The 57,671-nt window shown below is 45.2% G+C and carries 48 protein-coding genes and 1 pseudogene (1 of these 49 running past the window's edge); 29 read left to right on the top strand and 20 right to left on the bottom strand.

Annotation, left to right across the window (positions count from 1 at the left end):
• The 6 genes from E5S67_RS07070 to E5S67_RS07045 all read left to right on the top strand — a co-directional run.
• On the top strand, positions 1 to 821 hold the 3' portion of the coding sequence (locus E5S67_RS07070) for a hypothetical protein (protein WP_172186362.1). Its footprint begins 166 nt before the window's first position; the window shows 821 of its 987 coding nt (coding positions 167-987); its start codon lies beyond the left edge, outside the window; its stop codon occupies positions 819 to 821.
• 55 nt (positions 822 to 876) lie between these two features.
• Positions 877 to 1,113: a hypothetical protein gene (locus E5S67_RS07065; RefSeq protein WP_216670253.1), complete on the top strand. Its 237-nt coding sequence runs from the start codon at positions 877 to 879 to the stop codon at positions 1,111 to 1,113.
• Between the two features lie 191 nt (positions 1,114 to 1,304).
• Complete coding sequence (locus E5S67_RS07060; protein WP_172186360.1) at positions 1,305 to 2,870, top strand: hypothetical protein; 1,566 nt, start codon at positions 1,305 to 1,307, stop codon at positions 2,868 to 2,870.
• A 255-nt stretch (positions 2,871 to 3,125) separates the two neighbouring features.
• Positions 3,126 to 3,692 carry a hypothetical protein gene (locus tag E5S67_RS07055; protein ID WP_172186359.1) on the top strand — a complete coding sequence of 189 codons (567 nt, stop codon included), beginning with the start codon at positions 3,126 to 3,128 and terminating at the stop codon, positions 3,690 to 3,692.
• A gap of 718 nt (positions 3,693 to 4,410) precedes the next feature.
• A complete protein-coding gene (locus E5S67_RS07050) occupies positions 4,411 to 5,766 on the top strand; it encodes an ATP-binding protein (protein ID WP_172186358.1) in 1,356 nt (451 codons plus the stop codon).
• 109 nt (positions 5,767 to 5,875) lie between these two features.
• A complete protein-coding gene (locus E5S67_RS07045; RefSeq protein WP_172186357.1) occupies positions 5,876 to 7,252 on the top strand; it encodes an ATP-binding protein in 1,377 nt (458 codons plus the stop codon).
• A gap of 171 nt (positions 7,253 to 7,423) precedes the next feature.
• Here E5S67_RS07045 and E5S67_RS07040 read toward each other — a convergent pair whose 3' ends face one another.
• Complete coding sequence (locus E5S67_RS07040) at positions 7,424 to 8,224, bottom strand: ion transporter (RefSeq protein ID WP_246276655.1); 801 nt, start codon at positions 8,222 to 8,224, stop codon at positions 7,424 to 7,426.
• A 25-nt stretch (positions 8,225 to 8,249) separates the two neighbouring features.
• Here E5S67_RS07040 and E5S67_RS07035 point away from each other — a divergent pair, with 25 nt between their 5' ends.
• From E5S67_RS07035 to ndhM, 3 genes are all read left to right on the top strand, one after another.
• Entirely contained in the window at positions 8,250 to 10,211 is a 1,962-nt protein-coding gene (locus tag E5S67_RS07035) for a pentapeptide repeat-containing protein (protein WP_172186356.1), read from the top strand.
• 188 nt (positions 10,212 to 10,399) lie between these two features.
• Positions 10,400 to 10,921, top strand: coding sequence for a DUF1415 domain-containing protein (locus tag E5S67_RS07030; protein ID WP_172186355.1), 522 nt, complete (start codon positions 10,400 to 10,402; stop codon positions 10,919 to 10,921).
• A gap of 75 nt (positions 10,922 to 10,996) precedes the next feature.
• Positions 10,997 to 11,341, top strand: coding sequence for an NAD(P)H-quinone oxidoreductase subunit M (gene ndhM / locus E5S67_RS07025; protein WP_172186354.1), 345 nt, complete (start codon positions 10,997 to 10,999; stop codon positions 11,339 to 11,341).
• Between the two features lie 218 nt (positions 11,342 to 11,559).
• Here the strand turns inward: ndhM and E5S67_RS07020 are convergent, their stop codons facing one another.
• Positions 11,560 to 11,943, bottom strand: coding sequence for a hypothetical protein (locus tag E5S67_RS07020; RefSeq protein WP_172186353.1), 384 nt, complete (start codon positions 11,941 to 11,943; stop codon positions 11,560 to 11,562).
• Positions 11,944 to 12,752: 809 nt separating this feature from the next.
• On the opposite strand from E5S67_RS07020, the gene E5S67_RS07015 reads away from it, so the two are divergent.
• Positions 12,753 to 15,068, top strand: coding sequence for a protein phosphatase 2C domain-containing protein (locus tag E5S67_RS07015; protein WP_172186352.1), 2,316 nt, complete (start codon positions 12,753 to 12,755; stop codon positions 15,066 to 15,068).
• Positions 15,069 to 15,361: 293 nt separating this feature from the next.
• Here E5S67_RS07015 and E5S67_RS07010 read toward each other — a convergent pair whose 3' ends face one another.
• The 12 genes from E5S67_RS07010 to E5S67_RS33965 form a co-directional block, all read right to left on the bottom strand.
• Positions 15,362 to 16,057, bottom strand: a complete 696-nt coding sequence (locus tag E5S67_RS07010; RefSeq protein ID WP_172186351.1) for a CsgG/HfaB family protein — start codon at positions 16,055 to 16,057, stop codon at positions 15,362 to 15,364.
• Positions 16,058 to 16,353: 296 nt separating this feature from the next.
• Positions 16,354 to 16,719: a DUF1823 family protein gene (locus E5S67_RS07005; RefSeq protein ID WP_172186350.1), complete on the bottom strand. Its 366-nt coding sequence runs from the start codon at positions 16,717 to 16,719 to the stop codon at positions 16,354 to 16,356.
• Between the two features lie 150 nt (positions 16,720 to 16,869).
• Positions 16,870 to 17,901, bottom strand: a complete 1,032-nt coding sequence (gene gap / locus E5S67_RS07000) for a type I glyceraldehyde-3-phosphate dehydrogenase (RefSeq protein WP_172186382.1) — start codon at positions 17,899 to 17,901, stop codon at positions 16,870 to 16,872.
• Between the two features lie 463 nt (positions 17,902 to 18,364).
• Positions 18,365 to 18,673 carry a P-II family nitrogen regulator gene (locus E5S67_RS06995; RefSeq protein ID WP_172186349.1) on the bottom strand — a complete coding sequence of 103 codons (309 nt, stop codon included), beginning with the start codon at positions 18,671 to 18,673 and terminating at the stop codon, positions 18,365 to 18,367.
• A 4-nt stretch (positions 18,674 to 18,677) separates the two neighbouring features.
• Positions 18,678 to 19,649: a sodium-dependent bicarbonate transport family permease gene (locus E5S67_RS06990; protein WP_172186348.1), complete on the bottom strand. Its 972-nt coding sequence runs from the start codon at positions 19,647 to 19,649 to the stop codon at positions 18,678 to 18,680.
• A gap of 203 nt (positions 19,650 to 19,852) precedes the next feature.
• A complete protein-coding gene (locus E5S67_RS06985; RefSeq protein WP_172186347.1) occupies positions 19,853 to 20,587 on the bottom strand; it encodes a glutathione peroxidase in 735 nt (244 codons plus the stop codon).
• 158 nt (positions 20,588 to 20,745) lie between these two features.
• Positions 20,746 to 21,387, bottom strand: a complete 642-nt coding sequence (locus E5S67_RS06980) for a Uma2 family endonuclease (protein WP_172186346.1) — start codon at positions 21,385 to 21,387, stop codon at positions 20,746 to 20,748.
• A gap of 42 nt (positions 21,388 to 21,429) precedes the next feature.
• Positions 21,430 to 23,292, bottom strand: coding sequence for a tetratricopeptide repeat-containing sulfotransferase family protein (locus E5S67_RS06975; RefSeq protein WP_172186345.1), 1,863 nt, complete (start codon positions 23,290 to 23,292; stop codon positions 21,430 to 21,432).
• On the bottom strand, positions 23,285 to 27,376 hold the full coding sequence (locus E5S67_RS06970; RefSeq protein ID WP_172186344.1) for a tetratricopeptide repeat protein: 4,092 nt from the start codon (positions 27,374 to 27,376) through the stop codon (positions 23,285 to 23,287). Before E5S67_RS06970 ends, E5S67_RS06975 begins: the two co-directional genes overlap by 8 nt.
• A 24-nt stretch (positions 27,377 to 27,400) precedes the next feature.
• Complete coding sequence (locus tag E5S67_RS06965) at positions 27,401 to 30,232, bottom strand: tetratricopeptide repeat protein (protein ID WP_172186343.1); 2,832 nt, start codon at positions 30,230 to 30,232, stop codon at positions 27,401 to 27,403.
• A gap of 539 nt (positions 30,233 to 30,771) precedes the next feature.
• Positions 30,772 to 31,629 (bottom strand): calcium-binding protein, encoded by an 858-nt coding sequence (locus E5S67_RS06960; RefSeq protein ID WP_172186342.1) that lies wholly within the window; start codon positions 31,627 to 31,629, stop codon positions 30,772 to 30,774.
• A gap of 529 nt (positions 31,630 to 32,158) precedes the next feature.
• Positions 32,159 to 32,293 (bottom strand): hypothetical protein, encoded by a 135-nt coding sequence (locus E5S67_RS33965; protein ID WP_281363523.1) that lies wholly within the window; start codon positions 32,291 to 32,293, stop codon positions 32,159 to 32,161.
• A gap of 687 nt (positions 32,294 to 32,980) precedes the next feature.
• Between E5S67_RS33965 and E5S67_RS06955 the strand changes: the two are divergent.
• Positions 32,981 to 33,651 (top strand): annotated as a pseudogene (locus E5S67_RS06955) (IS1 family transposase); the annotation flags it as partial.
• A 504-nt stretch (positions 33,652 to 34,155) separates the two neighbouring features.
• Here E5S67_RS06955 and E5S67_RS06950 read toward each other — a convergent pair.
• A complete protein-coding gene (locus tag E5S67_RS06950; protein ID WP_172186341.1) occupies positions 34,156 to 34,344 on the bottom strand; it encodes a hypothetical protein in 189 nt (62 codons plus the stop codon).
• 1,640 nt (positions 34,345 to 35,984) lie between these two features.
• On the opposite strand from E5S67_RS06950, the gene E5S67_RS06945 reads away from it, so the two are divergent.
• Complete coding sequence (locus E5S67_RS06945) at positions 35,985 to 36,182, top strand: hypothetical protein (protein ID WP_172186340.1); 198 nt, start codon at positions 35,985 to 35,987, stop codon at positions 36,180 to 36,182.
• A 738-nt stretch (positions 36,183 to 36,920) separates the two neighbouring features.
• Entirely contained in the window at positions 36,921 to 37,121 is a 201-nt protein-coding gene (locus tag E5S67_RS06940) for a hypothetical protein (protein WP_172186381.1), read from the top strand.
• A 146-nt stretch (positions 37,122 to 37,267) separates the two neighbouring features.
• Here the strand turns inward: E5S67_RS06940 and E5S67_RS06935 are convergent, their stop codons facing one another.
• The gene (locus E5S67_RS06935; RefSeq protein WP_172186339.1) at positions 37,268 to 38,017 is read right to left on the bottom strand and encodes a pentapeptide repeat-containing protein; all 750 of its coding nucleotides are present in this window, start codon (positions 38,015 to 38,017) and stop codon (positions 37,268 to 37,270) included.
• A gap of 54 nt (positions 38,018 to 38,071) precedes the next feature.
• On the opposite strand from E5S67_RS06935, the gene E5S67_RS06930 reads away from it, so the two are divergent.
• Entirely contained in the window at positions 38,072 to 38,584 is a 513-nt protein-coding gene (locus tag E5S67_RS06930) for a phosphoribosyltransferase (RefSeq protein ID WP_172186338.1), read from the top strand.
• 230 nt (positions 38,585 to 38,814) lie between these two features.
• On the opposite strand, the gene dxr is transcribed toward E5S67_RS06930, so the two are convergent.
• Entirely contained in the window at positions 38,815 to 40,005 is a 1,191-nt protein-coding gene (dxr, locus tag E5S67_RS06925) for a 1-deoxy-D-xylulose-5-phosphate reductoisomerase (RefSeq protein ID WP_172186337.1), read from the bottom strand.
• Positions 40,006 to 40,274: 269 nt separating this feature from the next.
• On the opposite strand from dxr, the gene E5S67_RS06920 reads away from it, so the two are divergent.
• Positions 40,275 to 41,888, top strand: coding sequence for a DUF2079 domain-containing protein (locus tag E5S67_RS06920; protein ID WP_172186336.1), 1,614 nt, complete (start codon positions 40,275 to 40,277; stop codon positions 41,886 to 41,888).
• Between the two features lie 9 nt (positions 41,889 to 41,897).
• A complete protein-coding gene (locus E5S67_RS06915) occupies positions 41,898 to 43,334 on the top strand; it encodes a DUF2079 domain-containing protein (RefSeq protein WP_172186335.1) in 1,437 nt (478 codons plus the stop codon).
• Positions 43,335 to 43,446: 112 nt separating this feature from the next.
• On the opposite strand, the gene cas6 is transcribed toward E5S67_RS06915, so the two are convergent.
• On the bottom strand, positions 43,447 to 44,577 hold the full coding sequence (cas6, locus tag E5S67_RS06910) for a CRISPR-associated endoribonuclease Cas6 (RefSeq protein WP_172186334.1): 1,131 nt from the start codon (positions 44,575 to 44,577) through the stop codon (positions 43,447 to 43,449).
• A 300-nt stretch (positions 44,578 to 44,877) separates the two neighbouring features.
• Between cas6 and E5S67_RS06905 the strand changes: the two genes are divergently transcribed.
• The 5 genes from E5S67_RS06905 to E5S67_RS06885 all read left to right on the top strand — a co-directional run bounded on the left by E5S67_RS06905 (position 44,878) and on the right by E5S67_RS06885 (position 48,732).
• The gene (locus tag E5S67_RS06905) at positions 44,878 to 45,240 is read left to right on the top strand and encodes a ferredoxin-thioredoxin reductase catalytic domain-containing protein (protein WP_172186333.1); all 363 of its coding nucleotides are present in this window, start codon (positions 44,878 to 44,880) and stop codon (positions 45,238 to 45,240) included.
• A 147-nt stretch (positions 45,241 to 45,387) separates the two neighbouring features.
• The gene (locus tag E5S67_RS06900) at positions 45,388 to 45,795 is read left to right on the top strand and encodes a DUF309 domain-containing protein (RefSeq protein ID WP_172186332.1); all 408 of its coding nucleotides are present in this window, start codon (positions 45,388 to 45,390) and stop codon (positions 45,793 to 45,795) included.
• A gap of 317 nt (positions 45,796 to 46,112) precedes the next feature.
• Positions 46,113 to 46,583 (top strand): LptA/OstA family protein, encoded by a 471-nt coding sequence (locus tag E5S67_RS06895; RefSeq protein ID WP_172186331.1) that lies wholly within the window; start codon positions 46,113 to 46,115, stop codon positions 46,581 to 46,583.
• Between the two features lie 172 nt (positions 46,584 to 46,755).
• The gene (gene lptB / locus E5S67_RS06890) at positions 46,756 to 47,484 is read left to right on the top strand and encodes an LPS export ABC transporter ATP-binding protein (protein ID WP_172186330.1); all 729 of its coding nucleotides are present in this window, start codon (positions 46,756 to 46,758) and stop codon (positions 47,482 to 47,484) included.
• Between the two features lie 81 nt (positions 47,485 to 47,565).
• A complete protein-coding gene (locus E5S67_RS06885) occupies positions 47,566 to 48,732 on the top strand; it encodes an LptF/LptG family permease (protein ID WP_172186329.1) in 1,167 nt (388 codons plus the stop codon).
• Positions 48,733 to 48,954: 222 nt separating this feature from the next.
• Here E5S67_RS06885 and E5S67_RS06880 read toward each other — a convergent pair whose 3' ends face one another.
• A complete protein-coding gene (locus tag E5S67_RS06880; RefSeq protein ID WP_172186328.1) occupies positions 48,955 to 50,337 on the bottom strand; it encodes a hypothetical protein in 1,383 nt (460 codons plus the stop codon).
• Between the two features lie 451 nt (positions 50,338 to 50,788).
• Between E5S67_RS06880 and pgl the strand changes: the two genes are divergently transcribed.
• From pgl to E5S67_RS06850, 6 genes are all read left to right on the top strand, one after another.
• Positions 50,789 to 51,508 (top strand): 6-phosphogluconolactonase, encoded by a 720-nt coding sequence (pgl, locus tag E5S67_RS06875; protein WP_172186327.1) that lies wholly within the window; start codon positions 50,789 to 50,791, stop codon positions 51,506 to 51,508.
• A 206-nt stretch (positions 51,509 to 51,714) separates the two neighbouring features.
• A complete protein-coding gene (locus E5S67_RS06870) occupies positions 51,715 to 52,503 on the top strand; it encodes a double zinc ribbon and FHA domain-containing protein (protein ID WP_172186326.1) in 789 nt (262 codons plus the stop codon).
• 82 nt (positions 52,504 to 52,585) lie between these two features.
• Entirely contained in the window at positions 52,586 to 53,077 is a 492-nt protein-coding gene (locus E5S67_RS06865) for an FHA domain-containing protein (protein WP_172186325.1), read from the top strand.
• 55 nt (positions 53,078 to 53,132) lie between these two features.
• Entirely contained in the window at positions 53,133 to 53,870 is a 738-nt protein-coding gene (locus tag E5S67_RS06860; RefSeq protein ID WP_172186324.1) for a PRC-barrel domain-containing protein, read from the top strand.
• A 170-nt stretch (positions 53,871 to 54,040) separates the two neighbouring features.
• Positions 54,041 to 54,598, top strand: coding sequence for a hypothetical protein (locus tag E5S67_RS06855; RefSeq protein ID WP_172186323.1), 558 nt, complete (start codon positions 54,041 to 54,043; stop codon positions 54,596 to 54,598).
• Complete coding sequence (locus E5S67_RS06850; RefSeq protein WP_172186322.1) at positions 54,595 to 55,047, top strand: FHA domain-containing protein; 453 nt, start codon at positions 54,595 to 54,597, stop codon at positions 55,045 to 55,047. The genes E5S67_RS06855 and E5S67_RS06850 overlap by 4 nt, the downstream gene beginning before the upstream one ends.
• Positions 55,048 to 55,188: 141 nt before the next feature.
• Here the strand turns inward: E5S67_RS06850 and E5S67_RS06845 are convergent, their stop codons facing one another.
• Entirely contained in the window at positions 55,189 to 55,767 is a 579-nt protein-coding gene (locus E5S67_RS06845; RefSeq protein ID WP_172186321.1) for a DUF1997 domain-containing protein, read from the bottom strand.
• A gap of 208 nt (positions 55,768 to 55,975) precedes the next feature.
• On the opposite strand from E5S67_RS06845, the gene pheA reads away from it, so the two are divergent.
• The gene (pheA, locus tag E5S67_RS06840; RefSeq protein ID WP_172186320.1) at positions 55,976 to 56,902 is read left to right on the top strand and encodes a prephenate dehydratase; all 927 of its coding nucleotides are present in this window, start codon (positions 55,976 to 55,978) and stop codon (positions 56,900 to 56,902) included.
• A gap of 34 nt (positions 56,903 to 56,936) precedes the next feature.
• A complete protein-coding gene (locus E5S67_RS06835) occupies positions 56,937 to 57,581 on the top strand; it encodes a pentapeptide repeat-containing protein (protein WP_172186319.1) in 645 nt (214 codons plus the stop codon).
• Positions 57,582 to 57,671: the final 90 nt, after the last annotated feature.

Genomic DNA, 57,671 nt, shown 5'->3' with positions numbered 1-57,671 from the left:
AAGCACGGCCCAAAGTCTTTGCGGCTGTCGCACACATTACATCCGTTGAAGAATCTAACAATCCAGAAAAAGCCACAGAAAAAATTGAGAGACTCAGGCACACAATAGATGGACTGTTGACAAGTTTTGCTCATTGCGACCTGACTATTGCGATCCAAACTCTACCAAACAGGCACGTTACAGCGTACTTACCTGAATATCAAATTAAGTGCATTCAGATACAAGAAGGCCCTGAATGCGACCCCATGTTGGTAGAGTTTAGGCTTCAGGAAGAATTTGTCGAAAGAGTAGAAAAATTTGACTGGTTTTTATTCATAGAAGATGACATTGTTTTGTACGATGCTTTCATTCTAGAAAAATTAGAAAATTTTAACCGACAAAGCGGGTATGAGAATGCTATTCTTTACCCAAACCGTTATGAAATGGATCAAGGAACCAAGAGATATATTGATTTGACAATACAGCAGCCGCTATTGTGGAATCAGCTATCTAGTGTAGAGATAGAAGGTGTAAAATTTGCGGAGTTTAACAATCCTCATTCAGCATTTTACTGTTTGTCAAGAAACCAGATGAAACAGTGGATAAAATCAGGTCGCATCTTCAAAAATCAAGTAGTGAATGTCGGGCTTTTAGAGAGTGCCGCAACTTTTTGTCTGTTGGAATGTTTCACCATATATAAGCCTCACCCGTCAAACTTAAACTATTTTGAGGTCAGGCATTACGATAGCAAATATTCTAAGCTATATCCCGAACCTGAATCGCCGTATACACTGTCAGCAGTTAATAATAGTTCCAAGATACCCATTGTCAAGGATTCGTGAAAGGGATCTCAGCTAAGTAGTCGTCATGATTATTAGTAGGAGGGGTAGAACGCCTGTGTTACCACTCAACCTGTTAAAGAATTGGCGATTTGAGATGGGATTAAAAATCTTAAAGCTCAAACAGTCCTGGATGCAACTGGAACAATTAGGGTGCTATACGATCGCCAAAACCTCTCTCGATCGAGCAATTTTTAGCTCTGAGACGCCCTACAAGCTAAAATCTCAAATTTCACATTTAAAATCGGTGGAGGCTGTTGGACGTGCAGCAGACTCCACCGATTTTAGATCGTGAGTTTAATTCAGTCCTGTCCTGGAAGCAGCAAAACTTTCAGAAACCGAGTTTTTTACCAACATACTTCGTTGCAGTCCTTTTCGCTGGTAAAAAAAACAGGTTTCTGAGGGTAGGGAGTGCATCTAGGACTGTAAAATTTAAGAGGGAAAATTTGGTAGTTAATTTTCAGCAGAAATAGGAGAGAAAGATTTGTGAGTATTTTTAACAAAAAAATTAATCCTTCACCCTTAGCTATTCTGCCATTCAAACAGCCGATCGACCGCACGGCGATCGCCCTCATGCTAGTGCTGAGCCTCTTAATGGGACTGCTGCTGCTGAGTGGCGATCGCACAGCACCCAGAGTGCGAGAATTTACCTGGGAAAACAAACAAATCGGCGCTGAAGATACTGGCTTTATTCTCACCTTCTTTCGACCGATGAACCACTCCAGCGTCGAGGAAAACTTAAAGCTAGAACCCCCCCTCCCCGGTAAATTTAGTTGGGCTGGAAGGCGCATGGCTTACACCCTCAAAGATCCAGCACCCTACGGCGTTACCTACACAGTAAAACTCGCCGGAGCAACCGACAAGTATTTCGGAGAAAACAACCAAAATAAAGGAACGCCAATTCAACCGTTTAGCAGTTCCTTTCGCAGCCGCGATCGAGCTTTTGCTTACATCGGCGTCCAAGGCGAAACAGAAAGCAGATTAATGCTAGTCAATCTCACCAGCAGCGACTCAAAACCGATACCGCTGACTCCCAAAGATTTAGTAGTAACTGATTTTAAACCGTATCCCGACAGCGATCGCATTTTATTCTCAGCTACAGATCGATCGATCGCCCGTAGTGGCGGCACCCTAAATCAAGAACTATTTACAGTTACAACCGGTCTCAACCCTCAATCTCCAGGAGTAGAATCTCAGCCGCAGCCAGCAGGTAGACTGGACAAAGTATTAGATGCCAAAGATTACCAAAATCTCAAATTCGACCTCTCAGCCGACGGAAAAATCATAGTTATCCAGCGCGTCAACCGCCGCAATCCCGGCGATTTCAGTCCTTGGATTTTGGAAGAAAAAGTGCCTCCCCGACCCTTGGAAAATCAACAAGGTGGAGATTTTCTGATTCGCCCCGACAGCAAATCGATGGTAATATCTCAAAAACAAGGATTAGCGATCGTCCCCCTCAAACCGGAAGCAGACCCAGTAGAATTTTTGCCAAAATACGAACAAGTATTGGGCATGGCCCGCGACAACTCCGCCGCCGCATATGTTAAATACAACAGCGACTTTACTCGATCGCTTTTCATCTTAGACAACCAAGGTGCAGAACAAGAAATATTGCGAATTCCCGGCAGCATTATCGGCGTTTATTTCGACCCCCGCAAAGACAAAGACAACCAATTTCAGCGTCTCTACTGTTTTTTAACCCAACGCCTCACAACAGAAAGCTACAAAGAACAGCCTTTCATCGCCGCCATCGACCTTAAAAAAGAGGGCACTCGTTTGGTAGGAACCATCAAACCGCTGCTGGTTTTGCCCAACCAATTAGATACCCAAATCAGTTTATCTCCCGACGGGCTGGCATTAATTTTCGACCAATCAGTCGCAGCAGCAAAGCCCTCAGCAGCAGATAGTCCCCGCAACGATAGCGGACAGTCGATCGCCACCAGCCGCCTCTGGCTGCTACCCTTAGTAGAAATACCCGCAGACGGTTCTCCCGCAAAACTACAGCCAGAAGAACTGCCCTTTGCCGGCTATCACCCCCGCTGGCTCCCCTAAATCGATTTGAGATTTTAGATTTTAGATTGACCGATATTGGTAAATATCAAGAGAGTAAGGCGATCCGTGCGCACCGGGCGTTGAAATGTGCGCCGAGGCGCACTCTACTTTTACTAAATTGATTTGAGATTTGAGATTTGAGATTTGAAATTGAGTTGATACTAGGTGATACTGGTAAATATTACAAACTTTGAAACCAACTCACCAGCCTGCAATTTCACATCTAAAACCTCAAACCAAAAATCTAAAATTCGCATGACTCCCGAAGAAATTAGCAATACCCTTAAAGACTTATTTGGTGACAGTGTTGAGACGCCTGCTGCTACTTCTTGGCAAGTAGAAACTCCCAAATTTCGCTTGTTAGTCCTCCTTTCAGAAGAGGGGAGTTGGCTGCGGATTTTGCTGCCGATCGCCGACGCCCAGGAAGCTCAACCATTTTTTGATAAACTGCTAGAAGCTAACTTTGACACCACCCTCGAAACTCGCTACGCCATACATCAAAACGTTGTGTGGGGAGTATTTCAGCACAGTTGTGCCACACTCGCCGCCGCAGATTTCTCGGCCGCCGTCGCCAGACTGCTGGCTTTGCAAGAGCGAGGTTTGTCCGACTTTTTCGGCGGTTTGATAGAAAGCCGCATCCGTCAAATCATCAAAGCTGCGAAGATGCAGGGACAGTCTGTCGAAACTACCCTTCAGACTTTAGACCGTTTCTACGCAGAGGGATTGATGGGTGAAATGGAACTAGGACGAGAGTCTCGCGAAAATACTCTCGCGGCTTGGCGGTATCAGCTAGAACGCCTTTGGCCGGATGTGGAACCCTAAGACGATTTGAGATTTGAGATTGCAGATTCCAGATTCCAGATTGCAGATTGCAGATTGCAAAAAACTGACTGCCATCAAGGTTGGAAGTTGCCTAAAGTTGGATTCTTTTTAGTGGTATAGCAACCGCCAAGACGGTTAGAACTTTCTCAATTGCACAAACCCTTGCCGAAGATTGCTTCTTCCTTCTCTGCTAGATAACTAAAGCCTTCCATCCGTTACATCCGAAGAAAGCGAATCCGTTGCCGAACTTCCTTCTGCTGTACAATATGCTGATTTTGGCCTGGGCCCCAATCTTGACCGTTGGGGCCTCAAGTCACTTCCACGATCGCCAATCCGGGCCATCGAACCCTCGAAGCAGGGCCGTATATTCACTCATAACCCGCAAGCTGTTCTCCAATTCCCTACTAGCACCGGAAAAATGGTATAGTAGGTAACAAAAATCCCTGATAAACATTAAAAATTTTCTGAAAACAGGCGATCGCAGGTATATGATGGTAAAAAGTTTACAGCAGAACTCCGTAAGTTCCACAAAAGCTTCGATCGTTTAACATTGATTTAGAAACAAAATCTTTAGCACACAACGCTAGTGCGATCGGGTTTTCCCATCGGATGCTGTTCTAATTTAACAAATTAGCAACTACCCCCTCCCAATTACCCGTTACCAATTAATAGCAACTTAAGTTATCCATCAATACAACATTTAACAGGGGTTTCATCTATGTTTGCTGTGCGTGAGACTAGCTCGGAGTTATCAGTGTTGCATATACCTGAAATTTGTACTTGGAACATATCCTCAGAATCAACTCTCCTAGACCTGCCACTCTACAACTGCCAAATTGAATTAACTCAACAGGCAAAAGAAGTAGCCCAGGCTTTTGAAAAAAATTCCATGCTTCCCGGCGTCATTTTGACAGAGGAGGGTAATTTTGTAGGCATAATATCCAGGCGTCTATTTTATGAAAAAATTAACCGCCGCTACGGATTAGAAATGTTTTTTAAGCGACCAATAGAAGTATTATACAAGTTTTCCAAGCCAGATCCGCTGGTACTTCCAGGTAGTAAATTAATAGTAGAAGCCGCCCAGGAATCGCTTTACAGATCGGCAGAATTAATTTACGAACCTGTAGTAGTGGAAATAGCACCTCAGAGCTACAAACTGTTAGACGTACACCAATTAATAATCGCTCAATCAAGAATTCACGAATTAACAAATAAGTTGCTCCACAAACAAACCCAAGCCAAACTAATCCAAACAGAAAAAATGGCGAGTTTGGGGAGAATTGTAGCAGAAGTAGCTCACGAAATCAGAAATCCGCTAAACTGTATTTGGGGAAATTTGACTTTTCTGCTGTCCTATTTTGAACACTTGCTTCAGCTCATTTCGGTTTATGAAGAAGAATATTCTGAACCGTGTCCCCGAATTGATGCCCTCAAAGAAGAAATTGAATTTGATTTTTTACAAGAAGATTTGCCAGTCACCTTAGAAGGGATGGAACTGGGAGCCTCGCAATTGCTAAAAATAGTTAACGGGCTGCACCACTTCTCTCACATGGACGAGACAAAGCCAGTGGAGACAGACATTCACGAATGCGTGGAGATGACGCTGTTAATTCTGAAAAACCGCTTTAAAAACAGCATAGAAGTGGTAAAAAATTACGGTGAAGTGCCGCTAGTTACTGGCTACTCCGGTCAGTTGAGTCAGGTGTTTTTGAATTTGTTAGTTAATGCTCTAGACGCCCTGACAGAGTACGCAGCCGATCGAGAAATACAGACCGAGTGCCTGGACAACTGGCAGCCCCAAATCGAAATTACCACTAAAGTCATAGAAACCGAACACGGCAAGCGGGTCGCAATTTGCATTGCCGATAACGGCCCCGGCATTCCCCCAGAAAATCACCAGCAGATATTTGAGACCTTTTTTACCACTAAACCAGCAGGCAAAGGCACCGGTATGGGGCTGGCTATCTCCCATCAAATCGTTACAGAAAAGCATGGGGGCCAACTGAAAATGCGATCGCAGCCGGGCCAGAGCACCGAATTTGAAATTCTCCTGCCGATAATTGGCAAAATATGATTAACTCAGGAACAGTCTCCAGGGTCGCTCCTGCGGTGAAATTATAGGCTAGCTTAGTAGTACGTTCTAATTTCACTTTCTCAGCGTGTTTCGGCAACTAAAAGTTCCAGTGGCAAATAAATTCAGTTCCAAACTCCTTAGCCCTTCCCTCTCCGAAGGCAGCCATCAAGACCTTTCCCTAGAGTCTACCCTCTGGGATTTGCCCCTGTATGATTTTCAGGTTAAATCGAGCTGCTTGGCGATCGCAGTTGCCGAAATTTTTGAACAGCATCCCCTCGTGCCTGGTGTCGTATTGGTAGAAGCAGGAGAGTTTGCTGGCATGATATCCCGCAGACAACTGCTGGAATATTTGCTCAAACCCCAAGGCCCCGAGCTATTTTTGCACCTGCCGCTGAAAGTTCTCTACAGTTACGCTCGCCTCGAAATATTATTGCTTGCAGAGAGTACAACCATTTTGGCAGCAGCCCCACAAGCTCTGCGTCGATCGCCCGAATTGCAGTCAGAACCAATCGTCGTCCAAATAGACTCCCAATCTTATCGCCTCTTAGACCCTCACGCGCTAAACATCGCCTACTGGCAAATTCGCGGCATAGAAACTCAAGTCCGCTACGAAAGAGCCCAAACTCAAATGATTCAAAGCGAAAAAATGGCGAGTTTAGGGCGTTTAGTCAACGGAGTAGCCCACGAAATTTTAGATCCGGTAGGCTTTATTTGGGGCAATTTAACCTACGTCAGCGACTACAGCAAAAACTTGATGGAGTTGCTCTCAGTTTACGACGCGCACTGTACCGAACCCTCTCCGGAAATAGCACGGCTCAAGGAAGAGATAGACTATGACTTTTTGCAAAACGATTTCCTCCGTACTGTTGCCAGTATCAAATCTGGAGCCGAACGTTTGAGCAAGCTGGCAAGCAGTTTGCAAAACTTCTGCCACATAGACGATGTTTATCCCAAACCGACCGACTTGCACGCCAACATAGACAGCATACTTTTGCTGCTCAAAAGTCGTTTGACCAGGGAAATCAAAGTAGTGAAAAACTACGGCTACCTGCCGCCAGTGCCGTGCTATGCAGGCCAGCTAAACCAAGTATTTATGAATATCTTGACCAATGCTATTAATACATTAATTAACGAAGCGGTCGGTCAAGAATTGGCGAAAGAGTTTAAAGGTGCAGGACTCAGAGACTTCGATCGCCAGCCTCAAATTGAAATCACAACTCAAGTCTGCTGTCCCGAACCTGCGCCCGATTTAGACAAACTTCATGTTCGCTGGGTTTCGATTTGCATAGCAGATAACGGGCAAGGAATGTCACCTAGCAAGTACAAAAAAATTATAGAATCATTCTCTACTGAAAAACGCGCCCTCAAAGAAACCAGTTTAGCAATTAGCTATCAAATCGTGACGGGCAAACACGGCGGTGCCTTCAGAATGCGATCGGAATTAGGCAGCGGCACCCAATTTGAAATTTTGTTACCCTTAGCTTAAAGAAGGAAGAAGGAAGAGGGAAGAGGGAAGAAGGAAGAAGGAAGAGGGAAGAAGTTACAGCGTATTCCAGATTTATGAACTACAAGACACGGCAATGCCGTGTCCCTACCGGTTATCTGTACTGCACTCAACTTAAAACTGCTGTAACAGTCAACAGTCAACAGTCAGCAGTCAACCATTATCTAATTGAGTGCCGCACATTTTACAATATTTGGCATTAGCATCGTGTACAGACCAACCGCAACCTTTACAAACAGCTTCTACGTGATTAGCACTTTTAACTAATTGTTTGATCAAATCCCCCAATTGCCAAGGAATCAGAGCAATTCCCGTCAAAATCATCAAAATAGTCAGAAAACGACCGGATTCCGAAATCGGAGTAACATCGCCAAATCCCACCGTCGTCATCGTGACAACCGAGAAATAAACAGCATCCAAAAAAGTTCCAAAATTTTCGGCATTTGCCGGATGTTCTACTTGATAAATCAAACCCGAATAAACAAAAATTATTGCCAGCAAAGTAAACAAAATCCGAGCAAAAATCACTCCATCTTCGCTGCTGATGCGGAAAATAGAAATTTTTAATTCCAGAAAGCGGATGAGTCGGAGAATTCTGAACCAGCGAAAAATTCGGATAAAACTAACGTTGACAAATCCCAGCAAAAATGGTAAAATTGCCAGCAAATCAATAATTGAAAAAAAACTAAAAATAAATTTAACTCGATTTTCGGCACACCACAGTCGCAATAAATACTCAACTGCAAAAACGATTAAAAGAACAGTATCGAGAGTTTGGAAATTAATTCTAACAGATTCCGAAATCGGGTAAGTTTCGGCGATGAAGCTGGCGGAAGATAAAAGAATGAGTCCGGTAAGAGTTAAATTGACGGTTCTGCCAATTGGGGTTTCGATGTCTTCGAGATAAAATCCAATTTGCGATCGGGTTAACATAGATGAGATAATTAATACCATTTATGAGGTAAGGGAATTATCGCATATGAGTATCGAATTAACTAAGGGTGAAAGGTTCAATCTTTCTAAAGAAACTCCTAATTTCAGTAGAATTGCGATCGCCCTGGGTTGGCAAGTCAGCCAAACAGCACAAAACTGCGACATTGACGCATCAGTTTTTATGTTAGCGGCAGACGGTCGCATTCCAGATGAAAAGTATTTTGTATTTTACAACAATCTGACATCGCCGGACGGTGCGGTGCGACATTCGGGAGATAGCAGGAATGGACAAATTGAGGGAGATGATGAGACGGTTTATCTGGATTTGAGTAAAATCAATTCTGCTATTCAGGAAATTGTGTTTGTTGTGACTATTCACGACGGACAGGAAAAAAATCAAAGTTTTAGTCAAGTTAAAAATGCTTTTATCCGGCTTTACAATTCAGAGACTCTTAGCGAATTGGTTCGGTACAATTTAAATCAGATATTTTCCCAAGAAACGGCTTTAGAATTTGGACGTTTGTATAAGAAGAATGGCGAATGGAGGTTTCAGCCGGTAGGACAGGGATATAATGCTCCGTTGCAAAGTTTTGTAGATAAGTATTATGTTGAGAATGCGGTTGAGAAAAGCTCAAATGCTGGTGAGAAGGTTGATGATGCTGAGGTTTTGAGACAGTTTAGCGATCGCGTGGACAAGCTATTGCGCGAAGAGGCGATCGAGGAGACACCAATTCCAGCATCTAGCGAAACGGTAGAACAGCCGGTGGCTACTCCTGTAAATGCGGATACTGTGCAATCTGAGGAAGAGGAAAAAATAGATGATTCTGCACTAGAAAATCTGGAACCAGCTATTAGTGCTGAGGACTTTTTGCAACGGTATCAGAAAGAACGAAATTTTACGGGAGTTAATTTAGCGGGAGTCAATCTGAGCAAAAAAGTCTTGGTTAAGGTCAACCTGAGTAGAGCTAATTTAAGCGGTGCAGAACTCTCTCAAACAAACTTATCTGGTGCTAACCTGAGTGAGGCAAATTTATGTCAGGCAAACCTTTACAAAGCCAATCTAAGCTCAGCAAATTTACGTAAAACACAATTCGTCAATGCAAATTTAACTCAAGCCAATCTGTTGAGTGCGAACCTAATTGAAGCTAATCTGAGTGGGGTAAATCTCACCGTGGTTCATTTGTCGTCTGGAGTAGATTTCAGCAGGGCAAACCTCAGTAAAGCAAACTTAACTGGGTTGAAGTTGAGGCAATCGAGATTGATGAATGCTGATTTTAGTAATGCCAACCTAAGTAAGACAAACCTATTCGGTGCAAACCTTAATAGGGCAAACCTTGAAGGAGCAAACCTTGAAGGAGCGATTTACAATGCAGAGACTATTTTCTCCACAGGTTTTGACCCTGTTAAAGCAGGTGCTTACTTAATTGCTCCTAATGCTTCGCTGCAAACAGCAAACCTAGTTGGTATTGATTTGAGTTCTGCTGACTTGAGTGAAGCTAACTTGAGCGGTGCAAATCTAACTAAGGCAAATTTGCAGGGTGCAAAACTTCTGCAAGCTAATTTGAATAAAACCAATTTAAGCGGAGCAAATCTGAGTGGTGCCAACTTCACGGTGGCAAACTTGATAGGAGCAAACCTGATGCAGGCAAATTTACTGTATGCTAACTTAACTCTGGCAGACTTGAGTGGAGCGAATCTGAAAAGTGCAGAAACAGGTGGGGCAAATTTTACTGGTGCTAATCTGACAAAAGTTAATTTGGTTGGTGGAGTTCTTCAATGCAATTTAAGCGGAGCAATATTAATTGAAGTAAATTTCTGTGGGGCTAACCTTAGTGGTGGAAATTTTAGTGGGGCAGACTTAAATTTGGCAGACTTGCGCGGTGCAAATTTGCAGAATACAAACCTAGAAAAAGCCAACCTAAAGGGAGCGAATCTAAGTGGCGTGGTAAATCTGGAAACGGCCAAACTCGCAGGTGCAATTATGCCAGATGGCACAATTCACGAATAAAGTCGATCGCTAATATTAAAGAGCAAGGTGAGCAATGTATTGGTGCCAATTTTCCAGGCTCTTCCCCGAAGTCCGCCAGGGGTTTAAACCCCTGGCGGACTTCGGTTTAAGTTGATACGAATGGTGGGGTGTGCCCACCCAAAAAATAGAGTATGATTAGTATGAAATATCAAATATATAGATTATCGATGAATGAATCGGACACAGAAATTATAGAATCTACCCTCAGATGGATGACGGAGTTTGTCGAGTTACCGCATCCAGTTTTCAACGATTTACCGATTTGTCCCTTCGCTAAAAAGGCACGCTTGGCTAATCAAATTTTATTCAAAATCGAGCGGTTTTCAGCCCTGACTGAGTTCGATCGCGATTCTGCCATAATGAAATCCATTTATGAGTTTTACAATTCAGAATTTGAAATCATGGTAGTAATTAATCCCGAAAAAAATGCGATTAGTGCGCCCGAAACTAAAGAATTGATAGACAAATTGAATAATCAGATATCAGAGTTGGGCTTGCTGGCTTTTCACATCCATCCCGAAGAAGATTTTAATATTGACGGGCTTCATACTAGGAGGATGCCGTATCCGGGCTTCACTGTTCAAGTAAATTCTAAGCTGAAGCCAGCTTCCGATTCTTTAGAAAAAACTGAATATTACAAAAATTGGACTGCCGAACAACTAAAAAATTTCGGGATTCCGAGAAATTGACGATCGCCCACCCTCCCCGCGCATCTCTGTGCCATTACAATTAATTCAGCAAAAAATCTTTACACATAAGAAGTCATGCAGCTTAAGTCAACAACCCGCCATATTCGCATATACACCGCCATCCTCGAAGATAACGAACTCGTACCCAGCAACGACCTTTTGACGCTCGACATTGACCCAGATAACGAACTTAACTGGAATGACGAGTCAATCAAACAGGTATATGCCAAATTTGACCAACTCGTAGACGCCTACGAGGGCGAAGACTTGACCGAGTACAACCTCCGCCGCATCGGTTCGGAATTGGAACACTTGGTACGATCGCTCCTACAAAAAGGCCAAATCAGCTACAACCTCAACGGCCGCGCTGTTAACTACAGCATGGGATTGCCTCAAGTTGATTCCAAAGTTCACCTGTAAGGGCGATCGGGCGATCGGCATTTGTGTCAACTTAAGATAGAAAGCCATCATAAATGTCGCTTGTAGCTGAGTTTCCATCCCCTCTACTGCCCTTAATCAGGGGGAGTAGGGGGGGACAAGACGCTTCTCTTTCGTGTCCGGCCTTAAGGGGATTGAGGCGGATCTAGACTTCGATACAAAGGAAAGGCCCAGATGGGGATAATTGGGAAAATCTGCTTTTATTCTTCTTCCTGCTTCTTTCTGACTCCTGACTCCTGACTCCTGGCTTCTTCCTGCTTTTTACCCTCAGCCGAGTCCAAGGGCCTTTTTCCTTCTTTTTTCTCCCCCGCATCCCCAGCATCAACCGCAAAATTAGTAGGATGGCGATCGCGCTCCAAAAACTGTTTAACTGCAACTTGGCGGTTGGTCATAAAATGACCCCAAGCGCCGGGAAACAGCCCATCCAAGGTTTCCACCAGCGCCCAAACCTCAAGATTCATCACTTTGTAATAAAAACTGTGAGAATGTTGAATGCTAGTCAGTATTTCGTCTATTTCAACTGCAGGCAGCAGCTTCGGATCGGACAAATTCTTGCGAAAGGCACTGGACTCATGTAGGGGCATGGTTAAATACTCAACAGCTTGCAGAGGCCGGTCAGTCGATTTTAGATTTTAGATTTTAGATTTTAGATTGACTCCACAGATGAATCTGCGGGCTTGAACTAATATCTAATTTTTTTTTCTCTCCACGACTCCTGTCGGGGGCTTGCATCCGTCAGTAGATGTGAGATGTTAGATTTTAGACTTTAGGTGGACTCCACAGATTTATCTGTGGGCTTGTATCCTTACTTTGGGTAAGGTTAAATTTAACTTTACTTGCGAAACTCGGCTACGAGGCACGGAACACCCTGGGCGAGAAAACCGACAATTGATGTTTATTTATACCTGTTGGCTCAGGTGATTTCTACCTAGCTGCATCATACCATTATAGTTAGTCTAAAATTTCAATTTGTTTGAGAACCGCGATTTCTTCGGAAATCGCTACTATCAGGAATATGCTGAACACAGCGTGCTTTCAAGCCGAGGACTTCGGCGTCGCGCCAGCATCTAACCCTGAAAGCTCATAGCAAGATTCATCGGGGGTCAACAAAATGGTAGACTATTCGTGTCAGTACAAGACATTAAAACCTACCCCTGGACTGGGGGAAAGTCACGCCTAAAACATTCTCAGGAGATATAACTACGCGCACAAGAGTGCAAACGTGGTAAGCCTAGGAACCTGAAAAATCAGGATATTAGGACTGCGAAGTCTTAAGAATCCCCGTCTGTTGAGAAAGCGGGGGTGTCGAATAATCGCCACGTATCAACCGTCGAGGTTCAATCGCTAAAATAGTTCAGATCAGCACGCTTGCCCAAAGGCGTCAGGAACCCTTATGCAAAACTCTGTGGCAAAACACTACTTATGGGCTTTAGGTGAAGGGATCAAAGGGTGTAAGCCAGGCGATCTGATCGCTGGTCGCTACTTGGTCAAGCGCGATCGACTTCTTGTCGATACTCAACCCGAACAGTTGCCGGAACAGCCCGAAGAGATTCCGAGTGTTGTCACTCCTTATCTGAGACTATTTACCTATCAGTTGCACGTACCTCAAGTATACGGGCTGGTATCGTCCCAGAGGAGCAAGCTATCGGGAGATATCTGGCTATTGGAAAACGTGCCTATTTTGAAGGTGACGGAATCTTTAATGCCGGAATTGGCCGACTCCTGGAAAGGAGCCGCAGCGATGCGCCAGCTCAATTGGCTGTGGCAAATTGCCCAGTTGTGGCAGCCGTGTATCGCTCAGGGCGTGGCTTCCACGCTGCTGACTCCGGAACTGCTGCGGGTGGAAGGACAATTGGTGCGGTTTCTGGAATTGCAGCCCGATCGCAAACCGCCTAATTTGTCGCAGTTGGGCAAATTGTGGCAGCAGTGGCTCGAAGATGCTCATCCGGCGATCGCCAATTTTTTGAGGCAACTTTGCCAGCAAATGGTTGCCGGTCAAGTGCGCAACGGCGAACAACTGATGGGCCAGTTGGATAAAGCTCTGGCAAAGTGCGGGCGATTTTACGATCGTCACGTTGAGATTGCCACGGGCACCGATGTCGGCAGAGCACGGGCTCACAACGAGGATGCTTGCTATCCGCCCAGCGGTACGGTGTTCTCCGGAAAACCGGGATCGTCCGCTTGCGCGATCGTCTGCGACGGTATCGGCGGACAAGACGGCGGCGAAATCGCTTCGGAAGAAGCCATTGCTGTGCTGCGGGAAAAGTTGGAGCAAATGCCCCTGCATCAGGCTAATTGGGACCCGCTGAGCCTGACTTCCAAGCTGCAACGGGCCGCTTGTGCTGCTAACGACAAGATAGCCGGTCGCAACGACAGCGAACACCGCCAAGGCCGCCAGCGGATGGGAACTACGCTAGTTATGGCTTTAGCCCACATTCACGAACTCTACGTCGCCCACGTCGGAGACAGTCGGGCTTACTGGATTACCCGCACTGGCTGCTATCAAGTTACTCTCGACGACGATGTAGCTTGCCGCGAGGTGCGTTTGGGCTACTCCCTCTACCGGGATGCTTTGGAACAAGTGGCCGCCGGCGCTCTGATTCAAGCTTTGGGCATTAGTTCGTCCAACACTCTGCACCCAACAGTGCAGCGTTTTCCGGTGGATGAGGACTGCGTTTTGCTGCTGTGCTCCGACGGTTTGAGCGATAAAGACCGGGTTGAGGAATGTTGGGAAGCGGAGATTTTGCCAATTCTCGACGGTAGCATTAATGTGGCCAAGGCGCGCGATCGACTGATTGAGATTGCTAATACTAGAAACGGTCACGATAACGTCACTGTAGCTTTAATTCACTGTCAGGCACATTTGAGGGACGAAGGCAATACTTTGACAGAATTGTCTGTCGCACCTTTAGATACGCCTCCGGAACCAATTATCGACACCGACGAGTTGCCAACGGATTTGACTGATCCCACAACCCTTGGCGATGGTAATAATTCTCAAGCGAAAACGCAATTGTTACAGCCGGAAAAAAGCAAAAGTTCATTTTCTCTGCTCCTGAAAATTGTATTTTTATTAGGGTTGGGGGGTGTATTTGCTTATTTTTTCATCCCTCCGGTGGGTCGGGCGATCGATACTGCCGGGGAGTCGATTTTCGGGAAAGGCGGTTTAATTAATGTTGGAAGCACGCCGCAGAAAATAGTTGAATCTGTACCTCCTCCGGTGAAATCTTTAGAAACAGGCTCGTTTATAGAGATTAAAAGTTCTGCAGGTGGGGAATTGGGAAAAGAGGGCGATCGCTTGGATTTGCGCGTCGCAATGGGTGAGTTGACTGTCAAGGGAACAGTCCCTGCCGGCAGCGTTTTGCAGGTGACAAACAAACAACTTACGCCTCAAGGCAATTGGTTGGAATTGAAAGTTTGTTCGATTCCTGAAATAGTGCGAGCGAACTCTCCCAAACCCAACTCAAATAAAGACTTTTCTACAGTTTCAAAACCCGCAGTGAATCGATCTCCCGCTGTGGCAACTCCCTCGCCTTCCCCGACCGTTAAGCCAACAGTTGAAGTAGGAATCGCCAAGCTGCCAGCGGGAGAAATCGGATGGATTCAAGAACAAGCTGCCCTTTCTAAAGTAGTCTCTAACCCGACTCCAAACCCGAATCAACAGGGGAAATGCGTTGTTAATTCTGACTCAAATCCCAATGCTAATTAAACTGTTAATGCTTGAGTATGTTGAGCGAATTTTCTCTAATTTAGTAGAAAGAAAAATGCAGATTTCTAAACAAAACTAAGATTAACTGGTACCATCGCTGGTCAAATAGCTGACATAATCAGTCCTAGACGTAAAAACCCGGTTGATTCACAAAATTTGGTCATATACGCTCGATCGCGACAACGCTCAACCGGGTTTCTTTGGGTAGCGTGCGATGGCGAACTGATAATCTTAGATTTGAGATTGGGAATTATTAAATTCTCAATCTCAAATCTAAAAAGGTTTCAAAATTTCTAACCTAATTTCTTAGATACTTCTGCAAGTTTAGTCACCATCTGAGATACGGCTTTGTCAACGGCCGCGCTCAAAAGTGAGTCTTCATTGCTGCTGCCAGAATTGCTGCTGATACCTCGGACAGAAATATTAGAATCGCTTTGATCGGATTCTCCTACTGCTTTGGCGGTAGCAAGAATATCTCCTGAAGCTGTACCAATTAACCGCACGTCTATTTGAACGGTAGCTTTGGTTTTTTGCGACCCGCCGCCGATTCCCATGAAACTGCCGCCGCCGGATTGTTTGTCGATATTAAACTTGGTAATGGTGCCGATGAGTACGGCGTCAACTCCTAACTCCTTGCCAATTTCTGCTGCTGTGCCGGCATCCATCGCACCGCTGCGATTTTGCTGTTTGAGCACTTGTTCGAGTTTGCTACGATCGACTACTGTATAAGTGCCATTGTTGACAAGTTCGTTGATTAGCAGTTCGCTGATGCCTTTAGCGGCCCCGACTCCCCTGTAGGAAGTGTAATAGCTGTTGGTGGTGCCGTAGTCGAAGTCCATGACGACGAGGCGTTTTTTGGCAGTAGCTTGGGCGAGTTGGGTTGCGGGTTGGGTGGTGGCTGGCGTGGCGGTCGCGTTGACTGAAACGCCGGCTAGCATTAGGGTAGCGAGGGAAATGCTGGTTAAGCGAGATATTGTGCTTGTTTTCATAAAGGTTTCCTCACAGTGGTTTTGTGCCGACTCTAGGATACTTTACGGAACAGCCCGATGTCAGGGTTGGCGGTGAGGATGTTGGAATTGGCGATCGGATTTTAGTGTTTTTTGACTTTCAAAAGGCTTAATTTTTGTTAATTAACCGCAGAGGACGCAAAGGAGACAGAGAAAGAAAGGAAGAGTTTAATAAAGGTTTCAATCCTTAATAGGGATTTAGGGGTTTTCCTGCCAAAAAATCTAATATCTTTGTACTGTAACGCGGGCAACAATCGCACAGCAATCCCAAATACCTCCTAAGCCCCAGCTTCCATAAAACCCATCAACCAATTAGCCATTGTCGCCCTGCGAGTTTGTCTCGGCCCGAATTCCCCAATTTTATAGCCCTTAAACCCCAATTTTTCCTTCAGCAACTGCTTGTTTTCTGGAGGGATCGATCGAGTCAATTTCACGGTCGCAGGCCTAGAATCGATAAAATCCGGCGGTTCCGGGTATTCTTGGCGCCACTCGGTAGCAACATCAGCACTGTTCCACTTACCAGTCTCCGCATCGCAGCGGTAGCCCAGATACTGCCAAACTAGCTGATTGACGGCAGCATCGTCGATTTCTTCGTTGAGGATAGCCCAAATAGTTTCGTTATTCAGCGGTGGTAATTCAGACATGAGCGCGATCGAATCGGAAACACAAAAAGTTTAACTCACATTAGGTAATATTCTCAGGAACAGGCTTTCGGGCCCGTTCCACAAAAATTCATAGGAATTTGTTTGTGGGGTGGGAAGGCGAGCCCGCCCAAAATGCCACCCCACAAAAAATCAATTATTCAAAATTCCGTCCTTCTCCGCCATCGACAGCATCAAGTCAATCACGCGGCAAGAATAACCCCACTCGTTGTCGTACCAAGAAACGACTTTGAAAAACTTAGAATTCAGTTCAATTCCCGCACCTGCATCGAAAATGCTCGATCGCTCGTCGCCCTTAAAATCTGTAGAAACCACCGCATCTTCAGTATATCCGAGAATGCCTTTGAGTTCGCCCTCCGAGGCTTTTTTCATGGCTTCACAAATTTCTTTGTAGCTAGTTTCCTTCCCCGTTTTAAAAGTAAGGTCAACTACAGACACGTCGGGAGTTGGCACGCGCAAAGCCATTCCCGTCAATTTTCCTTTCAATTCCGGCAACACCAAAGTAACAGCTTTTGCTGCACCAGTGGAAGATGGAATAATATTTTGAGCCGCACCGCGTCCTCCCCGCCAATCTTTTTGGCTGGGGCCGTCTACAGTTGGTTGAGTAGATGTCATTGCGTGAACTGTAGTCATTAAACCTTCTTCCAAGCCGAAGTTATCGTCGATCACTTTGGCAATTGGTGCTAAACAATTTGTTGTACAGCTAGCATTGGAAACAACAGTATCTTTTGCCTGGTCAAATTTGTGGTGGTTGACGCCTACTAGATATGTTGGTACTTTTTCAGGATCTTTTGTCGGTGCTGAAAGTATTACTCGTTTTGCTCCCGCAGTCAAGTGTTTTGATGCGCCTTCAAAATCTGTAAACAATCCGGTAGATTCTACAACATAATCTGCGCCGGATTTACCCCAAGGCAATTCGGCAGGATTTCTAATTGCTGTGCAGGGGATAAATAGTCCGTCAACGACAATCCCGTCGGGTTTGCTTTCAACTTCGCCGTCGTAAATGCCGTGGGTGGAGTCGTATTTGAAAAGATAAGCCAGGTTTTCTGGCGAAACTAAGTCGTTAATGCCGACAAATTCGATGTTGGGGTTTTTGATGCCGGCACGCATGACTAGCCGTCCTATGCGACCAAATCCGTTGATGCCAACTTTTAATGCAGCCATGTTTAAACTCCTCTTGAAAATCTCGCTAGTCGATCGGGCGATCGCCTGTTGTGGCTTAGAATTTACCACGCTAACGGATTTTTTTAACTGATTCTTTTCTATCTCTTAAGAATTCTGAATTCGGGGGTGGCGAAGGGTAATTAACCCTGAAATTACCGCTGGCTAATGGTTAATGGCTGATGATTGTAAACTTGTAAAAGTGCTATAACAGACAGAAATTATTTTCAAAATAGCTTTTTTTAAATCATGCTAAAGTAATAACAAAAAACTTATAAAAAAACCAAAATGGATTGGTATTCTCACCAGTGGCGGGTTTCGGGACCCGAAGCCTAGGATTAAAGTCACAGATACGCACAAGGACACAGCAATGCCGTGTCCCTACACCTATGGCGTACAATCTATATGTCGCTCTAGTTTTCCAAATTGGTATAATCACCAATCACTAATGACTAAGGACTAATGACTACCCGACGCACCTAGTAATTAGCAATTCCACCGCATCTGAAATAAAACACGACCCACCAAATTTATTGAGCACGGGTCTAATGTTTTCTGCAACTGCTGATATTTGAGCGGGAGAACAAAAAGCAACCACATAAACGTTATCCAGCGCCGTCATCGATGAATTGCGGGAAACGTGATCCCTGGTGCTTTTTCCGGCCACATCACGAATCACCGAATAACCGGGTACGCCAGCTTTGTCTAAACCGTCTAAAATCTTGCCGAGTTCCACCGAGTGGGCTATGATTTCTATCCTTTTGACTGGCTCCATTATCTCACCTCCAAAACATATTGATTCCGTATAGATACAGGGGAATGCCTACAATGATATTAAAAGGAAAGGTCACTGCTAAGGCCGTTGAAATGTAAAGACTTGGATTCGCTTCGGGAACAGTTAGGCGCATGGCTGCTGGTACTGCTATATAAGAAGCACTCGCGCACAAGACGGCAAACAGCAAAGTGTCTCCCTGTGGCATTCCGATTAATTTCGCTATTACCAAAGCAATTACGGCGTTGACTATCGGAATTAGGATTGCAAAGCCGATCAGAAAAATTCCTGCTTCTTGCAAATCTTTAATTCTGCTGGCTGCAACCAGCCCCATGTCTAGCAAGAAAAAAGTCAAAACTCCGTAAAACAAGTCTTGAGTAAACGGACTCATAACTTGCCAACCGTGTTCTCCTGTCATTATGCCCATAATTAGGCTGCCAATCAGCAGAAAAACTGAACTGTTTAGGAATGCTTCTTGCAACACTTCTGGCCAAACTATTTCGCGTTTTCCTTCTTCCCCGCCGAATACACTCACGAGGATTAGCCCGACTATAATTGCCGGGGATTCCATTAATGCTAGCGCGGCTACCATGTAACCGTCAAAGTCGATCCCCTGTGCTGTGAGGAAGGAGGTTGCGGTAATAAATGTGACGGCGCTGATGGAACCGTAGGTGGCTGCGATCGCCGCGGCATTGTATGAGTCGAGTTTGATCCTCAGTATGAAAAAAGTATAAATTGGTACTAGCATTGACATCAGCATCGCTGCAAAAATTGTCAGGGCAACTTGCTGGTCAATTCCGCTTTTGGACAGTTCGACGCCGCCTTTAAATCCGATCGCAAACAGCAGGTACAGCGAAAACAGTTTGGGGATGGGCGCTGGAATTTCTAAATCAGATTTGAGAAAAATTGCCAGCATTCCCATGAAAAAAGCTAATATGGGTGGATTTAAGATATTTGACGCGACTAAACTCAAATCCACGATCGTTCACTCCCATTTTTTGCGTTTTTAATATTACTTCCCCAGTAATTGTGGCACGAGAAGGGAGCGATAGAGCGATCGAACTTTTGAAGCGAAAGCTCGATGGGGCTAAATACCGCCAAATAGGGCAAAGACGCACACTGCACACCCTACAACGAGTAAGGCGTGCACTTAGCACCCGCAGGTTAAGTATTTGTGTTTAACTAAGCAACAGCTAAATAAGACTCTAGGTCTTCGGAACCACCGATCAACTTGCCGTCGATAAATACTTGCGGCACAGTTGTAGCCCCAGTCATAGCCCGGAGCGATCGAGTTGTGATCTCCCGGCCCAAGACTATTTCTTCATAATCGAAGCCATTTTTACTCAGCAGTGCCTTAGCCTTAGCGCAGAAGGGACAGCCCAGTTTTGTAAACAGCGAAACGACCTTCGGCTTGGCTGCTGCGGAGTTGATGTAGTTGAGCATCGTCTCGGCATCGGACACTTTGAAAGGGTCTCCTGGTTCATCAGGCTCAATAAACATTTTTTCAACCAAGCCATCTTTTACCAGCATCGAATAACGCCAAGACCGCTTGCCAAAGCCTAAGTCTGTTTTGTCTACCAGCATTCCCATGCCTTCGGTAAATTCGCCGTTACCGTCGGGAATTAACGTCACATTGTCTGATTCTTGGTCTTTTGCCCACTCGTTCATCACAAAGGTGTCGTTGACGGAAATACAAACTATTTCATCTACGCCATTTTCTTGGAAAACTTTGGCACATTCGTTGTAACCGGGGAGGTGCGTTGACGAACAAGTGGGCGTAAAAGCCCCAGGCAGCGAGAAGACGACTACGGTTTTACCTGCAAATATATCATCGGTGGTGACATCGACCCACTCGTTGTCTTTGCGAGTGCGAAAGGTGACTTTGGGTACTCTTTGACCTTCTTGGTTCGTCAGCATGATTTTAAATTCTTAGGTACTTAGGTTCAATTGCTTACTTTAGCGTACTCATAACGAGTACGACTTGTCAAGAGGAGGCGGGTCTTTTCCTCGGACTTGGGCGCGCGCGAGCTCAGTTCATTGTCTTTGCGACAGCTAGCAGATTTAAAACTTGCTGTTTAAGTAGGTCGGCAATTCTGTCTCCATTCCTTGGCTGCTGCTAACGGGTGAGGATTTTTTACACATTCTCTCAACATATCGATATCAATTCCCGGTAGCAATTCGCTTTGTGTGATTAATTCATAACCGCAGTTGGACACGAATTCAACCGGAATTTCTTCTCGCAAATGGTAGATAGAAAATTGGTCATTTCGCCAGAACCAAACCTCTCGCACATTCAACCTTCTATACAGTTCTAGTTTATTGATGCTGCCACTGGTAACAATCACTTCAATTACCAAATCGGGAAATTCTTTATCTGTGCCAATACAGTAAGCTTCATCCGGTTCCGTACCGCCACTTTTTTCCTCTTGTCGCAGGGTTGTAGACCCAAAAGGAAAATATTCGATTTCAGATTCTACAAAGTAAATTTCTAGCAGATTTCCAATGCCAGTTTTGCGACTTTCATGGCGGCGAGAAGGCGACATAATTTCCAAAACTCCATCTAAATAAGTAACTCGATATCCCGCTGTATCTCCAATCCGATTCAGCAGTGTCTCGTATTGTTCCCAGTTGGCGCTATCGGTAATGTAGCGATCTTCAGGATCTTGGCGTTGGAGTGCTTGTTCCTTAAGTAGCGTATCTAGCTCGCTCGTCAGCATCGGTATTACCTCCTTAGAAGTTGTTCTAATCTTAGCTCAACTTTATTCCCAATCAAACTGCCTCCCCAAATATTCCTCTAATTCCTGATTGTAAGGTCGAAAATAATCCCTCAACCAATCGCGAACCGATTGATTGACCGGCTGGTAAGAACCGGGATTAGCATTTTGGTATTCAGACAATTGATATTCCGGCAAATCTAAGAATTCTAAAACTTGCTTGAGTGTTGTCGCCGCACCTGCATAAAAATCTTCGCTTTTCAAAATTAACAACTGTTCTCGGGGAAAGAAAGCTCGCCATTTTTTTATAAATTCTATGTACCTACCGCGAGCTAAATAATTCCCGGGTTCCTCGCCGATGATGTATTCTGGATTTTGACTCAACCGTTCAATTTCATCGCTAATTACTCGATCGAGCGATCGCGCTTCCCAGTTTAAGCCAGTCAAGCGGTAAAATTGAGAAATCGCCCGATCGACCGGATTTCGCAACAGCACAACGAGTTTAGCCTCTGGAAACGCGCTGTAGAGACGTTCCGGTGCTTCCCGAGAGTCAAAATAGCTTGGACTTGCTTCGCCAGTTACAAATTGCTCTCCCGGAGGCATGGGCGGAAAATGAGCCAAATACCAATCAATCCCTCTGTCAAAGTGCCACGAGAAAAAATCCATCTCCTTTTTAATGGGAGTCAAAATTTGCGGGTGTTGGGCTAAATAAGTATATAGAGAAGTCGTCCCGCACCGCTGAGAACCAATAATAATAAAATTAGGAACTTTGACTGGTTTTAAGTTCCAACTTTGTGGAACAGGCATCTTGCCTGTATCTGCTTGTGGAACAGGCATCTTGCCTGTTCTCTTACTGATAAGAGATGCAAAACTTTGTTTGTAACTGACAGTTCGATAAAAATCAATCGCCTCGGCAATTTTACCTTGCCTGGTCAAAGCTTCCCCCAAATTTAGATAAGGCCAAAAAGCCTCCGGTTTAGCTGCAACAACTTCGCGGCACAAGTTCTCAACTTCATCTAGCTTGTTTTGCCTAACAAAAACTTCCCACAAATTGTAATAAAACCACCAAGGAAGATCGGGATTTATTTTTATTGCTTGGCAAAATGCCTCCGCCGCTTCCTCCCAATATTTTTGGTGGCTCAAAACGGCACCTAAATTGTAATAAGACCAGCAATCATCTGGTTTTTGGGCGACAGTTGCGCGAGATGAGGCTAATGCGCGATCCTCTTCGAGGGCTTCGCTAACGCACTTTTCTTGCTGCTGCAACAACTCTTCTAATTCTGCTGACTGTGCTGCACAACTCGGCATAGTTGTCAATAGCAATTTATAAATAATAATTGCGCTTTTTGGGCGATCGTACTGTGCTAAATTCTTTCCTAGCTGCCAATAAAATTCCCGATTTTCCGGTGTAATTTGCAATTTAAATTGTTCTAGCACCAACTTCAAATCAGACTCTGTTTGTCCGACAGCATATCCCAACTTGTCGTAAATTCCTGGCAAATCTCCGTCAATTTCAACAGCTTTTAAATAAGTGGCGATAGCTTCGTCCCACTGTTTTAGTTTAGTTAAAGCGTCGCCTAAATTGCAAAAAGACCAAGCAAAATCCGAGTTGAGTGCAATCTCGCAGCGGTAAGCAGCAGCAGCTTCTTCCCATCGCCGAAGTTTCAGCAAAGCATCGCCCAGATTGTGATAAGACCACGAAAAATCGGGATTTAACTCAACAGCTTTTTTGTAAGCCGCGACAGCTTCCTCCCATTTTTCAAGTTTCAGCAAAACATCGCCCAAACTGTGATAAGACCAAGAAAAATTAGGATTTAATTCAATAGCTTTTTTGTACGCAGCAACAGCATCATCAAACCGACCGCTTTCTTGCAGGGAATTACCCAAATCGTGGTAGTCATTATCCATGCAAAACTCCTGCAATAGTCATTAATTTTTCCAGCGAGTTCAAATCCAACCGCATATCTTTATGTAAAGGTTTGGTCGGAGTTTCATCATCAACCAAATCACCAATTAAATAGTAATGTTCCAAACCGCATAAATTGCTAATCATCCAATAACAATACGGAACGTAAAGCGGAGAAAAAATCTCAATTACCTTAGTTCCTAGACTGCAAAAAACTAGATTAGTCAATCCTCCTCCGTGAGGTGCGACAACTACTTTAGCAGCAGCCAAACACGATGCTTGTTCCGCTATCGACATCGTTTCCAGCTTGACAATGCGGAACCCCAATTTTTCTAAGTATTTAATTACCTCTTCATCGTTGACAATTCGTCGATAGGATGCTTGTTGGCGACTGATATAAATTCGCTCTGAATAGTCTGTGTTTAGTGGCTGTTGCTCATTTAAAAATGTCTTTCTGAGATATTCACACTTCCATTTAGAAACTGCCCCCGATCCGTTATAAGATATTGACGGAACTATTAATTTATCGGTTGTAACGTGTAAACTGCAGCGACTTTCTAAAAGTTTATCTTGAGGAATTCCTAAAGTCTCTAAAGTTTCTGCTTGATAGGAAGAATCCCTGGCATTGACAATAAACTTATCTATAGTTTCTATCAATCCGCTCCGCTGTAAAAGGTCAAATCGCGTAATCACATCAAACATCCAATGAAAATAAGCGGCTCCACCCCAGCGAGCAGATAAAAAAGCCACATTTCCATCGACGTGTTCAGCGGGAGGCAATTTGTCGGAAGTGATTACCAATTCAGCACAACCCATTGAAATATCAGTAACAAGTTTATTTTCTGAAGTAATAACGGCCGTAGTCACAACATCTGCCCAAGCTCGTCCCTTTGGCAATACGGCAACAAAAGCTTTTCTTGAATGACTTTGATGTTCCCAAAATCTGCTGTTGCTGTCGATTGTTTTGGAATACGATAAATTGATGTGACTCGCAGGATGGATGTCAATGCAGGTGAGGTTAGGATTGGATTCTGCTGTAACGGTCAAATCTTCTGTAAACCCACAGTATTTTTTGAGAACACTTAAGGGTAATATTTGATTGCTGTATTCTCCGCGATCGCTCTCATCGACTTCTCCTTGTTGTTCCAGAGCATAACCTATGTTATCGTAAGCTTCAAACAAATCGGGTTGAATTTGCAATGCTTGAACTAAATTAGTGATTGCCGGTTCCCACTGGTGTTTGGCAATTAAACTCAAACCCAATCCTTCGTAACACCAACAGGATTTTGGATCGAGATTGATGCCTTGCTCATAAATTGCGATCGCCCTTTCCAATTCCCCTTGATTCCGCAGTGCATCGCCCAACTTTTTATACAGCCAACTATGCTCAGGTTCTAGCTCAATAGCACGACCAAAAGCCACTGCTGCTTCGGGCCAATTTTCTTGTGATTCCAGAACTTCTCCCAAACTATTGTACAGCCAACAATCATCTGAATTTAATTCAATAGCTTTGCGGCAAGCCGCCGCCGCGTCCTCCCAATTTTCCAGTGCAACCAAAGCCTTACCTAATCTATCGTAAGACCAACAAAAATCGGGATTTAGTTCAACTAACTTGCGGTAAGCAACAGCAGCTTCCTCCCACTCAGAAAGCTCCATCAGCACATCGCCTAAATTGTTGTAAGTCCAACAAAAATCGGGATTTAACTCAATAGCTTTGCGGTAAGCAGCAGCGGCTTCGCCCTGTTCCTCAATCGCCTGCAAAGTTTCCCCCAAAAAGTAGTAAGCCCAACTAAAATTAGGGTTTAGTGCGATCGCCTTTTGGTAAGCGGCCCGAGCTTCCTCAAACAGTTCTTTCTCTTGCAGAGTTTTACCCAACTTGTGGTGAGTTAAGTAGTTGCCAGACTTAATTTTAATAGCTGTTTGATAGCGGGCGCTCGCCTCATCCAAATAACCCGCATTTGCCGCAATATCCCCCAACTTTTCCCAACCCAGAGACAACAGAGTTTTCTCTTCGCCCAAACTTTGATTGCCGATTTTTTTGACAATCAGTTGATAGCCTTTGTGTACTACTTCTAACTGACTTCCAAACATCTCCAAAAAAACATCTATCCCAATTTTAGTATCTTGCTCCGGGCTGTCGGGAAACGTAAACTCGTAATCATCAAAAATCATCAGCCCCCCAACTTTCACCAACCTCCAAGATAAAATCGCATCTTGCAGAGCACTGGTGGGTTTGTGACAGCCGTCAACGTAAGCAACATCGTAATATTCCGAAGTCAAATTTACTAACAAATCTTGAGAGTAACCTTCTAATTCAATTACCCGATCGGCGGCTCCAGTTTTAACAATATTGCCCTTAAAATGTTGTTGAAAGAACAAATCAATACAAGTAATCTTTGCCGTCTGATGAGTTAAAATATTATCCAGCAGCCAGCAAGCCGACATTCCCTGAAAACTGCCGATTTCCACTACTTGAAATTCCGCAATTCCAGTAAATTCCTGCAAATGCCGTTGCCAAATAGGAATATTGTGTGTAAACCAATCTTGGGTAAATTGATAATCTTTCGCCGCACACTCAGCCCAACCCCTCAATTCGGCCGCTTTTTGGTGGCAAATAATTGCTTCTTCTAATTCCCCTAATTGCGGTAAAATATTTCCTAAATCGTTGTAAGGCTTAGAATTGCTCGGATCGATTTCAATTTGGTGGCGGTAAGTGGCAATTTGTGCGTATAACTCCTGTTGTTTCGCCCGAACATCATTGAGTTGGGCGACAACTTCCGCAGCATTCGGTTCAATTTGCAGTGCCATGCTATAAAATACGATCGCACCTTCCAACTGCTTCTGTTTCGCTAAACTATTCCCTAAATTTATATAAAACTCCGCTCCATCTAACTCAATTCCCAGCAAGTTGTGGTAATTTTTCCCGCTTGCAAGTACCTCAATAGCTTGACAATAAGTTTCGATTGTGCTGTCTAAACCGGATTCGCTTCGCTTCCGCAAAACATATCCCAACCGCTGATTGATTCCCGTCAAATTCGGCTCGATCTGAACCGCGTGCAGGTAAGCGCTAACAGCTTCATCCCAGGCTTTTTCGCAGGTTAAGGCAATTCCCAAATTGCAATAAAACCAAGGAATATTTGAATTTATTTCAATAGCTTTACGGTAGCAACTAATAGCTTCAGACCACAGTTTTTTGTGAGCCAAAGCGTCCCCTAAACAATTGTATGCCCAGTAGGAATTATCATTAATGTCAAGAGTTTGACGGTAACATTGAATTGCTGCATCAAACTCGCGCTTTTGCATCAAAACATTGCCCAAACCAAGGTAAGCACGAGCGTAGTTGGGATTGATTTCGAGGCTTTTGTTGTAACAGGCGATCGCCCGATCTAATTCACCTCGCTCCGCCCAAGTTTTACCCAAACAGTGGTAAGATTCAAAAGAATTTGGATTGATCGCAATGGCTTGTCGGTAATTGGCGATCGCCTCATCCGACCGTTTCTCCCGGACCAGCATTTCCCCCAAATTGTGATAAGCTGTTGCCAGCTTCGGGTTTAACTTAATTGCCCGCGAATAACATTCAATAGCGCGATCGAACTTTCCCAATTCAACAAAACTATTTCCCAGAGTGACGTGCTCGTCAGCAGTTGCCCAATTCGGCTCGATATTAAAAGCTTGATACCAACAGTCTGCCGCCTCTTCTGGCTTCTCCAACTGCGTCCAAATTCTCGCCAAGTGCCGATAAACAGCAGCAAAATTCGGCGCTAGCGAAATCGCTTTTTCACAATTGGCGATCGCCTTTTCCCACTGTTTATCCTGAGAATACAAACTGCCTAGATTAGCGTAAACTTCCGGCAAATTTGGATTGCGATCGATCGCCCTTTCATACCACTGCTTAGCTTGCTCGATTTCACCTCGAACCTGCATCACCTTTCCCAGCGTCTGGCAAGCTGTCGCCAAATTCGGTTCAATATTCAACGCTGACTCGCAAGCAGCAACTGCCTCATTCAACTTTCCTTCGGCTAAATAAACTTCTGCTTGCCGACTTAAATCAACCGCTGCTTTTTCCATCTTCTCAATCGAGGGCATAATTAAACTTACTCCAGACGCCAACTAACCCAAACGCACCACTTCAACCATCCTTTTCAGCGAACTCAAGTTCACCAAAATATCCTCAGTCAGCGAATTCTGATACATCAACTGTCTAATAGGATAGCATTCAAAAGCCTCGCCCGCTAAAAAGTAATGTTCCAACTGCAAATATTGACTGCTTCCCCAATAATAATGGCTGATATAGTGAGGCGACACCAACTCAATTACTTTAGTTCCCTGGCGGCAAAAAATCGTATTTGTCAAGCCGCTGCCGTGGGCAGCAACTATCACCTCAGCGTGGTAAAAATGAGCAATTTGCTCTGCCAAAGACATCGACTCCGGCAAAATAGAAACAAAGCCAAATTGCTCCAAAACCTCCACCACATCTTCCTCGTTCAAAACTCGCCGATATCTCGCTTTGCTGCGGCTGATATAAATGCGTTTTGGATAGCTGGAACTAGGTATAATTCCCTTGAGAAACTCGCGCCTCAAAAAATCCATCGCCCACCCAGAAGGCCAGCCCAAATATCCCGCAAAAGACGGCACAATTAACTCTGTTGCTTGAATGTGAGGCAAGCGATCGCTCTCCAAGACTTTCTCTTCAGGAATGCCCAGAATTCTTAGACTTTCCCGCTGAAATTGGTGCTGACAACTATTCACCAAAAACCAATCAATTTCCGCCAAATCCCTACCGCTGAGCCGCAGCAATTCTATCCTCGGCAAAACATCAACCATCCAGTGAAAATAGACATTTCCCGACAAACCAGAAAGCACAGCCACGCTACCGTCAATTTTCTTTAAACCGGGAAATGATTCTAACTGAAAAACGCTGTGTTTTCTAACATCATGCTTTTCACATCCCGGCAAAAACCCCGGATAATCTCTCGACACATCAGCCAATAAATAATTGTCAGGAGTAATTACAGCGATCGCCTTGCAAATCATCCAATAATTTTCCTGCGGAACAATCCAAACTCGCCCCTTGGGAATCTGTGCCACAAAAGTCTTTGGCGACTCCACAGGTAGCGGTTGCAAGTTCGACAAACGGCAAACTCCCCAACCCAAATGCACCGGATCGAACCACTTAGAAATCCTCTGCAAACACAGCCCGCAAGTTAAACCTGTACAATCGGCATTTGCCAATTGCGAATTTGTTAGCGAAAATTGGGAATTCTGAATATTTTCGGCACAGGCTTCTGGTGCAGATTCCCAAACTATTTCCACATAATTGCCCGCATCCAACTTAGCATTAACCAGCCAATCCCAACTCGATAAATAAATAGCGTGAGGAGGTTCTATAGAATGGCGATCGGGCGATATAAAACTATTTTTACTCCACTCTTTCTGATCCCCATACCCGTGCAATTGCAACTCTAAAACCTTTTGATAATAATCGATTGCCCGTTCCCAGCGCCCCTGTTTTTCCAGCAGCTTTGCCAGCTCAAAATAAACCTGCGGTAAAGCAGGTTGAATCGTCAACGCCATGCGGTAAACTGCAATTGCTGCACTGAACCGCTGTTGCTGGGCTAAGGAATTTCCCACCCGCCAGTAAATCTCTGCATTTTGTGGCTGAATTTGCAAAGCTTTTTGATAATAAGCGGTGGCCGATTCGTGCCCGCCGTACTCTGTTAAAGCATTTCCCAAATGCAAGTAAATTTCTGCTAAATTATCGCAGATTTCAGCAACAGGCAATTCGCGATCTGCACTTGACAAATATCTAGCCGCAGCATCTTTTTTCTTTACTTTTAAATCCCTTAAATCTGTGACATCCGTGACATCCGTGACATCCGTAACATCCGTTATACAATCCGTTGCCGAACTTCCCATCAATGCTGTGAGAAATCGATCGCACGCAGCGATCGCCCTTGAGAATTCATCATCTTCTACAGCAGCAACTCTGCGCCTGTCTCCCAAACGGCAGTAAGCCTCAACAAAATCTGGCTTCAGAGCGATCGCCCGCTTAAAATAAGGCATGGCGTCAGCGATTTTGCCCAAAACCATCAAAGAAAACCCGGCGTCTGTATAGCCCGAAATATGTTCGGGATTCAGCTCGATCGCGCGATCGAAACAAGCAACCGCCGCCGAATGTTCTCCCTGTATTTGCCACGCTTTCCCCAGATTGTAGTGAGCCAAAACCATGTCCGGCTGCAACTCAATAGCTGTGAGGTAAGATGCGATAGCCCGCTCGGGATTTTTGTCCAGCAACGCTTGACCAAAATTATTGTGCAGCGTCGCCCAATCTGGCTTAATCTCGATCGCCCGTTGGTAAACCTCGATCGCCTCAGCAGCGCGATCGTCCTTCAGCAGAATCGCACCCAAATTGCTGTAAGCTTCTACGTAATCCGGCTTCAGAGCAATCACCTGTCGGTAAGTATCAATTGCCGCTTCGAGCTGATTATTTTCATCTAAAACCACAGCCAGATTGTAGAAAGCAAGTAGATAATTGGGGTTAAGAGCGATCGCCTTTCGGTAACAGTCGATCGCCTCTAACAAATTACCCTGATTGTGAAAAACATTTCCCAAGTTATAATGAACTTCCGGCCAGTCTGGTTTCAAATCCAGAGCTTGCCGGTAGTGAAAAACCGCCTCATCCAGCCACCAATACTCGCTGTAAAGTTGACCCAAATAAGCATGAGCCAGAAAAAACTGCGGCGAAATCTCCAAAGCTCGCACAAAAGCGTCTCTTGCCGCCGTCGGATCGCCTTGAGCTTCCAGAATTTCGCCTAAAGTGGTGTAAGCCGAGGGCGAAAACGGTTGAAGTTCGATCGCCCTTTTGCAAAACTCGATCGCCTCAGTTAACTTCCCCCTGTTCAAATAAACTTGGGCTTGCCGGATATATTCTTGAGTGTTCATTGATCGCCAGCAGTTGCGGTTACTTTACCGCTTCAGTAAAACTTAGAAATTATGATTTAAAAACTTTGTATTTATATTTTGCCCGAGCGGACGATCGATTAATTTCACTAATAAATCGTTAAAATTTTTACGCTTGACGTTAAAGTTGACACCAATCCCCGAGTTTTACTTCCTACTTTCTTTTGCTTCGGAGACTCAAGCCTCATAAACACCGTTTCTACGAGATACGACACTTTTGCTGGCAAATGAATTACAAAAAACTGGTTTGTTTGGCTCCGAGGCTGTGCCAAGAGCGCCTGCCCTCCGGGTTTCTGAGGTGTACCTCATTAATTTGGAATCTGCTGTATCTTAACTTTCCTAGGGAAGTATTTACCAAGAAACCGGGTTTCTGACTCCGCGTGGCTAAGTCCTGTCTCTACATTAAAGCTTTCAACTTCGCTCCGCAGCAGGCAGAATGAAGTTGAAAGCTTCCAAGACTTTCAGTAGTGTGAGAACAGCCCCAGATTTTATCTGGTGCTGCCCCACAACTGCCACTTGTTTTAGAACAACTCGAAGCTGTTCGAGGTAATTGTCAGACCAGTCTGCAACTGAGCAACAGTTAGCACTCCGTTGCTGCCGTTGAAGTACAACGCACCGCTTGTTGGGTCGTAGACCAACTTGTTCGTCGTGCCTGCTCCTGGGCTGGCTGCGTTGAAACCAGAAACGACTACAAACTCGGTGGCATCGAAGCTGCTGCCCAAACCAGAGAACACACCGCCCTGCTTCAAGCGGATCTTATCTTCGCCTGGGGTAAAGTCAGTGATCGTGTCTACGCCATAATCGCCCCCGCTGGAGAAGAAGTAGAACGTATCGCTGCCAGCACCGCCCGTCAGGACATCACTTCCTCTGTCGCCAGTGATAAAGTCATTGCCAGAGCCACCATCGACAGTATCGTTGTCTTTACCGCCGAACAGGCTGTCGTTGCCGTCGCCGCCGCCGACAACATCGTTGCCTTGGCCGCCATAGACTGTATCGCTCCCAGAGCCGCCGAGTACGGTGTCGTTGCCTCTGTCGCCAGAAACCAGGTCATTGCCATCACCGCCGTCTACGAGGTCATCACCTTTACCGGCAAAGATCACGTCATCGCCGGTGCCACCAGCTACCACATCGGCGCCGCTGCCTGAAAGGATGGTATCGTTGCCGTCGCCGCCGCCGACAGTGTCATTGCCGCCGCCGGTAATAATCAGGTCGTTGCCACCGCCACCAGCGACCACATCGTTGGCCCCAAAAGTCAGGATGATATCGCCTTGGGCGGTGCCGTTTAACCTGTTACTCTCCTGGGTGCCGATAATGTTAGCGCCACCGCCCGGTCCCGGGTTTGAAGATACTGGTGTTGTTGGATTAGTTACCTGTGTCATTTACACTCCTCCTAAATGATGAACCATTTTTATACAATACACTTTTCTCTGCTATACAAAACCTGGCTAAGCTTATTTAAGCTCCACCATTCAACTAGAAGTAGTTTCTAGAGGGTCTGCTTCCTGCTTCTACCAAGGGAGTCGGCTCCTACTTGTCCACAGGCGTAAATTCGGGTGGAGCAGCACCCTATTTTTTAAATGAGTACAACTATTTTTTTTGAAGCTTTTAGCCAATGAAACCGGAAATTGGTTGAGACCCTAATTGACCCGGCTGCCATAAGTTGTCATGTAATTTAAATTGTCCGTAAGGAGGTCGGGATCGCAAGTTGAATCCTGTATTCCTTGAGCAGCAAATATCGGTTGTTTCCTGCTTTGGACTCTCGACTCCACTACTCCCTCCCTCCTCTAGCACCAAAATATTTCAGCTAAACGTTTGTGAGTGTACCATACTGAGCTTCGATGTGGCTAGTGATTATTTAAAACAATAGCCAGGAAATACACATAAACCATTGTTAATCGGAGTAGGCTCTCAAGATTGAGAAATCACACCGGGCTCTTGGCAATGTCGATCGCCGGGAAGTTCGATCGCCCGCAATCGGGCTGCTGGAACTGAGTTGCGACTTTTCAGTACACTGTAGTTGACCAGACTTTTGATTTTCGCCAATAGTTCCCCAGAAATCAAAATTTTTTAGCTAGCTTTCAAAGCAAGCCCGCGCACGCTGGAGGCCGCATTCAATCAAAAGTGCGTCCCAACACAACCCCCGACGGACTCTTGAGGCTCATCACCTTGATTTTTCCACCGAAATCCCTCGCACTCAACCCAGGATTTTGGCTAAAAAACCCGGTTTTTCAACCCAAATAGGTCATTACAGCCATGAGCCGCATCCATCCCGACAATCTGACAATGCAGCGCTTGTGTTGGGAAGTTGAGATGAACGGTACGCCGGTAGAGTGGTGACGGTACTGTCAGTCGATTTTAAATTTGAGATTTGAGATTTGAGATTTACTCCACAGATGAATCTGGGAGGTTGAACAAAGATCTAAAATTTTGGGCTGCTGGCGACTCCTGTCGGAAACTGGTATCCGTTTTTGGGCGGGGTCAAAGCTGAGAAGAAACTGCTGCGCATCTTGTAACAGTTTATAAACAGAATGCAACTGCCGGTCAGCTCTAAACTCCGTCATCAATCCTTCCCCATCTCAAACCTCAAATCTCAAATCTCAAATGGTATTAATTGTCTCTTAGTTCGGGACACAGTGTCAAACAGAAAAATATGCGGCGCTGCATATATTCATAACGATCTTTAAAAATAGGAAGTGGCAGAATAAAGGCAAAGTTGTTCAAACTTAAAAAATGCAATGCCCCAAATGCAACGGTGAAGATGTAGTTAAAAATGGACATCGATACGAAAAAGAGTGCTATCGATGTAAGCAATGCAATCGCCAGTTTGTCGAAACCTATAGTGAGCGTGGATATTCCGAGGATGCCAAACAAATTTGCTCCTCTCATGTACTGTAATGGCATGGGGCGCGAGACTAATTTAGCGTTGTACTGGTATCAGCCACAATAGTGTCATCAACTGGGTCAAAGAAACAGGGAAACCATTACCTGAAACTGAGGCATTTGAAACCATACCAGAAGTAGGAGAAATCGACGAACTCCAGACATTTGTTGGCTCAAAAAAAACAAGCTCCTTGTATCTACAGCAGTAAATCACTTTGCTGAGGGCATTCTTGCTTGGACGTTAGGGGATAGCAGCAGTGACACTTTTGTGGCTTTGTGGAGGATGAGTAAAAATTGGTCTTGCTATTTCTGGGTCACTGAGGGCTATTGTGTTTACGCAAAATATATCAACTCTGAAGACCATATTGTTTGCAAGACTTATATGACAAGGGTGGAAGGAGACAACACGAGATTAAGACATTATCTGGCGCGGGTTACATCGCAAGACCTTATGTTATTCCAAGTCTCAAGAGATGTTGCAACTTTCAATTAGTTTGTTGCTTTTTTATCTAAAACACCAGCCTCAAAAATATTTCCCTGTTTTTCCTCGATCATTATCAATATATGCAACGCCGTTATGCGTTGGCGCAATTGTAGTTATGGATAATTTACCTGTTCATGATTTCTAAGCCGTCGAAAGTTTGATTCAATCTGTCGGAGTTCAAGTGAAATGCTTATATCCCTACTCGCCGAATTTATGTTCCATCGAGTTGTGTTGGTAAAAAATCAAAGTAATTCTCGGTTCTTAAGCAGCTCAAACTTCAAATCTTCTTGATGAAGCGATTACTAAAGCTCTTAAGGCTATTACTGATGAAAATGCTTTGAACTGTTTTCATGACTGTGGTCTATTTTTAGAGCCAAATAGATAGATAGTTGATTCTTGTAGTATCTTTGATAGCAAATAGCTGTAAGTAAAAATATTAACTTATCACAAAATATTTTATTGCTAGTTGTTAACTTCGAGTCGCTAATTAACAATTAGCGATTTCTAGGAAATTTGGTTCGGCATTCATAGAAAAGCTCTACTATTTATTCCGATGGTGTGCTTCTAGTTGCGCGGTTGAGGCGTTGGAATTGCTCTGGCTGTCGTACCTGTATATGTGAGCGTCGCTCTCGAACATATAATTGATGGAAGTAGCTGCATAGTAGCTCAGCGCTAGCAGCGACACTAGATTAAGAATTCTATAAATTGGTTTCTCAGACACTTCGTTCATTTTTACTCCTACTTTTTATGCAAATAGCGAATGTGGATACAGTGACGGCACTTTTTTTTGAGAAGTTCCCAAACCCAAAAATCCAGCACCTCTAAAAATTCCGCTTGCTCGCGTTATACATTCGTCATGCCCGATCGCCCAAAATAAATCGTAGTTGAGATTTGAAACAATTGTTGTGGCCTATTTCATATTGCAGTCTCTGCCTTTAATTGTCTATCTAACTGCGGTAAGAGTTAGGCAATTAAGGCGCAAACGAACTCTACAATTTGCTTGTGAGAGCTGCTACACTTTTAAAAAATAGAGCTGTCAAAGGTTACAGGGCAAGGCGTCTAGCTTTTTTTCAGGCTAAGTAAGGATTTTACCAAATTCGATTAATGATGCGCAGTGACCGGAAGTAATAAAAATTCTTAAGTTGGTCAGCAGAAGGAAAAAATATGTCTTAAGTTATAGTTTTGCCAACAACAGGCCGTGTTACGTTGCAGATTAATTTTGAGCTTGGTTGAGGTGGCAGATAATCTTTGAGTAAAAAAATGTTGCGGTCGCTGTCCGACTATTTGGGTCTGACAATTTTGACTCAGCGACACCCTTAAATCACGATGTTACAGAAGAAAAGTAGGCGTCAGTCGATTTGATACTTTGCCGTGAGACGTTAGGCCAGAGAGCAGTGGAGTCGCGCTCAGTCGAACGATTTGAGATTTGAGATTTACTCCACAGATGAATCTGGGAGCTTTAACAAGAGTCGAAAATTTTGGTCGGCTGGCGACTACTCTGGAAAACTTGTATCCGTTTTTGGGCGGGAGCGAAAAGCAGAAGGCAGAATTTGGAGCGGTAAAAAAATACTGTTTTAGGATTCAGGATTTTTATTTGATTCTACCTTATAACTGCATTTTTTTTACCATCAAACAAGATGATTTACTCGCTGCGAGGAGCGATGCAAGCCGGATCGTTTAGGACGAGATAACCGACTTTGTTTAAGCCAGTTACTTCCACAATTTATTATAATTCTTGATCGCATTGAGCTGTTTTTACAACAGACTTTTTGCTGGTAATTTGCAAAAGGGATAGGGGCAGAACAACAGGCCAAAACAGAGGACCGAATATTAATGCTATCCAAGAGATCACGTCTTTTTTAGATGTCGCAGTATCATTCCAAAAACTTTTGAACCAAACAATAAAAACGATTAAGGCAATCGAAAAGTAGCTAATCATTATCATTTTTTTACTTGCCTGCCTAGAGATGGGATAGAAGTATTTATAAATATTGTATCTCAGGGTGTGGCTCGCCGATCGCAACTTTATGCCCTGTGGTGCAAGCTGCAAGTGTCTAAAACCCAAAGTTTCACAGTTCTCCGAGTCCAGAGCCTGGGATGTAGAGGGGACGCACTCCCGCTGTGCAGCGGCGCTGGGGGCTAAAAGTCTTGCGATCAGGAGTTTTCGAGGTTTAGTCAAACCTTGAGGCTACCACCGCAATGACAGGTTATGCGATCGAGGTCTTTGGTTCTCTGTGATTTAACTCACGTATACTCGCAGACTTCGGTCACAAATGGAGCTAAGAACGATCGCACAGCTTAGCCGACTGCTATCACCCTACTCTTTTCTCAAATCCTCGATACTACAATAGTCGAGTTCAACGATATTTCATGCAAGCTCTGACTTTAAAATCCGATCGGGCGATCGCTGAACTGTTCTATCAAGTCACCCGTTCAGGGAATCTGACTCGAACTCAAAGCCACGGACTGCCTGCACTCTGCGAAAGCTCTCTCAGCGAAGATGCCCGAGATGCAGTCAACCGCCTGCTTCACGCCATCCGCCGCGGATGGGTCAGGATTTCCGATTAGTCCTCTCACACAAGAAGTTGAGATCAGTATTTCTACTTTCTCTCCTGTCAAGCTTTGCCAACAATAAGATTTTCGTGAGCAGGTCGCTGCATTAACCCTCTCCAAAAAAAGTTGTACTGCGATCGAAAAGCTCGAATCCGGTTTCTTGAAGAAGCCGGGATTTTTGATTTGAAGCAGCCAGTCGATTTTAGATTTTAGATTTTAGATTTTAGATTTTAGATTTTAGATTTTAGATTTTAGATTTTAGATTGACTTCACAGATGAATCTGGGAGCATGAACTAAAGCTTAAAATTTTGGGCCGGTGGCCGCTCCTGTCGGAAACTTGTATCGGTTTTTTGGCGGGTTGTTAAGTATATCTACGGAACAAAGAGCACACCAAGAAACTAAGTAAATGTAGGTAAAAGCGGGTTTATAAACACCGTAAAAGTTTTACGTTGAATTAAGCCAAGCGATTTAGCTAGCAGCATTAGTAATTTATTAATAGATAAATATTAATAGGTTTGTCACAGTCTCTTGACAAAAAGTAGAGATTTCGGAGTTGCCAAAAGCGAGGACTCGGGACGGGGTTGGTATTTCAAGTTGCAGGGCGATCGAGGAAATATCCGATCCCCAAGTCCGGCTGACACAAATCACTCATCAAGAGCCAATCGATCACATTTACTCCTGTAGTTGAATCACATAAATATTGGGAAAACCAGTCAATACTGTCAAGAGTGAGTTCAAAAAACAAACACATGATGACAACCCAAACGCTTTTACCTCAATTTACTATTGCAGAGCTAGTTTTTCAGGTATATCACTCCGGTCTTCTGACTCCCACTCACCGACAACAGCTCAAGACAGCCCTGTTAAATGACTCTCTTACCGAAGAAGATCAAACAGCCATCAACCGCTTGCTCCACGCAGTTCGCCGCGGCTGGCTGAAAGTTGTAGATTAAACTCGGTTCTAAATTTTTTGCCACTACTCTTTAAATTCACTGTCACTTGAAGGCAGAATTAAATCCCTTAAAAAAATCAGGCATTAGCATAAATGTAGGGTGCGCCACAGGCACCCTGCTGTTTTAACTTCTATTTTCTCAGCTTATTAGTCAGAGATTGTGCCGTCAGGCATCATGGCCTCTCTCAGATTCGCTTCATCCAAATTTGTCCCGCGCAAAGAAGCTTGATGCAAGTTTGCTCCCCGGAGATTTGCTCCCTTAAGGGAAACTCCGCTCAAATCTGCTTGATGGAGATTTGCACAGCTCAAGTTAGCTCCGCTCAAATCGGCTCCCTTCAAATCAGCTTTTTCCAGATTTGCTTCCGTTAAATTTGCCCAACTCAGATTTGCTTGAGTTAGGTTAGCACGGCTGAGGTCAGCTTGTGTTAAGTTCGCATCGGTTAAATTTGCTTTGCTCAGGTTGATTCCGCAAAGCTTTACTGCTGTCAAGTTTGCACCTTGCAAGTTAGCGTTAACTGCATAAACTTGAATCAAAATTGCCCCCTGAAGGTTTGCATCTCTCATGTCTGCACCCCTGAGACTCGCTCCCGTTAAATCGGCCCCGCTGAAGACGACACTCCGCAAGATGGCTCCGCTCAAGTTCGCTCCCACCGCCTCGCATTCGCCAAAATTAGCGGACATGAGGTTGGCTTGAGAGAGGTTGGCTTGGCTGATATCTGCTTGATACAGATTAGCTCTGTAGAGGGTGAGGCCGATCGAATTTGCACCTTTTAAACTAGCGTGACTCAGGTCAATATCGCGCAAATTTGTCCTTGACATATGAACACCGCTCAAGTCTACTTTGTGAAACACCCGTTCTCCGGCTGCATACCGTCTGAGAAGTTCATCTGCATCCATGTCATTTTCCCCAAAATAATTAATAATACCTTTGATATTTCAATAATATTAGGAATGAGTGACCTTTACGTTTCTTGGTCTGAGTACCATCGGAAAATTGAGGATGTGGCTGTAAAAATTGAAGAATCTCAGTGGAAATTCGATCGAATTGTCTGTCTGGCGAGGGGAGGGCTGCGGGTTGGAGATACTCTGTCACGGATTTTTGACAAACCTCTGGCGATTTTAGCTGCCTCGTCCTATGGTGGGGTCGAAGGAAAAGTTCGGGGTGCGATCGAGTTTGCCCGCGAGTTGACAATGGTGGGCGATAATTTGGGCAGCCGCATTCTCCTGGTTGACGATTTGGCGGATTCGGGAATTAGTTTGAACCAAGGTATCGCTTGGCTCAAGAGTCGCTACGGCGAGGATATTCAGGAAATTCGGACTGCTGTACTCTGGTACAAGGCTTGTTCTGTTGCAAAGCCGGATTATTATGTAGATTATTTGGCTGACAATCCTTGGATTCACCAGCCTTTTGAACTGTACGAAAAGATGAGTGCGGCTGATTTTGTGGCGAAAGTTGGGAGTTAGTCTATAAAAAACTAAAGTCTGGTCAATTTTTTATAGTTTTCTGCCGATATTTTGCACTTTTTGGCATAGTCCGCCAGGGGTTAAAAACCCCTGTCTCATAGCTAAAGTCCTCTGAAAGAGGACTGGATATTTATCAAGGTTGGGCAGTCGGTTTGAACCGACTTTAGCTATGAGACGGGGAATTAATTCACTCCTAGGGCTTGTGGCTAAGTGCAAGTCTGCTGATACAATTAGCGAACCGAAAGAATACGATCGCCCAATTCCATACTATCTGCCAAAACTTCCTGCCGCGCCCACCTATCCGCAGCCAAAATATCGTCTAAACCAGGACTTTCACAGTTATCGGTTTGATGTTTGTCGCACGCCTTTTCAATCAACTTCGGAATATCTAAAAACTGAATCTTCTCCTCCAAAAATAGCGCGACCGCCTGTTCGTTTGCCGCATTCAGCACCGCAGGCATTGAACCGCCCGCACGTCCAGCCGCATAAGCCAACTGCATACAAGGATACTTTTCGTGGTCGGGTTCTCGGAAAGTTAAATCCCCAGCTTTTACCAAATCCAGCCGTTCCCAATCTGTATGAATTCGCTCCGGCCAAGACAAAGCGTAAAGCAGCGGCAAGCGCATATCCGGCAAGCCCAATTGCGCCAAAACAGAGGTATCTTGCAACTCAATTAACGAGTGAATTATGCTCTGGGGATGGATGACAATATCAATGTCGTCATAATCCATTCCGAACAAGTAATGAGCCTCAATTACTTCTAATCCTTTATTCATCAAAGTAGCAGAATCGATCGTGATTTTCTGCCCCATCGACCAATTCGGATGTTTCAAGGCATCGGCTACTGTTACTCCTGCTAATTTGTCGATCGGCAAATCTCGAAAAGAACCCCCCGAAGCCGTTAGAATAATTCGCCGCAACCCGCCAACCATAACACCTTGCAGGCACTGAAAAATTGCTGAATGTTCCGAGTCCGCCGGTAATATTTTAACGCCGTATTTTTCGATTAAGGGGTTGACAACGGGGCCCCCTGCGATTAATGTTTCTTTATTGGCTAAGGCGATATCTTTGCCTGCTTTGATAGCCGCAATTGTTGGCAGCAAACCGGCACAGCCAACTATGCCGGTGACGACGGCTTGAGCGTCGCCGTATTGGGCAACTTCGACAACGCCTGACTCGCCAGCAAGTAAAATAGGTTGAGGGTCGAGATCGGCGATCGCCTCCTTCAATTCCAGTAATTTATCTTCGTCGCAAACCGCGACAATCTCCGGTCTAAACTGGCGAATTTGCTGGGCCAGCAACGTTACATTTCGTCCGGCAGTTAACCCGACAATCCGAAATTTGTCGGGGTATTGAGCTACAATATCCAGAGTCTGAGTGCCGATGGAGCCTGTGGATCCGAGAAGAGTTATTGCTTTCACAATTTTTTAATGTTTTGTGGATTATTCTAATATTACGATTGCGGGGATAAAAATTAGTGGTTAACTATTGCGTGGAAAGCACATTCGATGGAATCATATTTTGAGTGACCGACAGCATCCAGGATACAAGCCCCCGGATTCATCCGTCCAGAAATAAAAAACCTCTATCCGATAAAGGAACCCCCGAATTTATCCGTGGGGTCAATGCTTCAATTCTTTAATCTAAAATCTAAAATCTAAAATTGATTGACCACCTAGTGCCAGATTTCATGCAAAATAGGGAAAATTTTGCTGATGACCGTGAGGACATCAGTGTCTCGATCGCCGAAAATAGAGAGGAAGGTCGATCGCAGCTACCGTCGAGTTTGGTTTGGGCGATCGCTACTGCTGCGGCAATCTTCTTTTTGTGTAGCAGTTTACGGCACGCTTTATTCCAATCCACTGCTTTCGATTTGGGAATTTTTGACCAAGCAATTTACTTGATCGGCCAAAACCAAACGCCTTTTTCTTCTTTAATGGGCATTCATATTTTGGGCGATCATGCAGCGGTAATCTATTATCCGCTAGCTTTGCTTTACAAAATCTACCCGGATGTGCATTGGCTGCTGTTGGTACAAGCAGTTGCTTTATCCCTGGGGGCTTGGCCTAGCTGGAGTTTAGCGCGTTTGGCAGGTTTAAATCAAGAACAATCCCGTGCGATCGCATTAATTTATTTGCTCTATCCGGTGGTATTTAACATCAATTTATTTGATTTTCACCCGGAAGTAATCGCTTTACCCGCACTTTTGGCAGCAATTTTGGCGGCGCGTTTAAATAAAATTGTGTGGTTTTGTACCGCTATTCTGTTAGTTTTGAGTTGCAAGGCGGTTTTGTCCCTAACCGTTGTTGCTATTGGTTTATGGCTGTTTTTTTGCGAAAAAAAGCAACGGTACGGGGCGATCGCACTTTTGCTGGGTGCAGCTTGGTTTTTGATTGCTTCCCAGAAAATCATCCCCTTCTTTAGCGGCAGCGAAGTCGCTGGAGTCGGGCGCTACAGCTATTTAGGCAAATCCGTACTAGAAATCATCATCAATCTCCTATTAAAACCACAGTTAGTATTAGGAAAAATCCTTTCATTTGATACATTAAAATATTTATTTCTCCTCACCTTACCTGTGATTTGGCTGCTATTGCCATTCTCTGGCAAACTACGCCTACAATATTTAACAGCGCTAATTCCTGCCATCCCTACCCTGCTCATCAATATCCTCTCTGACTTACCATTTCAACGCAGCTTAGCCTATCAGTATTCAGTACCTGTAATTCCCTTTTTATTGTTAGCAGTTATCGCGAAGGAAGAAACAAGGAAGAGGGAAGAAATAAGAGAAAACAACGAAGAGGATAAAGCAAATAACCAACAGTTTTTAACATCTGTAAATTTGCCCAAATTTTCCTATAGCAAATTTGCAAATTTACTATTTAATAATTTCCGACTTCCTCAACTCAGGCTAGGAATTCAATTGCCGAGAATCATGATAATTTGGTCGTTAATAATTTTCCTATTTCTGGGCGAATATAAAGATTTTTATCTGTACCTAAATAGACTAGATACCTGGCAAGCTACACGCGAAGCAGTCGCACAAGTTCAACCCCAAAGCAGTATTTTAACAGATAATAGACTTGCCCCTCACTTTGCCCACCGCCCAATAGTAAAATTGCTTTCACAAATTTCGCCCCAAACAAATTTAGCTGAATTTCAATACATATTATTAAACCTGCGCCATCCCTGGCCTGATACTGAAAAACTTGGTGATACCTTAGCAAATCAACTTAAAAATTCTCCCGATTTTCACTTAACTTATCAAAAAAACGAAGTTCTGCTATTTAAACGAATCGCTGATTAAACCAATAAAATGCTAACTTTAAAATCCCTAAAATCTCATCCAGTATTTTTAATAATTGTCGTGACAACGATAGTCTTATTTACCGCCAGCAGCGCGCGGCACGCTTTATTTCAGTCAACTGCATTCGACTTAGCAATTTTTGACCAAGCAATTTATTTAATCTCCCAAAATCAAACGCCATTTTCCTCTTTAATGGCAATAAATATTTGGGGCGATCACGCCGCTTTTATTTTCTATCCACTAGCTTTACTTTACAAAATATATCCCGATGTTCACTGGCTTTTTTTAGTGCAAGCTGTTTCCCTAGCTTTAGGCGCTTGGCCGACTTGGAGTTTGGCACGTCAAGCGGGATTAAACGAACGAAAAGCAATTGCAATTTCAGCCGTATATCTGCTTTATCCCGCAGTATTTAATGTCAATCTCTTCGACTTCCACCCAGAAGTAATTGCTTTGCCAGCACTGCTAGCAGCAATCTTAGCCGCGAGGCTGAATAAAACCTTGTGGTTTTGTGCTGCTATTGTATTAGTTTTGAGCTGCAAAGCCGTGCTATCTTTAACTGTGGCTGCGATGGGTTTGTGGCTGTTGTGTTTTGACAAAAAACGCAATTGTGGGCTCATAGCTCTCTTTCTAGGCGCAGGTTGGTTCCTGGTAGCTACTCAGGCAGTTATACCGTATTTTAATCAGGGAAGAGAACACGCGGGAATCGGGCGATATCAATATTTGGGAAAGTCGGTTTTGGAAATTGCTATTAATTTAATAGGGAAACCAAATCTAGTTTTAGGGCGTTTGTTTTCTTTAGATACTTTTGAATATTTAGCGTTATTGGTATTACCTATAATTTGGTGGCTGTCTCCGCGTCATCTGTCATCTTTAATTAGTGCTGTGCCGATGTTGGCGATGAATATTCTTTCCGATATTCCCGCTCAGCGAGATTTGATTCATCAATATTCTGTGCCGATATTGCCGTTTTTGTTGGTTGCCGTAATTTCCAGTTTAGCAGATAGCAATCAGCAAAAGGCAAAGACAATATTTGATAGATTGCCACTTCCTAATTATCCATTTCCTAGAGTCATTGTAATTTGGTCGTTGATTGCTTTCTTAGCTTTAGCGAAATACGGCTACTTTTGGACTATTTATTTAAATGGGCTCGACACTTTGCCAGCTACCAAAGAGGCAATTTCTCTTGTTGAAACCAAAGGCAGTGTTTTAACAAATGCTCAGATTGCTCCGCACTTAGCGCACCGCCCTGTAGTCAAATTAACTCTGGCTAACGCGCCGCCGGCAAATCTCGCAGAATTTGATTATGTATTGCTGAACCTCAGATATCCTGGCTGGATGAGCGATCGAGAATTTGTTAAAAACTTAGTAACTAAACTAAAAAACACCCCTCAATTTCAACTAAAATATCAGCGAGACGACATATACCTATTTACTAAGAGTCATTAGTCAGCAGTCATCAGTCATTAGTCAGTAGTCAGTAGTCATCATTCAACAGTCAACAGTCAACAGTCAACAGTCAACAGTCAACAGTCAACAGTCAACAGTCAACAAATGCGCGCTAATCCTCAACTTTCAAAGCCCTTCTTGCCAACTTCACGTAAGTTTTCACAGTTTCATAAGGCATTTCCAAATCAGCAGCAATATCAAACAAAGATTCCCCCAATTCCCTGCGCGCCAAAATCGTCGCCCAAGTTTCAGCAATCTCAGCAGCACGACTTCCGCCTGTACGCTTTCTGTGCGCCATAAACTTCTGTGTCAATTCATCTATTCGCGCCGCCAATACGCTTTGTATCGACACTTCAGGTAGCGCTTCTGTCAACCATTGTGCTCGCGTTTGTCCCAATCCAAAAGTTGTTTTGTGGCCAGTGCCGCAGTAAGGCGCTAACCGCCCCAAAGCATAAAATAATTGTACAAAATCAGGACGATTGTGAGCCGATCGCCCTAGCCCAAATTCCACAGCCCCAGTGAATCCCGTTACCATGCCTTTTTTGCCCGCTGCTACCTTTTGCGACTCCAATTTGTGGCGGCTAATAATTGCATTTTCATCAATCCAATTCAAAAATTCTGCTTGGTCAAAATTTACCCCCGAAAAGTTATTCCAGCGGCGCAAATAGCTGTGAAAAACATTTTCGGGAACTGGTAAAGGGAAGTGATGGCCTTTGCTACGAAAGCTTGTAGGAGTCACAAAACTAAGTTTGATGGTGGGCGAAAATGGGGGTTCTGCTGTTAATAATTGCTGGTAAGTTGTGGGAGCAAAAGCAATATCCCAAGAGCGAATTACCAGCGGAGCATTTCGCAAATCTATCTCTTCGGGCAAATTTTGCAGCCACTGACTCAGCCACTGCACTACTCGCTTTGAAAGTCCTGTTACGTACCAGCGATAAATTCGATCACCCAAAAGCTGAAATTCTTTGCCACCGGGGAGCAAATCACCTTCCAATCCCGAAATAGTAAAGGCTTTTTCGGACTGTTCATCGTGCAAAAGTTGCGATAAATCCGGATCGGTTTGCTGTACTTGACCTAAAAACCAAGCGTGCAAACCTATAGCATACTGCGCGTACAGATAGCTAGCAGCGCCGGGAGTCAATTCAAACACTAATCCGACTAACTCGGTGTCAGCCGGCCAAATCAGCCCAGAGGGAGGAGATTTTTTGCTGTGGGTGCGGGTGCGGTTCGGGGAAGTTGCCATCTGATGCCACTAACAGGGACAGGGCTGTGCTATCTTATCCGATTTTTATCCCCTTTGGGGGATGATTGTTGAGGGCGATCGATCGCCCAAATCTTTTGGCAGCTCCAAAAACCCGGTCTGCCGCAAGTTTCCCCCACCCTCCGGGATAGACAAAAACCACTAAAAAACCAACAACCTAAAACTCAATGTTTGTCAAGGTTTTCTTCCTTGTAAGTAAACAGAAATATACAAGTGTTTAAAATCACATTCTGCGCTACAATTGTCAAAAGCTCGTAGCATCCCCAACTCCGATCCTAAACTATGAACACAACAGAAAAATCTAAACTCTCCAACGAAAAAACTTTGGAGGCGATGAAGAATTTCTCCGAAACCTACGCCAAGCGAACGGGAACATACTTTTGTTCCGAACCTTCCGTCACTGCTGTCGTGATAGAAGGACTAGCAAAACACAAGGATGAACTAGGTGCTCCCTTATGCCCTTGTCGCCATTACGAAGATAAAGAAGCTGAAGTAAAAGCCGCCTACTGGAACTGTCCCTGCATTCCCATGCGCGAGCGCAAAGAGTGTCACTGTATGTTATTTCTGACGCCAGATAACGATTTCGCTGGAACTAATCAGGAAATTGGAATGGATCAGATTCAAGCTGTCAGAGACACTATGTAATCGGTTAAGTAGGCGGTCGTGAAATGGCAGGAGTTTTGAAAACAGGTCGTTATTTTTCCTATTTTTAAGATTTAGCTATTTAAAAGAAATCGATCGCCGCCTACTCAAACACGCATCCGCCATCGAAAATCCCGAATCTCCAATCGAATGACAGAGGAAATCCCACTCGAATTTTGGCAAGGTATCGAACAGTTTAACAGCCAAGAATTTTACGCTTGTCACGATACTTTAGAGGCTTTGTGGATGGAAGCCGGCGAGCCGGAAAAAAGGTTTTATCAGGGAACATTGCAAATTGCGGTCGCGCTTTATCACTTAGGAAATCAAAACTGGCGCGGTGCGGTAATCTTGCTGGGAGAAGGAATAAATCGGCTCAGTTATTATCAGCCGAGTTATGCCGGAATTGCCGTTGAAGAGTTGCTCCGACAAAGTGCTAAACTTTTGAGCGCTTTGCAACAAGCTGGCCCGGAAGAAGTAGCTAAATTTGTACCGTTGTTCGCAGGTAGAGAAGTGGCAGGCTTACAATTGCCGCGAATTATCAAAGTACCAAAAAGTTAAATAAAGGTTAAATAAATGTTGGTATTAGGGTGTGCAGCAGACTTGGCCTTTACACAGAGGAGGGCTGGCTTTCATGCCCGCTGTACAAGCAGATTGATTTGCTGTGGAACGAGCATCTTGCCCGTTCTCGCTTAAGACAGTTGCAGCGACTCAGCAAAATAGCCAATTAAATTCGCTGTTGTCTTGCTAGGATAATTGGTTGAGACTCTCGGGTCAATCGATCGACAAGCGCGAAAATCTTTCTGGCCGTTAAGATAAAATACCTAACTGGAGATCGTGCCCTTCAGCAATTTCACAAATTTTGAGGCTCCAAGCTTATGATGCCCTCCGCTAAACTACTCAATTCCCGAATATTCAAAGGATTATCGCTGCTTTTGCCCCTCACTCTGGCAGGCGCGATCGCCTCTCCCACCTACCCGCAAGCCGGGCCGCCCCGCACTCTCAGCGTGCGATCGGACATTCAAGAAGCCGACTCCAAAACCGGCATCGTGACAGCCCGCGGCAACGTCCAAATCAACTATCCAGCCCGCCAAATACAAGCAACTGCTGCTCAAGCTCAATATTTCAGCCGCGAGCGCCGGATCATTCTCAGCGGAGATGTTTACGTATTGCAGCAGGGCAACAGTCTGCGCGGCGAAACCATAACATACCTCATCGACGAAGGGCGGTTTATTGCCCTGCCAGACAACCCAGGACAGGTAGAATCTGTCTATCTGGTTGCCCCGGAACAAGATGCGGCAGCCCAAAATGCAGTGGGTTCCCCACGTCCAACTACAGCCCCCCGGTAACAGTGGCTCGCAGCAGCGAAATTTCGCCTCAGCCAAAACATACTACTTGGGATAGATGCGAAATTTCGTCTTTATAAAACTAACAAAATTGAAAAGGTAAAATTTAAATTAGAGACTCGATCGCACAAACCCGCAGTCTGAAATTTAGCTTGTAGAGGTTGCCTCGGCGAAAATGAAAATTGTACTCGAAAATATTCACAAATCTTACGGAAAACGCAATGTAGTCAGTCGCGTCAATCTTTCGGTAAGCCAAGGAGAAATCGTAGGACTGCTCGGCCCCAACGGTGCCGGCAAAACCACAACATTTTACATAGCAACCGGATTAGAAAAGCCAAATCAAGGCACTGTTTGGCTAAACGATTTAGACATTACTAAATTGGCGATGCACCAGCGAGCGCATTTGGGAATTGGCTATCTCGCTCAAGAAGCAAGCATTTTCCGGAACATGAGCGTGCGCGACAACATTTTGTTAGTCCTAGAACAAACTCAAGTGCCGCGCTGGGAATGGCGCGATCGAGTCGATTTCCTATTGCAAGAATTTCGCTTGGAAAAAATAGCATCTAGTTTGGGAATTCAAATCTCAGGGGGAGAAAGGCGGCGGACTGAACTGGCCAGAGCATTAGCCGCAGGGCGAGACGGGCCCATGTTCCTATTTTTAGACGAACCGTTTGCAGGCGTCGATCCGATCGCCGTAGACGAAATTCAAACCATTATTGCCAAACTGCGCGATCGCAAAATCGGCATCCTCATCACCGATCACAACGTCCGAGAAACCCTCGAAATTACCGATCGAGCCTACATCATGCGAGACGGCCAAATTTTAGCCTCCGGGGCTGAAGAAGAACTCTACAGCAACCCTTTAGTGCGGCAGTATTACTTGGGCGACAGCTTCGTGCGATAGTCTTTTGAATACATTCGGCAAACGGTCGAATTTGAGATTTTAGATGTTAGATTGAGGAGCAATCTGCGACAACGCGTCACTATGAAAATAGCAATATCCAATTCTTTGAATCCCATCAACTGGCTGCCGAGAATTTCAGTAATGGACTGGTACATTACCAAAGAACTAATCGGGCCATTTCTCTTTGGCGTCGGACTCTTTACATCCGTCGCCGTCACAGTTGGAGCCTTATTTGAATTAGTCCGCAGAGTAACAGAATCCGGCCTCCCCTACGGCGCAGCCCTAGAAATTTTTCTGCTGCAAATTCCCTACTTCGTAGTATTGGCTTTCCCGATGTCGATGCTGCTAGCAACCTTAATGGCCTACAGCCGAATGTCCAGCGACAGCGAACTCATCGCCCTCCGCAGTTGCGGAGTTAGCGTTTACCGATTAATACTGCCCGCAGTGATTATGAGTTTAATTGTTGCCGGCTTCACCTTTGGTTTGCAAGAGTTAGTCGTACCCGCCGCCAGCTACAGAGCTACTGTGACTTTAGACAGAGCCCTGAAACGAGAAAAACCGATATTTCAAGATAGAAATATTATCTACACAGAATTTCGCAAACCAGAAAAAGGTGGCGACGAAACCCTGGCCCGCTTTTTTTATGCAGAACAATTTGACGGCCAGCGAATGAAAGGTTTAACAATTATCGATCGCTCCACTCCAGGCCTCAATCAAATCGTTTCTTCAGAATCCGCTACTTGGAATCCCTCAGAAAATACCTGGGATTTTTTCAACGGAACCGCTTATATAGTAGCTCCTGATGGCTCTTACCGCAATATAGTTAGGTTTCAACACCAGCAGTTGCAACTCCCCCGTACGCCCTTAGATTTAGCTGCGAGAGTGCGGGATTTCAAGGAAATGAACATTGCCCAAGCTGTAGAGCGTTTGGATATCATTAAGAACAGTGGTGACGAACCGCAAATTCGCAAATTAAAGGTGCGAATTCAAGAAAAATATGCTTTTCCTTTCGTGTGCATGGTATTTGGTTTAGTGGGAGCAGCTTTGGGAACTCAACCGCGCCGCTCCGGCAGAGGAACGAGTTTTGGTATTAGCGTAGTTGTGATTTTTGCTTACTACGTATTTTCTTTTATCACCAGTTCTATGGGTGTGAAAGCTGTTTTGACTCCAATTCTGTCGGCTTGGCTGCCGATAATTTTTGGCTGGGGAATCGGGGGATTGCTGTTGGTGCGGGCAGCCTCTAGGTAAGTTTTACCAATAACATTAGGAATGGGTAATTGGCAACTTGTACTGCTCTTCGACTTCGCTCAGGAACCGCCTAGCCTAACTATTGGAAATTGATATAAGCTGTCGGGCATCTTGCATTGTATTTTTCTGGTGGGCGGGACACCTCACCAGAATGTCATCAAACTTGACGGTAAAATTTAGATGCCCGACAGCTTATCGTTTTCGTTGCCGAACTTCCTTCATTTAAGGATTAGAAAAAGTATTGATTTCGCCGCCGCCAATGTAGCGTCCCGGAGGCAGCGAGCGGGGTGTAGCAAAAGGTTGAGGTTGAATGGGCTGCACGCCCTGATTTGTGTTTTGGGGAACAACTCCAAAGTTAGGCTGCTCCGGCAAGTTAAGCTGACTTTGTGGAGCTGTTTGAAATTGAGAATTCGCTGAATTGGGAGAGAATTGAGGGCTAATTATCTTGCTTCCCCCGATCGTACTCGGAAAGGGGGATTGACCGACATTGGGAAGTAAAGGTGTTGGCGAAGGTATGGCTACTGGAAGTGCAGCAGGTTGAACTTCTGGTGCGAAGCCGGAACCAGATAAATTAGTTTGGTAGGGATTTTTCGGCAAAGCCACCGTTGCAGCCCCTGCATTAATTTCGGGGAGGTTCGGTACTCTGGAATTTAACCCAGGAAATGATTCAGGGACTGTAGCTGTCGGCTTTAAGAATTCTTGAGATTCCTCGATCGCAGTATTTGTCGGACTCACAACTGGGGGAAGTGCTGCGGGGACATTCACAGGATTTGCTCCAGCTTGAGCTGTAGCGGTCGTTGGGAGCAAATTTGCCGCATTTGCCGCATTTGCCGCATTTGCCGCATTTGCCGCAGCCGGTCGATCGAGCAATTTAGCCGAGTCTGCTGTTTTCTGAGCCGCAGCCGCCGTTGCTGCTGTGTTAGCAACGACGTATTTTTTCATAGCTGCTTGCAGCGGACTCAAAGGAAGAGAATTTTCGTTTTGTTTGCCTGAATTAACACCACTCGACGCCTGCGATAAAGTTGATGTCGCTGTATCCTTAGACTCAGGCTCGATCGTTTTTATTGCGGAAATGGGTTCCCCACTGCCAGATAAAGTCAAAGCTGATGTCGCGTTTGAACTTGCTAAGCTAGAATTTTGCGGGTTATTGTTTGCGGCCCCGACAGCAGGATTTGCTGCTAAATTTGGCAAGGGCAAAAATCTGTTTCTTGCCACCTGCTTGGAGGCTGAAGATGGCTGAGGAATTACTAAGCCCCGATCGCGAATTTCCTCAAATAAACCTTGGCTTTTGACTACTGGTGAATTTAACAAACCGAACTCTGAATTAGAGCGATTTAACTGATTGACTAGCACTGGTAAGCTGTCGATTTCAGCCGCAATGGCGCTATCTTCCGCAGACAGCCCCGGCAGCGAAGCTGCATTGTTTGAGGCTGCTTCTTCTTCGCCATCTATGCTCAACCTTTCTGGATGTACAGAAACCTCCCAGATAAATACCCCCCCCGCACACAGCACCGCTAGCGGTGCCCAAACCGCCGGTTGCGACCAGTGGCGCAACCGCGCTATCAGATAGCGGACAGATGTAGGAAATCGCTTAAAACTTGACATAGTTTTGCTTCCATCCGAGCGTGCGGATTTAAAACTATTTTTCCTACTCTACCACATCAATCTTGATTATTTTTGCTGTCCCTGGGTAAGTGCGATCGGGAGCATCTCCGTTGTGCTTTTACTGTCCGTGTGCCATCGTCTCGCTATATGTATGTACTTTGCTGTGCGGGATCGCTTCCAAAAAACGATTTTTACTCTCTGCAGAGATGTTTTCAGTGCGATCGGACTTTTGATTTAAAGTTGCGAAATCAATGCAACAGATGAAAATCCATAACACACTGGTAGAAATATGTCTTGCTTTCCTCAAATCAAGGGGGATAAGATGATAAAGTTTGATGGGACGCGGTGCCCGGCCTGCAGGACGTGTCAGCCTATCGACCTCAAAGCAAAATGTTAAGGCAAAATAGACAATTGCTCAGAACAACACCCAAGGAAAGTTGAGAGGAAATTAATGAAAAAAATAGTAGAAGTATTAGCAAATCGGGAAGAATTAATAGCTCGATCGCTTGAGATTGTCCTGTCAAAAATCCACGCAGCCATAGCAGAACGCGGAGTTTGTACGATCGCCGCAGCGGGCGGAAGCACACCCGAACCGCTTTACAGAGCGATCGCAGCTCAAGATCTCCCTTGGGACAAAATTCACGTTTTTTGGGGCGACGAACGCTACGTTCCCCCAGAACACCCAGACAGCAATCAAAAAATGGCGCGTCTCGCGTGGCTCGATCGAGTAAATATCCCCGCCAGCAACATCCACCCCATGCCCACAGGCGCCGGGGACCCCGCAGCCGACGCCTCGGCGCACCAAACCGAATTGCAGCAGTTCTTCAAAGTATCCGACGGCGAGTTTCCTGCTTTCGACATCATTCTATTGGGCATAGGGGACGACGGCCACACAGCCTCTCTATTTCCCGGCACACCAGCCTTGCAAGTCCGCGACGCCCTAGTAACTGTCGGCAACAAAGACGGTCAACCCCGCATCACCTTTACAGTCCCCTTAATCAACCGCGCCCGGTGCGTCCTCTTCATGGTCGCAGGAGCCAGCAAACAACCTGCCCTAGCTCAAATTTTTGCCCCCGCAGCCGATGAAATGACCTATCCAGCCAGACTCGTTCAACCAGAGGGCGAACTTTGGTGGCTGTTCGATGCGGCTGCTGGCGAAGCAGTAAAATAGCAGAGATATCCGCCCACTGCCAACACAGTCAGCAGTATCACTAACTAAATCTTCCCCATCACCGCCAACCTCACGGCGTCAGCTCAGTTGCTAGTATTAGCGAAGCAATATAAGAATTGTGGCGGTTAAAGTTAAAATTTGACCATATACACGACTATTTATTATGAGGCTGATTTGAAAATCTGGCCGATAGCAAGGAGAAATCGATGATTGTCTGTCCCAATTGCAATCACCAGAACCCCGACGGGGCCAGCCAGTGCGAGGCTTGCTACACGCCTTTACCTGTTACCGCAAGTTGCTCGAACTGCGGTGCTGCTGTTCAGACAGATGCAGCGTTTTGCGGTCAGTGCGGCTTTAACTTGCGTCCGGGTTCCATAGTTCCAGAAGTTGGGGTGACAGTAGCGTCCCCCTCGCCTGTGGGCCCCACAGTGGTATCGTCACCGATGCCGGATTTACCGCCAAGCGAACCCCTGATGGCAATGGAACCTCTAGTTACCCTAAATAATGGGCCCAACTTGGAAAAAACTCCCGCCAGCATTCCTACGATTCCAGAGCCCCCGCCTTCGCCCTCGGTTCCTGTTAGAACTGAATCAGTGGCGACACGAGTAAATACCTCTCCCCCGGTTCCGGCCCCACAGCCCGGTGTAGCTAAAACTCAACTGCAACAGCAGTCGGCGCGCCTGCTACACGTTCAGACAAATACGCCGATGGAATTGCCTCACAGTCTGTCTGTGGTTCACATAGGCAAGCCAAATGACTTAGTGCCGCCGGATATTGATGTTTCGGGATTTGCTAATTCTGAGATAGTTTCTCGAGTACACGCAAATCTCCGGGTGGAGGGAGATGCTTGCTACCTAGAAGATGTAGGCAGTTCCAACGGTACTTACGTCAACAATACTCCGCTGCCCAAGGGAAACCGGCACCGGTTGCGACCGGGAGACCGCATCTCTCTTGGCAAAGGAGACCTGGTTACGTTTTTATTTCAAATCTCTTAGATCGAGTTTGGATTGGGCGATCGAAAGTCTAAAATCTAAAATCGCATCTTGAGGCGCTCTACCAAAACTCAATGCTGCCAATGTGATTAAGCTGACCTTGCTACATCCACTCCAGTCTATACCCGTCCGCAGTTGGATCTTTGAAGACGAGCAGGTCGTCCGGATCGGGCGATCGACCGAAAACCAGGTCGTTCTTTTTAGCGCTGTCGTTTCTCGCCGCCACATCGAATTGCGGCGCAGCGGCATAACTTGGGAACTGATCAATTTAGGTACCAACGGCACTTACCTCGATGGTAAGCCGATCGCTAAGGTTCCGGTTGTGGACGGTCTGATCGTTCACTTGGCTCGCTCGGGTCCGAAAATTCAAATCAACGTCGGCCCCAATCAGTCCTCAGTCCAGCTAGGACAAATTAGCGTCAAGCCAAGGGAGGCTAAGGAAATTCACGCTCCCTCGGGCGGCGCGCAAATTAGCACGATTCCTGTTCCCGACCAAAAAGAAGTTGGCATTTCTAGGGAAGAGGAGGATTTAACGGAGGCAGACAATACTCGCCATTATTCGGAAGAAGAATATTAAATCGGCCTCTTTGGACGATCGAAATTTTTCAAAGGCGGCACTCAGGAGTTTATTTATGAGTACATCACAACAGATTGTTAGGCGCAGCGAACTGCTCAACCGCCGCACGATCGACCGCAGGACAGCGGAAGAGGTCGGCAGGGTAGATCGACTTTGGCTCGATCCTCACTCCCAGCGGGCGATCGGCTTTACTTGCAAGTCGGGACTTTTGGGCAGCAAAAAAACTTGGTTCGCTTGGGCGCAAGTGGATACGGTAGGCGAAAATGTTTTTGTCACCATTAACCCGGAACTGCCGGAATTGCACCAGCCGGAACAAGCTGTGTGTCCGATCGGGCTTGAGGTGCTCACGGACGCTGGGAATAAGGCAGGTACGGTGGTTGACTACCTATTTGATTCCCGGACGGGTACAGTGATCCACTACCTGTTTAAATCGAGCGGCTGGCGCGGCGTTTTAGACGGGATTTACTTGCTACCGGTGGCAGCTATTTCGACGATCGGCAGCAAGCGGGCGATCGTCTCTGAAGCTGCTGTATCGGAGCCAGTGCAGTACGCGGAGGGATTGCACAAAAAAGTCGGTCTGGTAGCAGAGTTTTTACACGAAGATTTCGACAGAACTCTCAAAAATGTGGCAGGCGTGAAGCGCGGCGCTCAAAGTCTGGCGGAAAAATTCCAAGATAAAGCTCTAGAAGTCAGGGATGTAGCTCAAGAAAAAGTTGCAGAGTTGAAGCGGCAAAGGGATGAATCTGCCCGGCCAGATCCGAACCCGGAGCCGCCCGAGTCTGATTTGAGTTGAAGTTTGGCCTTCCCGATCGCCCTGCGACTAATTGCCGATCGGATTTTGGGGGTGGCGCGCCCGAGGAAGGTCGATCTGTATTTTCGGTCTAGGAGATTGAGGCGTTCTCGCTCACAATTCCTGTGCTGCTCAAAGCATTCTATTTTAAAGGTATCGCATCAATAAGGAAAATGTTAGCAATTCAAAAAGACCTATGCTGTTTGATACAACCAACAAGTATTTTATCTAGAGACCCCAGCATTAATAATTGGTTAACTTTTGTATCCACGAACAGCGATTCGTCGCTCGTTGACTCTCAACAGATCGAGAACTCGAATCAGCGGTGCAACCAGTGCGGGTCTGAGTTGAATTATGGGGCTAGTCCGCGGGAAAATGGTTGTGCCGATCGAATTGAGCCGCTCACCCATCGGCGCAATCGCTCCATCCCAGACAAAATTAATCAAGCGGTCTCAACATTCGTCACTCGCTGGGAAGTTCAGCAGATTAATAACACGGTGTTTGGTTGTTACCGAGGAAAGCAAAAATTTGCGCCTGCGCCAAAAGCTAACGATCAAAAATTTGTTCAAATGCCTCAAGCAGCCAAAAGTTCAACTTTTACAGCAGAACGAAGCAATAGTGACGCACCCACCACCCCTGTGAAAATCAAATTTTTTGCAGTTTTCTCCCCAAAAATCTATGTGGAAGCATCCCCGTTTCTGTCTGGCGGGGGAGTGTCAAAACATCCGTGATTACCTTAACTCTGTTACATCCTATCCAGTCTGTCCCAGTTCAAAGTTGGTGTTTTGAATCCGAATCGGTGGTTCGGATCGGTCGATCGAACGACAATGATGTAATTATTTACAGCGCTGTAGTTTCCCGCCACCACGTAGAGCTGTGGAATCACGCCAATGGCTGGGAAATTATTAATTTTGGTGCTAACGGCACCTATGTAGATGATAGACCGATCGCTCAGGTATCTGCTGTGGACGGGATGACAATTCGCTTGGGCAATTCCGGGCCAAAAATCAGGATTCGGGTGGGCGCAACCAATCAACCGGGCAGAACAACCAAGTCACCGCAGCGCGAACTCCGCCAAAAGGACGAAGTTTTAAATGACAAGTCAACTGCTTGGCCTCGGGGTGTGGGAATCATAGAAGAGGATGAACATGGAGAGCTCACTCAAAACGATCTTGACTGACCGGCAGCTATCTATCCCTACGGGCGAACTCAAACAAAGCTCAAGGTACGCAATTCGCTGATCTAACTAATTTTTCGGTAAGTAGCCTAATTTTGACCTAAATATGCCTATAAATTAATTAACAGCTTGTGTACTAGGATCTCACCCTTCTAAAGATAAGATTTGGGGAATCTCGCTGGATATTACCTCAGTTTGGTTGCTTGCCCATCGGCGGTAATCTAAGAGCAACTGGTGCATCAACCGCTGTTTGACACTCAGCAGTACACTCTTGAGCAAAGCGTTGCCCGTTGCTTCTAAAATTGCTTTGGGCGTCAGCCAAAACGGCGGCGGTAACTCTACTTGGACTTCCAAATCCGCTTTTCCCTTCAAGTATGCTACCCCGCTGCTTTGGTGTACACAAAGCTGTCCTTTGAGATTGAGAGCAAAGCGATCGTTTATGTAACCCACCCCACGAATTTCGCAGGCGACGGACTCCAAATTGATTTTGCCGTCTGACTCCGCCCACACCCTCATGTCTACGGTGGGTTGAATGCTCAGCATCATAAATTGTAACGGCCGCATTTTCAGGCGGAAACAGTCATCGCTTAGCTGCTGTGTGCGACTTTGATCCACGAGGGCGTTCACCAGTCGCCTCGGCTGGCGCAGATAATGTTGAATGGGAACCCGTTCGTCTGGTACGGCGATCTCAACGGATTGGGAAGAATTAAAGCGGATATACATGAGAAGATATCAAACTATAGGATTCCTAAGCATATCTTAATAAACTATCACCTTTTTTAAGGTGACATAAGTCGCGCACTAAGTCGCGCCCCCAGCCATGTCAACCGAGAAATCACTGATAAAAGCTTTCGGGACATCGCTAGTTTTTCATCATACTTGCTAGCTGATGAGAGTAAAGCAAACTTTTGTAACCTAAAATTGTCTCTAAATGAAAATTTCGATCTCACATCTCGGCCCTGTTGGTACAAATGCAGAAACAGCGGCTCTAGCTTATGTCAATTGGTTGAGCCAAGAAACCAACTTTGAATGCACCCTGTGTCCTTATTCCACCATTTCCCAGGCGCTAGAGGCATCGGCCGTAGGGCAGGTTGACTATTCTGTTGTGCCAGTCGAAAATTCGATCGAAGGCAGCGTGACTGTCACTTTAGATACACTGTGGCGACTAGATCGACTCCGCATTCAACACGCCTTAGTTTTGCCAATTTCCCACGCGCTAGTGTCTAATGCTACAAAAATTAACGAGATTCAAAAAGTTTACTCTCATCCGCAAGCCCTAGCTCAGTGTCAGTTATGGTTGGGGCAGTTTATTCCCTCAGCTCAATTGATTCCGACCAATTCAACCACGGAAGCATTGCAATATCTGGAAGATAGAAATGTAGCGGCGATCTCTTCGCCAAGAGCTGCTGAACTTTACAATTTGCCAGTGTTAGCTCACCCCATTAATGATTATCCCGATAATTACACTCGATTTTGGGTACTCAGCACGAGTGTTGGAGAAATCGCAAACGTAGAAGCAGCCGATTCCTCATCGATTAAATGCATTACAAAATCTGCTGCTAAGTTGATCCTCGATGCTTCACCGTCTAATTGCACCCATACCTCACTAGCTTTTAGCGTACCTGCCAATATGCCGGGAGCACTGGTAAAACCTTTGCAAGTATTTGCCAGTCGCGGTATTAATTTAAGTCGGATTGAATCTAGACCGACTAAGCGATCGCTCGGAGAATATATTTTCTTTATGGACGTTGAGGCTAACGCCTCCCAAGCATTTGTGCGATCGGCACTCGAAGAATTAAAAAATCACACAGAAACTTTAAAAATATTTGGTTGCTACAATGTACTGTCAGTAGTATAATTTTATTTTAAGTAAAACTTAGGAGGCTGGTGAGATGAATGCTGATGAACTTCTCAAGCGATACGCAGCCGGAGAAAGAAATTTTCATGAAACCAACTTGAAAGAGGCTTTTTTGCGAGAAGCTTTCTTAATTCATATTAATCTAGCCTGTGCAAATCTGAAGGAAATCAATTTTGCTTTGGCGAACTTAAGGGGGGCAAAATTAATAGGTGCCAACCTAAAGAATGCTTGCCTGGTGATGACCCGCCTAAATGGGGCTAACCTGAGCGGAGCCGATCTAACTTTCGCAAGATTAACAGGAGCTGACCTGATTGAAGCAAACTTGGAAAACGCCAACTTGAGCGACACCAAAATGATAGCTGTTAATTTGAGCGGAGCAAACTTGGAAAACGCCAACTTGATGGAAGCGAACCTCCTAGATGCTTGCTTGGACAATACAAACCTCGAAAAAGCCAATCTAAGCGAGGCAAAACTGCGGGGAGCGAGTCTCAGAGGAGCTGACTTGAGAGGCGCTTTTTTGTGTGAAAGTAACCTTCAGGGTGCTGACTTGAGAAAAGCTGATTTGCGCGGTGCTAATTTGAGCGGTGCCTTTTTATGTGGCGCTAACCTCGAAGGCGCTAAGCGAGATAAGAAAACAATTTTCAGTGGGACAATACATTTTTGCGTCAGACAAGTTTGACTGTAGTTTAGACTAAAAAATGAGCGCAGCTAAAAGTAGCCACCTTTGAATGTCAGGCAAGCTGTTGCTCAAAAACTCAAAAAGTAGAAG

Source organism: Microcoleus asticus IPMA8, assembly GCF_013179805.1.
In the GTDB taxonomy this organism is placed as follows: Bacteria; Cyanobacteriota; Cyanobacteriia; order Cyanobacteriales; family Microcoleaceae; genus Microcoleus; species Microcoleus asticus.
This window is presented reverse-complemented; position numbering and strand designations above follow the sequence as displayed.

Excerpts from the sequence above, each read along its gene's own strand:
- E5S67_RS06945 (WP_172186340.1), top strand. The coding sequence starts at position 35,985 with ATGCAAGCTCTGACTTTAAAATCCGATCGGGCGATCGCTGAACTGTTC.
- E5S67_RS06900 (WP_172186332.1), top strand. The coding sequence starts at position 45,388 with ATGACAGAGGAAATCCCACTCGAATTTTGGCAAGGTATCGAACAGTTT.
- E5S67_RS06970 (WP_172186344.1), bottom strand. The coding sequence starts at position 27,376 with ATGCCCTCGATTGAGAAGATGGAAAAAGCAGCGGTTGATTTAAGTCGG.
- E5S67_RS07035 (WP_172186356.1), top strand. The coding sequence starts at position 8,250 with ATGAGTATCGAATTAACTAAGGGTGAAAGGTTCAATCTTTCTAAAGAA.
- E5S67_RS06940 (WP_172186381.1), top strand. The coding sequence starts at position 36,921 with ATGACAACCCAAACGCTTTTACCTCAATTTACTATTGCAGAGCTAGTT.
- E5S67_RS06855 (WP_172186323.1), top strand. The coding sequence starts at position 54,041 with ATGTTAGCAATTCAAAAAGACCTATGCTGTTTGATACAACCAACAAGT.
- E5S67_RS06985 (WP_172186347.1), bottom strand. The coding sequence starts at position 20,587 with ATGCTGACGAACCAAGAAGGTCAAAGAGTACCCAAAGTCACCTTTCGC.
- E5S67_RS06950 (WP_172186341.1), bottom strand. The coding sequence starts at position 34,344 with ATGAACGAAGTGTCTGAGAAACCAATTTATAGAATTCTTAATCTAGTG.
- E5S67_RS06995 (WP_172186349.1), bottom strand. The coding sequence starts at position 18,673 with ATGGAGCCAGTCAAAAGGATAGAAATCATAGCCCACTCGGTGGAACTC.
- E5S67_RS07020 (WP_172186353.1), bottom strand. The coding sequence starts at position 11,943 with ATGCCCCTACATGAGTCCAGTGCCTTTCGCAAGAATTTGTCCGATCCG.
- E5S67_RS06835 (WP_172186319.1), top strand. The coding sequence starts at position 56,937 with ATGAATGCTGATGAACTTCTCAAGCGATACGCAGCCGGAGAAAGAAAT.
- ndhM (WP_172186354.1), top strand. The coding sequence starts at position 10,997 with ATGCAGCTTAAGTCAACAACCCGCCATATTCGCATATACACCGCCATC.
- E5S67_RS07055 (WP_172186359.1), top strand. The coding sequence starts at position 3,126 with ATGACTCCCGAAGAAATTAGCAATACCCTTAAAGACTTATTTGGTGAC.
- cas6 (WP_172186334.1), bottom strand. The coding sequence starts at position 44,577 with ATGGCAACTTCCCCGAACCGCACCCGCACCCACAGCAAAAAATCTCCT.
- E5S67_RS06965 (WP_172186343.1), bottom strand. The coding sequence starts at position 30,232 with ATGAACACTCAAGAATATATCCGGCAAGCCCAAGTTTATTTGAACAGG.
- pheA (WP_172186320.1), top strand. The coding sequence starts at position 55,976 with ATGAAAATTTCGATCTCACATCTCGGCCCTGTTGGTACAAATGCAGAA.
- E5S67_RS06960 (WP_172186342.1), bottom strand. The coding sequence starts at position 31,629 with ATGACACAGGTAACTAATCCAACAACACCAGTATCTTCAAACCCGGGA.
- E5S67_RS06930 (WP_172186338.1), top strand. The coding sequence starts at position 38,072 with ATGAGTGACCTTTACGTTTCTTGGTCTGAGTACCATCGGAAAATTGAG.
- E5S67_RS07050 (WP_172186358.1), top strand. The coding sequence starts at position 4,411 with ATGTTTGCTGTGCGTGAGACTAGCTCGGAGTTATCAGTGTTGCATATA.
- gap (WP_172186382.1), bottom strand. The coding sequence starts at position 17,901 with ATGGCTGCATTAAAAGTTGGCATCAACGGATTTGGTCGCATAGGACGG.
- E5S67_RS06915 (WP_172186335.1), top strand. The coding sequence starts at position 41,898 with ATGCTAACTTTAAAATCCCTAAAATCTCATCCAGTATTTTTAATAATT.
- E5S67_RS06935 (WP_172186339.1), bottom strand. The coding sequence starts at position 38,017 with ATGGATGCAGATGAACTTCTCAGACGGTATGCAGCCGGAGAACGGGTG.
- E5S67_RS07005 (WP_172186350.1), bottom strand. The coding sequence starts at position 16,719 with ATGTCTGAATTACCACCGCTGAATAACGAAACTATTTGGGCTATCCTC.
- E5S67_RS06975 (WP_172186345.1), bottom strand. The coding sequence starts at position 23,292 with ATGGATAATGACTACCACGATTTGGGTAATTCCCTGCAAGAAAGCGGT.
- E5S67_RS06885 (WP_172186329.1), top strand. The coding sequence starts at position 47,566 with ATGAAAATAGCAATATCCAATTCTTTGAATCCCATCAACTGGCTGCCG.
- E5S67_RS06880 (WP_172186328.1), bottom strand. The coding sequence starts at position 50,337 with ATGTCAAGTTTTAAGCGATTTCCTACATCTGTCCGCTATCTGATAGCG.
- E5S67_RS06845 (WP_172186321.1), bottom strand. The coding sequence starts at position 55,767 with ATGTATATCCGCTTTAATTCTTCCCAATCCGTTGAGATCGCCGTACCA.
- pgl (WP_172186327.1), top strand. The coding sequence starts at position 50,789 with ATGAAAAAAATAGTAGAAGTATTAGCAAATCGGGAAGAATTAATAGCT.
- E5S67_RS06860 (WP_172186324.1), top strand. The coding sequence starts at position 53,133 with ATGAGTACATCACAACAGATTGTTAGGCGCAGCGAACTGCTCAACCGC.
- lptB (WP_172186330.1), top strand. The coding sequence starts at position 46,756 with ATGAAAATTGTACTCGAAAATATTCACAAATCTTACGGAAAACGCAAT.
- E5S67_RS06905 (WP_172186333.1), top strand. The coding sequence starts at position 44,878 with ATGAACACAACAGAAAAATCTAAACTCTCCAACGAAAAAACTTTGGAG.
- E5S67_RS06870 (WP_172186326.1), top strand. The coding sequence starts at position 51,715 with ATGATTGTCTGTCCCAATTGCAATCACCAGAACCCCGACGGGGCCAGC.
- E5S67_RS07030 (WP_172186355.1), top strand. The coding sequence starts at position 10,400 with ATGAATGAATCGGACACAGAAATTATAGAATCTACCCTCAGATGGATG.
- E5S67_RS06895 (WP_172186331.1), top strand. The coding sequence starts at position 46,113 with ATGATGCCCTCCGCTAAACTACTCAATTCCCGAATATTCAAAGGATTA.
- E5S67_RS06920 (WP_172186336.1), top strand. The coding sequence starts at position 40,275 with ATGCAAAATAGGGAAAATTTTGCTGATGACCGTGAGGACATCAGTGTC.
- E5S67_RS07010 (WP_172186351.1), bottom strand. The coding sequence starts at position 16,057 with ATGAAAACAAGCACAATATCTCGCTTAACCAGCATTTCCCTCGCTACC.
- E5S67_RS07015 (WP_172186352.1), top strand. The coding sequence starts at position 12,753 with ATGCAAAACTCTGTGGCAAAACACTACTTATGGGCTTTAGGTGAAGGG.
- E5S67_RS06980 (WP_172186346.1), bottom strand. The coding sequence starts at position 21,387 with ATGCTGACGAGCGAGCTAGATACGCTACTTAAGGAACAAGCACTCCAA.
- E5S67_RS07040 (WP_246276655.1), bottom strand. The coding sequence starts at position 8,224 with ATGGTATTAATTATCTCATCTATGTTAACCCGATCGCAAATTGGATTT.